General features: G+C 38.7%; 55 protein-coding genes (1 of these 55 running past the window's edge). 38 read left to right on the top strand and 17 right to left on the bottom strand.

What is annotated here, in order from left to right:
- Positions 1 to 330: 330 nt before the first annotated feature.
- On the bottom strand, positions 331 to 1,665 hold the full coding sequence (locus HH219_RS07595) for an AAA family ATPase (RefSeq protein WP_169327088.1): 1,335 nt from the start codon (positions 1,663 to 1,665) through the stop codon (positions 331 to 333).
- 468 nt (positions 1,666 to 2,133) lie between these two features.
- On the opposite strand from HH219_RS07595, the gene HH219_RS07600 reads away from it, so the two are divergent.
- Positions 2,134 to 3,138: a transposase gene (locus HH219_RS07600; protein ID WP_249118474.1), complete on the top strand. Its 1,005-nt coding sequence runs from the start codon at positions 2,134 to 2,136 to the stop codon at positions 3,136 to 3,138.
- Between the two features lie 502 nt (positions 3,139 to 3,640).
- Positions 3,641 to 4,105, top strand: a complete 465-nt coding sequence (locus HH219_RS07605; protein WP_054203380.1) for a hypothetical protein — start codon at positions 3,641 to 3,643, stop codon at positions 4,103 to 4,105.
- A 93-nt stretch (positions 4,106 to 4,198) separates the two neighbouring features.
- On the opposite strand, the gene HH219_RS07610 is transcribed toward HH219_RS07605, so the two are convergent.
- Positions 4,199 to 4,879 (bottom strand): Fe2+-dependent dioxygenase, encoded by a 681-nt coding sequence (locus tag HH219_RS07610; protein WP_064435332.1) that lies wholly within the window; start codon positions 4,877 to 4,879, stop codon positions 4,199 to 4,201.
- A gap of 61 nt (positions 4,880 to 4,940) precedes the next feature.
- Positions 4,941 to 7,193, bottom strand: a complete 2,253-nt coding sequence (locus tag HH219_RS07615; RefSeq protein ID WP_169327089.1) for a TonB-dependent siderophore receptor — start codon at positions 7,191 to 7,193, stop codon at positions 4,941 to 4,943.
- Between the two features lie 160 nt (positions 7,194 to 7,353).
- Between HH219_RS07615 and HH219_RS07620 the strand changes: the two genes are divergently transcribed.
- The 7 genes from HH219_RS07620 (at position 7,354) to HH219_RS07650 (ending at position 13,514) form a co-directional block, all read left to right on the top strand.
- Positions 7,354 to 8,196, top strand: a complete 843-nt coding sequence (locus HH219_RS07620) for a DUF3450 family protein (protein WP_064435334.1) — start codon at positions 7,354 to 7,356, stop codon at positions 8,194 to 8,196.
- Complete coding sequence (locus tag HH219_RS07625) at positions 8,189 to 9,535, top strand: MotA/TolQ/ExbB proton channel family protein (RefSeq protein WP_169327090.1); 1,347 nt, start codon at positions 8,189 to 8,191, stop codon at positions 9,533 to 9,535. The genes HH219_RS07620 and HH219_RS07625 overlap by 8 nt, the downstream gene beginning before the upstream one ends.
- Position 9,536: 1 nt before the next feature.
- Complete coding sequence (locus tag HH219_RS07630) at positions 9,537 to 9,920, top strand: MotA/TolQ/ExbB proton channel family protein (RefSeq protein ID WP_064435336.1); 384 nt, start codon at positions 9,537 to 9,539, stop codon at positions 9,918 to 9,920.
- Positions 9,910 to 10,311 carry a biopolymer transporter ExbD gene (locus HH219_RS07635; protein WP_064435337.1) on the top strand — a complete coding sequence of 134 codons (402 nt, stop codon included), beginning with the start codon at positions 9,910 to 9,912 and terminating at the stop codon, positions 10,309 to 10,311. The genes HH219_RS07630 and HH219_RS07635 overlap by 11 nt, the downstream gene beginning before the upstream one ends.
- A gap of 92 nt (positions 10,312 to 10,403) precedes the next feature.
- On the top strand, positions 10,404 to 10,961 hold the full coding sequence (locus HH219_RS07640; RefSeq protein WP_169327091.1) for an energy transducer TonB: 558 nt from the start codon (positions 10,404 to 10,406) through the stop codon (positions 10,959 to 10,961).
- Positions 10,958 to 12,307: a tetratricopeptide repeat protein gene (locus tag HH219_RS07645; protein WP_064435339.1), complete on the top strand. Its 1,350-nt coding sequence runs from the start codon at positions 10,958 to 10,960 to the stop codon at positions 12,305 to 12,307. The genes HH219_RS07640 and HH219_RS07645 overlap by 4 nt, the downstream gene beginning before the upstream one ends.
- Positions 12,308 to 12,413: 106 nt before the next feature.
- Positions 12,414 to 13,514, top strand: coding sequence for an alpha-hydroxy acid oxidase (locus HH219_RS07650; protein WP_169327092.1), 1,101 nt, complete (start codon positions 12,414 to 12,416; stop codon positions 13,512 to 13,514).
- A 121-nt stretch (positions 13,515 to 13,635) separates the two neighbouring features.
- On the opposite strand, the gene HH219_RS07655 is transcribed toward HH219_RS07650, so the two are convergent.
- Positions 13,636 to 15,084: a dihydrolipoyl dehydrogenase gene (locus HH219_RS07655; RefSeq protein WP_064435341.1), complete on the bottom strand. Its 1,449-nt coding sequence runs from the start codon at positions 15,082 to 15,084 to the stop codon at positions 13,636 to 13,638.
- Between the two features lie 81 nt (positions 15,085 to 15,165).
- On the bottom strand, positions 15,166 to 15,894 hold the full coding sequence (locus HH219_RS07660; protein ID WP_169327093.1) for a glutathione peroxidase: 729 nt from the start codon (positions 15,892 to 15,894) through the stop codon (positions 15,166 to 15,168).
- 113 nt (positions 15,895 to 16,007) lie between these two features.
- Here HH219_RS07660 and HH219_RS07665 point away from each other — a divergent pair, with 113 nt between their 5' ends.
- A complete protein-coding gene (locus tag HH219_RS07665) occupies positions 16,008 to 16,910 on the top strand; it encodes a LysR substrate-binding domain-containing protein (protein ID WP_169327094.1) in 903 nt (300 codons plus the stop codon).
- Here the strand turns inward: HH219_RS07665 and HH219_RS07670 are convergent.
- Complete coding sequence (locus tag HH219_RS07670) at positions 16,894 to 18,087, bottom strand: flagellar assembly protein FlgT (protein WP_169327095.1); 1,194 nt, start codon at positions 18,085 to 18,087, stop codon at positions 16,894 to 16,896. The two genes, HH219_RS07665 and HH219_RS07670, sit on opposite strands and share 17 nt — an antisense overlap.
- Before the next feature lie 166 nt (positions 18,088 to 18,253).
- Here HH219_RS07670 and HH219_RS07675 point away from each other — a divergent pair, with 166 nt between their 5' ends.
- A complete protein-coding gene (locus tag HH219_RS07675; protein WP_054203371.1) occupies positions 18,254 to 18,712 on the top strand; it encodes an LPP20 family lipoprotein in 459 nt (152 codons plus the stop codon).
- Positions 18,713 to 18,861: 149 nt separating this feature from the next.
- On the opposite strand, the gene flgN is transcribed toward HH219_RS07675, so the two are convergent.
- The 3 genes from flgN to flgA all read right to left on the bottom strand — a co-directional run bounded on the left by flgN (position 18,862) and on the right by flgA (position 20,389).
- Positions 18,862 to 19,293 (bottom strand): flagellar export chaperone FlgN, encoded by a 432-nt coding sequence (gene flgN, locus HH219_RS07680; protein ID WP_054203370.1) that lies wholly within the window; start codon positions 19,291 to 19,293, stop codon positions 18,862 to 18,864.
- Positions 19,286 to 19,603, bottom strand: coding sequence for a flagellar biosynthesis anti-sigma factor FlgM (gene flgM, locus HH219_RS07685; RefSeq protein ID WP_054203369.1), 318 nt, complete (start codon positions 19,601 to 19,603; stop codon positions 19,286 to 19,288). Before flgM ends, flgN begins: the two co-directional genes overlap by 8 nt.
- Before the next feature lie 78 nt (positions 19,604 to 19,681).
- The gene (gene flgA, locus HH219_RS07690; protein WP_169327096.1) at positions 19,682 to 20,389 is read right to left on the bottom strand and encodes a flagellar basal body P-ring formation chaperone FlgA; all 708 of its coding nucleotides are present in this window, start codon (positions 20,387 to 20,389) and stop codon (positions 19,682 to 19,684) included.
- A 141-nt stretch (positions 20,390 to 20,530) separates the two neighbouring features.
- Here flgA and HH219_RS07695 point away from each other — a divergent pair, with 141 nt between their 5' ends.
- The 23 genes from HH219_RS07695 (at position 20,531) to HH219_RS07805 (ending at position 44,446) form a co-directional block, all read left to right on the top strand.
- Positions 20,531 to 21,463: a chemotaxis protein gene (locus HH219_RS07695; protein ID WP_054203367.1), complete on the top strand. Its 933-nt coding sequence runs from the start codon at positions 20,531 to 20,533 to the stop codon at positions 21,461 to 21,463.
- 20 nt (positions 21,464 to 21,483) lie between these two features.
- The gene (locus HH219_RS07700; RefSeq protein ID WP_054203366.1) at positions 21,484 to 22,314 is read left to right on the top strand and encodes a protein-glutamate O-methyltransferase CheR; all 831 of its coding nucleotides are present in this window, start codon (positions 21,484 to 21,486) and stop codon (positions 22,312 to 22,314) included.
- A 150-nt stretch (positions 22,315 to 22,464) separates the two neighbouring features.
- Positions 22,465 to 22,875, top strand: a complete 411-nt coding sequence (gene flgB / locus HH219_RS07705; protein ID WP_054203365.1) for a flagellar basal body rod protein FlgB — start codon at positions 22,465 to 22,467, stop codon at positions 22,873 to 22,875.
- Between the two features lie 2 nt (positions 22,876 to 22,877).
- A complete protein-coding gene (gene flgC, locus HH219_RS07710) occupies positions 22,878 to 23,309 on the top strand; it encodes a flagellar basal body rod protein FlgC (protein ID WP_054203364.1) in 432 nt (143 codons plus the stop codon).
- A gap of 13 nt (positions 23,310 to 23,322) precedes the next feature.
- Positions 23,323 to 24,003, top strand: a complete 681-nt coding sequence (locus HH219_RS07715; protein ID WP_054203363.1) for a flagellar hook assembly protein FlgD — start codon at positions 23,323 to 23,325, stop codon at positions 24,001 to 24,003.
- 59 nt (positions 24,004 to 24,062) lie between these two features.
- Positions 24,063 to 25,406 (top strand): flagellar hook protein FlgE, encoded by a 1,344-nt coding sequence (gene flgE, locus HH219_RS07720; protein WP_054203362.1) that lies wholly within the window; start codon positions 24,063 to 24,065, stop codon positions 25,404 to 25,406.
- Between the two features lie 229 nt (positions 25,407 to 25,635).
- Positions 25,636 to 26,400 (top strand): flagellar basal body rod protein FlgF, encoded by a 765-nt coding sequence (locus HH219_RS07725; RefSeq protein WP_054203361.1) that lies wholly within the window; start codon positions 25,636 to 25,638, stop codon positions 26,398 to 26,400.
- Between the two features lie 21 nt (positions 26,401 to 26,421).
- Positions 26,422 to 27,210 carry a flagellar basal-body rod protein FlgG gene (flgG, locus tag HH219_RS07730; RefSeq protein WP_054203360.1) on the top strand — a complete coding sequence of 263 codons (789 nt, stop codon included), beginning with the start codon at positions 26,422 to 26,424 and terminating at the stop codon, positions 27,208 to 27,210.
- A 17-nt stretch (positions 27,211 to 27,227) separates the two neighbouring features.
- Complete coding sequence (flgH, locus tag HH219_RS07735; protein ID WP_054203359.1) at positions 27,228 to 27,911, top strand: flagellar basal body L-ring protein FlgH; 684 nt, start codon at positions 27,228 to 27,230, stop codon at positions 27,909 to 27,911.
- Positions 27,912 to 27,923: 12 nt separating this feature from the next.
- A complete protein-coding gene (locus HH219_RS07740) occupies positions 27,924 to 29,018 on the top strand; it encodes a flagellar basal body P-ring protein FlgI (RefSeq protein WP_054203358.1) in 1,095 nt (364 codons plus the stop codon).
- A gap of 270 nt (positions 29,019 to 29,288) precedes the next feature.
- The gene (gene flgJ / locus HH219_RS07745) at positions 29,289 to 30,254 is read left to right on the top strand and encodes a flagellar assembly peptidoglycan hydrolase FlgJ (protein ID WP_054203357.1); all 966 of its coding nucleotides are present in this window, start codon (positions 29,289 to 29,291) and stop codon (positions 30,252 to 30,254) included.
- Position 30,255: 1 nt separating this feature from the next.
- The gene (flgK, locus tag HH219_RS07750) at positions 30,256 to 32,259 is read left to right on the top strand and encodes a flagellar hook-associated protein FlgK (protein ID WP_054453851.1); all 2,004 of its coding nucleotides are present in this window, start codon (positions 30,256 to 30,258) and stop codon (positions 32,257 to 32,259) included.
- Between the two features lie 2 nt (positions 32,260 to 32,261).
- The gene (gene flgL / locus HH219_RS07755; protein ID WP_054453854.1) at positions 32,262 to 33,494 is read left to right on the top strand and encodes a flagellar hook-associated protein FlgL; all 1,233 of its coding nucleotides are present in this window, start codon (positions 32,262 to 32,264) and stop codon (positions 33,492 to 33,494) included.
- Positions 33,495 to 33,839: 345 nt separating this feature from the next.
- On the top strand, positions 33,840 to 34,802 hold the full coding sequence (locus tag HH219_RS07760) for a flagellin (RefSeq protein WP_054203354.1): 963 nt from the start codon (positions 33,840 to 33,842) through the stop codon (positions 34,800 to 34,802).
- Between the two features lie 428 nt (positions 34,803 to 35,230).
- Positions 35,231 to 36,199: a flagellin gene (locus HH219_RS07765; RefSeq protein WP_054203353.1), complete on the top strand. Its 969-nt coding sequence runs from the start codon at positions 35,231 to 35,233 to the stop codon at positions 36,197 to 36,199.
- Positions 36,200 to 36,364: 165 nt separating this feature from the next.
- Positions 36,365 to 37,327 carry a flagellin gene (locus tag HH219_RS07770; RefSeq protein ID WP_054203352.1) on the top strand — a complete coding sequence of 321 codons (963 nt, stop codon included), beginning with the start codon at positions 36,365 to 36,367 and terminating at the stop codon, positions 37,325 to 37,327.
- Positions 37,328 to 37,402: 75 nt separating this feature from the next.
- Entirely contained in the window at positions 37,403 to 37,837 is a 435-nt protein-coding gene (locus HH219_RS07775) for a flagellar protein FlaG (protein ID WP_054203351.1), read from the top strand.
- Positions 37,838 to 37,868: 31 nt separating this feature from the next.
- A complete protein-coding gene (fliD, locus tag HH219_RS07780; protein WP_054203350.1) occupies positions 37,869 to 39,275 on the top strand; it encodes a flagellar filament capping protein FliD in 1,407 nt (468 codons plus the stop codon).
- Between the two features lie 30 nt (positions 39,276 to 39,305).
- Positions 39,306 to 39,734 (top strand): flagellar export chaperone FliS, encoded by a 429-nt coding sequence (gene fliS / locus HH219_RS07785; RefSeq protein WP_054203349.1) that lies wholly within the window; start codon positions 39,306 to 39,308, stop codon positions 39,732 to 39,734.
- Complete coding sequence (locus HH219_RS07790; RefSeq protein ID WP_054453856.1) at positions 39,724 to 40,023, top strand: hypothetical protein; 300 nt, start codon at positions 39,724 to 39,726, stop codon at positions 40,021 to 40,023. Before fliS ends, HH219_RS07790 begins: the two co-directional genes overlap by 11 nt.
- Positions 40,024 to 40,035: 12 nt before the next feature.
- Entirely contained in the window at positions 40,036 to 42,138 is a 2,103-nt protein-coding gene (locus HH219_RS07795; protein WP_169327097.1) for a 6-hydroxymethylpterin diphosphokinase MptE-like protein, read from the top strand.
- A gap of 51 nt (positions 42,139 to 42,189) precedes the next feature.
- Positions 42,190 to 43,275, top strand: coding sequence for an FkbM family methyltransferase (locus HH219_RS07800; protein WP_169327098.1), 1,086 nt, complete (start codon positions 42,190 to 42,192; stop codon positions 43,273 to 43,275).
- A 10-nt stretch (positions 43,276 to 43,285) separates the two neighbouring features.
- A complete protein-coding gene (locus HH219_RS07805; protein WP_169327099.1) occupies positions 43,286 to 44,446 on the top strand; it encodes a hypothetical protein in 1,161 nt (386 codons plus the stop codon).
- 17 nt (positions 44,447 to 44,463) lie between these two features.
- Here HH219_RS07805 and HH219_RS07810 read toward each other — a convergent pair whose 3' ends face one another.
- From HH219_RS07810 to HH219_RS07830, 5 genes are all read right to left on the bottom strand, one after another.
- Positions 44,464 to 46,770, bottom strand: coding sequence for a glycosyltransferase (locus tag HH219_RS07810; RefSeq protein WP_169327100.1), 2,307 nt, complete (start codon positions 46,768 to 46,770; stop codon positions 44,464 to 44,466).
- Positions 46,760 to 47,458 carry an acetyltransferase gene (locus tag HH219_RS07815; RefSeq protein WP_169327101.1) on the bottom strand — a complete coding sequence of 233 codons (699 nt, stop codon included), beginning with the start codon at positions 47,456 to 47,458 and terminating at the stop codon, positions 46,760 to 46,762. The genes HH219_RS07810 and HH219_RS07815 overlap by 11 nt, the downstream gene beginning before the upstream one ends.
- A gap of 55 nt (positions 47,459 to 47,513) precedes the next feature.
- Positions 47,514 to 48,599, bottom strand: a complete 1,086-nt coding sequence (locus HH219_RS07820; RefSeq protein ID WP_169327102.1) for a DegT/DnrJ/EryC1/StrS family aminotransferase — start codon at positions 48,597 to 48,599, stop codon at positions 47,514 to 47,516.
- Complete coding sequence (gene rfbA / locus HH219_RS07825) at positions 48,596 to 49,468, bottom strand: glucose-1-phosphate thymidylyltransferase RfbA (protein WP_169327103.1); 873 nt, start codon at positions 49,466 to 49,468, stop codon at positions 48,596 to 48,598. Before rfbA ends, HH219_RS07820 begins: the two co-directional genes overlap by 4 nt.
- A 279-nt stretch (positions 49,469 to 49,747) precedes the next feature.
- Positions 49,748 to 50,473, bottom strand: a complete 726-nt coding sequence (locus HH219_RS07830) for a glycosyltransferase family protein (RefSeq protein ID WP_169327104.1) — start codon at positions 50,471 to 50,473, stop codon at positions 49,748 to 49,750.
- Positions 50,474 to 50,659: 186 nt separating this feature from the next.
- On the opposite strand from HH219_RS07830, the gene pseI reads away from it, so the two are divergent.
- From pseI to HH219_RS07850, 4 genes are read left to right on the top strand one after another with little or no spacing between them, the layout of a single operon-like run.
- Entirely contained in the window at positions 50,660 to 51,700 is a 1,041-nt protein-coding gene (gene pseI / locus HH219_RS07835; protein ID WP_169327105.1) for a pseudaminic acid synthase, read from the top strand.
- Positions 51,701 to 51,705: 5 nt separating this feature from the next.
- A complete protein-coding gene (locus tag HH219_RS07840; protein WP_169327106.1) occupies positions 51,706 to 51,954 on the top strand; it encodes a hypothetical protein in 249 nt (82 codons plus the stop codon).
- Entirely contained in the window at positions 51,951 to 53,537 is a 1,587-nt protein-coding gene (locus HH219_RS07845; protein WP_169327107.1) for a hypothetical protein, read from the top strand. The genes HH219_RS07840 and HH219_RS07845 overlap by 4 nt, the downstream gene beginning before the upstream one ends.
- Positions 53,530 to 55,053: a class I adenylate-forming enzyme family protein gene (locus HH219_RS07850; RefSeq protein ID WP_169327108.1), complete on the top strand. Its 1,524-nt coding sequence runs from the start codon at positions 53,530 to 53,532 to the stop codon at positions 55,051 to 55,053. The genes HH219_RS07845 and HH219_RS07850 overlap by 8 nt, the downstream gene beginning before the upstream one ends.
- A 5-nt stretch (positions 55,054 to 55,058) precedes the next feature.
- Here the strand turns inward: HH219_RS07850 and HH219_RS07855 are convergent, their stop codons facing one another.
- The 3 genes in view from HH219_RS07855 to pseB are tightly spaced (at most 39 nt apart) and all read right to left on the bottom strand, a layout consistent with a single transcriptional unit that may run on beyond the window.
- Positions 55,059 to 56,213: a Gfo/Idh/MocA family oxidoreductase gene (locus HH219_RS07855; protein ID WP_249118475.1), complete on the bottom strand. Its 1,155-nt coding sequence runs from the start codon at positions 56,211 to 56,213 to the stop codon at positions 55,059 to 55,061.
- A 39-nt stretch (positions 56,214 to 56,252) separates the two neighbouring features.
- Positions 56,253 to 57,407 (bottom strand): UDP-4-amino-4,6-dideoxy-N-acetyl-beta-L-altrosamine transaminase, encoded by a 1,155-nt coding sequence (pseC, locus tag HH219_RS07860; RefSeq protein WP_169327109.1) that lies wholly within the window; start codon positions 57,405 to 57,407, stop codon positions 56,253 to 56,255.
- A protein-coding gene (gene pseB / locus HH219_RS07865; RefSeq protein WP_054203322.1) for a UDP-N-acetylglucosamine 4,6-dehydratase (inverting) crosses the window boundary here: on the bottom strand, positions 57,404 to 57,671 show its final stretch. The gene runs 734 nt beyond the window's last position; 268 of the gene's 1,002 nt are visible here — the last part of the coding sequence; the start codon falls outside the window, past its right edge; the stop codon is at positions 57,404 to 57,406. The genes pseC and pseB overlap by 4 nt, the downstream gene beginning before the upstream one ends.

A 57,671-nucleotide genomic window follows, 5' to 3' on the forward strand; every position in this document is an offset into this window, starting at 1 on the left:
ACTTTCATTTATTCACATCATAATCAAAGGAAAGCAACAGAATAACGCGTTGAAATGATCAAGCAAGTCGATCCCTTTTTTATTTTTGATCGTTTTCAATAAGCAAGGTTTAGTGCTGAGTAGTTACTTTTTTTTTTTGTTTTTTTTGTTTTTGTTTTTAAGGCAAAAAATTTTATGTCTGTAATTTAGGGGGCTACGCTTATGAACTGAGCTAAGGAGGGTGAAATCGTGATTATGTTGGAAATGTACACTTACTGCTGATTTCAATCGATGCGCTTGCTTTTTTGCTTTCGGTAAATAATTAAGATCGGTGTCAAATTAAATTCATCATCAAATTAAATTCATCAGCCTCAGGTGTTTGCTTACTACATATTCACTGTAGTAGAGCGGCAGGACAACATATTCTTTTTCCAGTGATGATGAGCCTTGCGTGCCTGTGAGTTTAATTGTTTTGATTGGCTGGCATTTATTTATGTACGATTGCAGTGATTTTGCTTTGGTGCGTTTACCACTTTTTACCTCGATAGGCAGTATGTTGCCTTCGTCATCAGAGAGCACAAATTCGATCTCCGCTCTTGCATCACCCCATGAATATGTTGGGTCAATGCCTTGTGCAGCAAGTTCCTGTTGTACAAAGTTTTCGGCCACAAAGCCTTTATATTCATAGCCTTGTTGTTTTATTTCTTTATACCCAATGTTTAGCATATGATTTAATAAGCCCACATCAAAAAGAAATAATTTAACGATGTTGTCTTTTTTATATGCTGCTAATGGGCTTTTAGGTGTGCTATCAATAGGGTGGTTTTTGAGTATCAAGCGGCACTTGTTTAACCAAGAAATAGCGCTTTCAAAATCACCATAGCGAGATTTTTTATCGTGCACTCCTTTAAATTTAAAGCGATTAACCGATTCATCCATAACTGAAGATAACTGTGCTGGAACATTGTTAAATACAGCTTCGATTAAACCTGCATCTACTTTTCCTGAGTATTTTCCGAAGTCTCGTTGATACCCCAGTACTAAATTTTTATGAATATCTGTTACAGCTTGAACGCGGTCAATGATACTGTGAGCAGATAAATCAAACCATGTATTTACAGCTTCTGGCATACCACCAGTAAAGTAATAATCAGTGAGTTTTGAAAGTAATTTACTATGTGCTGCACTTGAGTTTGTTTGCGCTGCAAATGCCTTAATTAGAGCGGTTTCTTTTGAGGCGATCAGGAATTCACGAAATGTGAGAGGGCGTAGATTATGCTGTTCCACCTTACCAACCGGGAAGGAGTTTAATAAACCGATATTAGAACCACTGGCAGCAATGTGCATATGCGGCGCTTGTTCAGCAAAGTATTTGAGGGATGTGACTGCTTTAGGGCATTCGCCTATTTCATCAAGGATCAGTAGATCTGTATTAGGGTCAAACGTTTTTCCTGTAAGTAGCTCAATATTAGATAGTACGTCATCGGGCGATAACGAATCAGCGAATGCTTCGCTCATTTGTGGGGATTCTAAAAAATCGATTCGAATCACGTTTGCAAAGGTACTGCCTAATAGAGTTTGTAATAAATAAGTTTTACCTGTTTGGCGAGCGCCATCAATTAATAATGGTTTTCGTGTAGGTTTAGATTTCCAACCTAATAACTTTTCTAAAATTAATCGTTGCATGGCAGGTCTCGCATTACTCATTAGATGATTATTACACTTTATTGCGCGAACAAATGCAAGTTTTTACACTTTTATGCGCGAATAAATGATGTTTCCCACGTTTTTATGCGCGAATAAATGTGGTTGTGTTGTATGAATTAAATTTACTGCCATTTTAAACGGTGATGTTTTACCTTGTTGTACAGTCGCTTTTAAGGGATCGCGAAGATATTAAATAAAAATGACACTCATCATAAAGTTTGTATTTTCATATTTTTACTAATGTTTAATTTGTGTGAAAAATATATAGGGTGATGCATGGCAACACAGCAGCTATAGCGAAAACTTACACATAAACTGCGCAGCAACCTTAGCAACTGCGAACTTAAATTGAAAAACAGGATAAAACAGGACAGGCACAATTTTTTTTGCAAAAACCATAGCATCAACTACTGTTATTACATACAGTGTCGCTAAGGTTGATATTTTATGACTCGCGCAAGAAAAAAGCTGATTGATTTAGCATCGACATCTTATTATCACTTAATCTCACGATGCGTGAGACGTGCATTCTTGTGTGGTGATGATAAATACACAGGTAAAAACTTTGATCACCGTAGGGCGTGGTTGGTAGAGCGAATTAAGTTATTAAGTAGCGTGTTCGCTATTGAGATTGCCGCCTACGCGATTATGAGCAATCACTACCACCCTGTTGTGAACGTCAATAGACGTCAAGCACTTGATTGGTCAGATGATGAAGTAATTGAACGCTGGTATCAACTTTATAACGGCCATGTTTTAGTCGACCGCCATTTAAATGGTGAGCAGTTAGATAAGCCGAGTTTGCTCTTTTTCAATGAGATCATCGCTAAATGGCGCGCAAGGCTTTATGACATCAGCTGGTATATGAAAAACCTCAATGAGTACATTGCCCGCGAAGCCAATAAAGAAGATAACTGCACGGGCAAGTACTGGGAAGGGCGCTATAAGTCACAGGCATTATTAGATGAAACCGCAGTACTCAGTTGCATGGCCTACGTTGATTTGAATCCTATCAGAGCAAACATAGCCGATACGCTTGAAGACAGTGGTTTTACCTCAATTCAAGAGCGTATAGCACATTTCAAAGCCTTTACCACAGACACGGTCAAATCAAATAACCCCCTCAAACAAAAAGATACTGTTCAACATGAAAGTCAACCAGCGCAGTTAAAGCCATTTGGTGGTAATCATATTAAAGGCACGATCCCCTTTGCCTTACTGGATTACATTGAATTAGTCGACTGGAGTGGCCGCCAGATAGATCCAAAGAAAAAAGGGCATATCAACAAAAGCATTCCAAAAGTGCTCCTAACGTTGAATATAGAAGAACCGCAATGGCTTGAATCCATTCAACGTTTCAGGCAGCAGTACTCAAATTTTGCAGGCAGCAAACAACGGTTAAAGCAGCAAGCCGCCAGCAACGATGTAAAATGGTACAAAGGCGCAGGCTGAACAGTTGCATCTTTATTGGTTTGTTTAAAAAACACCTTATTAAACAAAGTGATGATCTAGCTTTGCCTTTATTTACCCAAAATTCCTTCAAATCAACTCAATTCTAAGTTCTGTAACTAATAGTGTGGAAAAAAGAATGATTCGGTTACCCTCGACAGGAGAGCTGCTAAATTTTCTGACAAAAATATGTGACTGTCCTTTTTACTTATATGACTGTCCTTTTTACTTCCTTTTTACTTCCTTCTTTTTACTTACTACTTCTTTCTTGGCTACTATCAACATGGAAAGCTAGACCGCAAGATATATTACGAAAAAGTGGTATGAGTGGGTAACTTATAACAAACGCATCAAACCTGACTCCGAGCAAGAATCATAAACAACGTTGACACCCATCGTAAAGTTATTGAACCAAAATAGGAACTCAGCTATGGTTGAACCATTAATAAAAATATATTAAATACGAGTTATTCTACAGGCTTGTTAGGCATACAAGGAGAGTTCAGTGAAAAAATTAACTTTAGTATTTATATCCCTTATTTTATCTTTTTCAAGTTTTGCAAATGACAAGTTCACGGCAGATCAATTAATCGAGAAAGCAAAGGCATTTGTATCAGCCAAAAATGCTCGCCAACAACCAAATACAACCACTAAAGAAATAGATCATTATATATCGCTATTATCTGATAACTTCATCGATGAACATGTTAAATTCAAGTTTACGTATACTGATAAATCGAAACTCCGTTCAGATATGATTGGTAAACTAAAAGATGAAGTGATAAACAGTAATATTGAGATAAACGAAATTATGGTAGGGGCTAATGTTGTTTTTATAAAAATGACTGAAAGGGGTAAAGTTAAGCCTGCGCATTTAGAAAAAACCATTGAATATAGTAAAACTAATATTGTTTCATTAGAGTTTAACGAATCAGGTTTAGTAAAGCATATCCGCCGACACCACGGTTAATGTGTGCCTAAAAAGAAACAACGTTGATGACGAACCGATTATTATTGTTGCCTCAACGCTGCAAAGTAGGGGGGAGGTTTAGCTAAAACAAACTTATGTTTCACCCCATTGTCGTAATAAATTGTGGTACACGCCGGTTAGCCTTACAAGCTCTTCCTGTTGTGGGTTTTGCTGTGTGAGTGCCTGTATGCTTAAATCAAGATCGTATAAAATACGTCGTTGATCATCAGATCGAATTAAGCTTTGCAGCCAGAAAAAAGAGGCCAGGCGCTGGCCTTTTGTTACTGGTGTGACGTGATGCATACTGGTGGAGGGGTAAATGACTAAATCTCCGGCGGCAAATTTAACACGTTGTTGGCCGTATGTATCTTGGATGACTAATTCGCCACCTTCGTAACTGCTGGGATCGTTTAGAAATAAAGTACAGGATACGTCTGTTCTTACTTTTATACCTGTACCACTGATATTGCGAATTGCATTGTCAATATGATCGCCAAATGTGCCGCCATTTTGGTAGCAATTAAACATGGGTGGGTAAATTTTATTAGGTAATGTTGCGGCCATAAATGTTTGGTTTTGGCTTAGCTGGTTTAAAATGAATGCCCCTATGTCTGCCGCTATTGGGTTATCTTGCGCCAGTTGAACGTTATTTTTAGCCTGTTTTGCTTGGTGCCCTGCGGTGGTGTTGCCATCGATCCATTGAGTATTATGTAGTAGCTCTTGGCATTCGCTGATTTGTTGTTGATTTAAAATGTTAGGAATATGAACAAGCATGTTTAACCTTGATATGTTGGCAGCATTAAAGTAATGCTGCCATTTATTTTCAGCTTAGAGATTAAAACTGATAGTTAACCGACAGTTTTACATTACGCGGGTTAGCGGGGCGAAAATGTCCGCGTGCGCTGTAATCTGTAACGTATGATTTGTCTGTTAAGTTATCAATATTTAGCTGTACTGTCATCTTGTCAGTTACATCATAAGCGGCCATTAAGTTTACTGTCGTAATACTTCCTGAGTCGTAATAAGCCATATTACGACGCCAGTAAATGTTGCCTGATGAATACTGTGCGCCACCACCTAACGTTAGCTTACCTAGTGTGTAGTCAAGCCAAATGCTCGCGGTGTCTTTTGGTGCGGCAGTAAGGCCATCACCTTGAGTTAGTGGGTTTGTGTCTTTTGTTACTTCGGTTTTTTGGTGTGTATAACTGGCCAAAATGCTTAAGTCAGTGGTGATTTGCCCTGTTGCGCTAAACTCTACACCTTTGGCTTCTTGTTCGCCCCCCATAAAGTAGCTGCCGTCTTCATCGCGATCAGTGACTGTTTTTTCTGTTAAGAATAAAGCGGCTGCTAGTTGTAAGTCTGCGTCGAATAAATCCCATTTTGCGCCTAACTCGTAGTTAGTTGATTCTTGAGGGTCCATTGCTAGGTTTTCTTGTAAGCCTTCAAGTCCTCGTCCGCTAAAGGCTAAGTCACCCGCTGATGGATCTTGTGAGTTGGCAATACCAAAGTAATAGTTACTATCTTGATTTGGCTTGTAGGCAATTGAGGCATTGTAGCTAAAGAAGTCGCCGTCTGTTTTTAAACCAGTCACTAATTCTCTAAACCATTCACCGTTTACACGCGCCCATGTGTAGGTAGATCCGTCAGCTTGATAGTCTTCGTAGCGAGCACCTAATGTGGCTACCCAATTATCAGAAATAGTCAGTGTATCTAGTGCAGAAAGTGCAAACCCTTTGCCATTAACCTCAGTGGGTGCACCATCTCGGAAAATGCCACCGGTGTATGGCATGTTAGGGTTAGGGGTGTTTAGTGCTACACTTTTGCTATCGAGCTCGATCGTATTTTTCAGCACATAGCGGGTTACGTCTTCTTGATAATATTCGGTACCAACCACTAAGTTATGCTTAATTGAACCGGTATCAAATGCGATAATAGCATCAAGCTGAGTTACAAATAACTCGTTTTCTTGGTCGATATTTTGTGTGTAATCGAGTCGTACATCATCAAAGTAAGTGCGATCGTCGGTTATTGGATCTCTGCCTGTTTTAAATATTGGGCGACTCACCACTGATTTTTTTTCGTTACTCGCAATGCGGGTTTGCGAAACAATCTGTAATTTATCGCTTACTTTGTGCTCTAAACGTAATGTACCTATAGCAACACTAACATCTTCAAAGTCACGCTGTGCGACGCCATAGTAATTGTCCCAGTATTTTTTATCTATAGGGCCCTTGGTTAAACCAAGGCCTGCATTGGCAACACCTTCGGTTACCCACGGTAGGCCGAGCATGGGGTTGTTTTCTTGTTTCATAAATAAAGCATCTGCGGCTAAGCTTGTTTGCTCGTTAAAATCTATGCGCAGTGAAGGGGCGATGGCTGTTGTTTGGTAATCTTCAACGCCATTGTTGAAAGGGTCGCCGCCTTTAGTGTATAGCGCATTGATGCGTACTGCCGCTGACTCACTAATTTTTGTATTGTAATCAAGCGTAAGGCGTGAACGTTCAGCTTTATCGTAGCTGCCATTTACAACTAATAGCTCATCTTGATTTGCTTGTTTAGTGACTAAGTTGACCGCGCCCCCTGATGATCCTTTACCAGTAATGCTAGAGCTTGCACCTTTACTCACTTCAACTTGTTCGGTGTTAAACATATCGCGCGAATAGCCTGCAATATCTCTAATACCATCTACATAAATATTGCCATTAGCACTAAAGCCACGAATGGTGATCTTATCGTTAGTAGTGATATTACCACCACCGCCTTCACCGGCACCAAACGTTGAAACGCCAGACACATTACGTAGTGCTTCAGTTAGGCTCGTAACGCCTTGATCTTTTAATACTTCACTGTTTACAACGTTTATTGTTTTAGGTGTATTGAGTAGCTCTGTTTGATATTTGTGAGAGGAGACTTTTTCAACTTTATAGCTGTCTTTCTTTTCTTCTTTAACTTGAGTAACGGCAAGCTCTTTTACGTTGTTAGTATTTGCGTAGGCGGTAAAACTAAGTGAAGTAATTGCTAAAGTGATAGCACTTGCCATTGCACCTTTTTTGAACGTTACATGCTTTTGTTGATTTAAAGTGGTCATCTCTCTCTCCATATGTAAATGATAATAGTTAGCGTTTATTTATAGGTTGCGCATGTTAATGTTAATCGTTATTATTTGCAACTCAATTTCAGGGACGTATTTATTTCATTAATAAATTGTTACTGAGTTTTAAAGTCTTGATGCGTGAGTAGGAATAGCGGTGCAGTTGAAAATAAAGTTAGGGAAAAAATCGTTAGCGTTTTGCGTAAGCTTAGCCTGTGTTTACTCCATGCATGGTTTTGCACAGCAATCTAGTAAAGCTGAGCAGGTTGATAGTTTAGTAGAGCGCTGGTTAAGTACAGAGCAGCAGCAAAGTGCATTGACTAATGAGTGGATCACACAACAGCCTTTATTAGAGCAAAGGCTCACTTTGCTCAAAGCAGAGCAAAAACAACTAACACAGTTACTTGCACAAGACAGCGAATCGGGTAATGAAGTAGATCAAGCGCGCGGTGAGTTGTTAGCGCTACAAAACTCAATGGAAACAGATCAAGCTTATTTAACTGGTTGGCTAAAAACACAATTTATTAATGTAAACGATCTTATTTACCGTTTACCGCCGCCTTTAGAGAAAAGCTGGCGCGAGCAACTTAGCGTACATGACGGCACAGATAATGACCAAGCAAACAAAAACCTTAAAAGTAACAGCGATAGACTCACACTGTTACTCAAGTTATTTGATGATTTAAGCCAATTTGATAGCCGCATAAGTAGTTATCAAAGTGCGATTACTTTACCAAATGGCGAACAGAAGTTAGTGTCGCAAATTTACATGGGTATTTCGTTAGGTTGGTATATCAGTTTAGATAACACCTACGCCGCACAAGGATTTGCGACCGATAATGGCTGGCGGTGGCAAGCAATTGATGATCAACAAAGTGTATTGCAGGTGAAGCAAATGTTGGCGATGTTGAATCAGCAAAAGGAGGCTGAATTTATTAACTTAAACATTTTATTAGCGCCTCAAGGTAGCCATATAAACACGGAGAGTGCGCATGATTAAGCTGATCTTACGCGTATTTGGCGCAGCCACTTTATTATTTAGTGTATTGGTTTTTAATCAAGCGTTAGCCAGTAGTAATGATGTTTTAGTGTCTTTGCAGGACGATATAAAAAAATCACAGCAGGCACTGTCTAAAACGCAAAATAGTATTGCTAAACAGCGCAGTGCATTGGCAAAGTCATTTAACAAAGTTGAGCAAAAAGTGTTGGCACTGCGTGAAACAACAGCGGTAGCAAGGCGATTGAACGATGAAAAAACCATGGGGTTTGAAAAGCTTAAGCAGCGTCTAGATGATTGGCAGCAACAGCATAGTTATCAGCAAAATGTACTGCAGCGTTATATTCAGCAAAATAAGCTAACGGGTGTTAATAATGCCAGTAGCCAGTTATTAGTGCTTGATAGTATTTCAGTATCAATAAATGCACTTGCCGCACGCAGTACGCCTACATGGGGGGCAACAAACGTTGCTTTTAATGACGGTTCATTAAAGCCCGTTGATAGTTTGTCTATTGGTCCGGTTAATTGGTTTTTAGATACAACGACCCAACAATCAGGGTTGTATAGCCGTGATAACGACATGAATAAAGTCGCGCTTATATTTGAATCAGCACAGTATGAGCAGCTTACTGAGCTTAAAAGTAGTCGCCGTGGAGAAGTGATGTTTGATCCGACGTTATCACGCGCACTTAAAATCCAGCATGCAAAAGAAAGTATGACAGATCACATTGCAAAAGGTGGAATTTGGGTAACACCTATTCTTGCTTTTGGGGTATTTGCTTTGCTCATTTCATTTGCTAAGGCACTGCAATTATGGCGATTACCTAAAGTATTACCTGCAATGGCTGAACGTTTACGCCATGTGTACGAGTTAAGTTTTGCAGAGCAACGCAGTGCGCTTGAAAAATTAACGGCGCAAAATAAAGGAATGCAAGCACAGCTAGTTGAAATAAGTATTGCTACTGACGTAGGGCCGCAGCGAGATGATCAATTATTTTCGGCACTGCTAAATCATAAACATACTCTTGAATATTGGTTAGGCGCGGTGGCAATTACTGCGGCGGTTTCTCCTTTACTTGGTTTATTAGGAACGGTAAGCGGTATGATCGAAACCTTTAAACTCATGACTCTATTTGGCGCAGGCGACCCTGCGGCGGTGTCGGGCGGTATTTCAGAGGCGCTAGTGACCACTGAGTTAGGCCTTGTAGTGGCTATTCCTGCATTATTATTACATGCATTACTATCACGAAAAGTAAAAACTTATTATGGTGAGCTAGAAAGTTGCGCGGTTAATCTCAGTCAAATATCTAACTCGACTGCAGCATTAAATAAAGGAGAGTAATATGCAAATGCAGTCGTTTGACAGTGTGATTGTGTGGGTGATTTTAGCACTAGGCTTGTTTGTCTATCATCAACTTATGTATTTTATTGTGCGCAGCCGTAATGGCTTATTAACAACACAGGACAAAAAGTGGCCCAGCACCTTAAGTTGCTTAATTGGTGCGCTGCCTTTATTGGGGTTACTGGGCACAATTATGGGGTTGTTGGATTCATTCTACGCTATGTCGTTAGGCGATAGTTTTAATGCAACAAGTACGCTTAGTCAGGGGATTGCCAGTGCACTATGGACGACTCAACTCGGGCTTGTTATTGCTGTACCTGCATGGTTGTTATTGAGCTACTTTAATCGTTTAATTGTTAAAGAGAGCCTTGCTAATGCGCAATAGTTTGCAACAGCGTCTTGAACAACAGCAGCAACATATCGATTTATCGCCGTTATTGGATGTGGTGTTTATTCTATTAATTTTCTTTATTGTTACGACGGTATTTGTAAAAGAAACCGGTGTAGAGGTTGATAAACCCCAAGCACTTTCGACGCAAAAGCTCGCGCGTAATGTCATTATGTTGGCAATTACTAACAATGGTGAAGTGATTTACGATGGTAATAATATTGGTGTTGCAGGTGTACGAAATACGGTGTCGCAGTTATTAGCAGGGCGCGAGCAACCCGTTGTGATCCAAGCTGATAAGCAAGTGCCTACAGAGCTACTGGTACAAGTACTTGACGAGAGCAAGCTTGCAGGTGCTGTTAGCGTTAACATTGCGACCATTAAATAATGCACAGCGATGTTATAAAAGTAAAACGGCATCACTTTTACGCTTTGTGCTTAAGCTGCGGGTTATTAGCTGCGGCGTTATCGTTGTTGTTTATGAAACAGTGGTTTGGCGAACAGTTGCAGCAAACTGTAACGGTACGCGAAGCAGTATTAGTGAGTTTACCACCACCGCCACCTCCTCCTGTGTCGCAACAAGTAGAGCAAGTTACGCCTACATTGTCGCTTTCAATTTCGGGCGATGGCCCGAGCATTGAAATGAGTATTGATAAAACGACCGATCCTTTATTAACACTTACACCGCCAATGCCTATGTTTCATGAGCAGCAAGACTGGCAAGTAGACTTAAGCGTAGATTGGCAGGCTTTTGGGCTTGAGCAACTTGACTCGTTGCCACAAGTGATGACTGGATTTAAAGCACCTTACCCTAATGCGTTAGTGCGTAAAGGCATTCATAAGGTATTGGTGAAATTAGATGTATTTATAGATGAAATGGGACATGTGAGTTTAGTTGAGGTGATAAATAACGATTACCCAGAACTTGACAGTGCGATTAAAAAACTAGTAAAAGAATCTCGTTTTAGTGTGCCAAAAAAAGATGATATAGCAGTAAAAGCACGTTTTATTTGGCCTGTGGAATTTAAAAAGTCATGAATATAAAAAGAACCTTATTTAAAACAATAGCACTAACATGTGTATTGATAACGCATGTTGCAACAGCCAAAGTTGATGTTACATTAAGTGAGCCTATCTGGTTATTTAATGCTGACACTAAGGCATTATTACAAAACGACGCGAGATTAGAGCCGCAAGAGCAGGGCGTGGCAAATGCGTTAAAACCTGTGTTAGCAAGTCAAGATTATCAACAAGCTGCACTGATTTTACAAGGATATAAATCAAGTGAAAAAAGTGCCGCTTTATGGCAAGTGACCGGGCAAGTTTATTTAGCATTAAAGCGTTTAAATGAAGCCGAAAATGCGTTTAAAATGGCGCTAAAATTACAGTCTAATTTAGGGCGTAGTGAGCGAAGCCTTGCCGTTATTTATTTACAGCAACAGCAACCAGATAAAGCGATTAAACACTTAAGTAATGCTGTTGTACTTGGTCAGCAGGACGATCAACTATTTGGTCAACTAGGCTATTTACACTTACAAAATAACAATCCATGGGCTGCAATTAGCGGCTATCAGAACGCATTGTTATTAGCGCCTCAAAATAGCCAATGGCAGCAGGGATTGCTGGTGGCGTTGATCAAAGCGCAGCTATACCCAAGTGCAAACGCGATGCTTAGTGGGATGTTAGAGGCTGATAGTGATAACAAAGATTTATGGTTGCAACGTAGTCAAATAGCATTACAACAAGATAACGAACTACAGGCATTATCTAGTTTAGAGGTGGCATTAAGGCTAGGTGAAAAATCAATTGAAAACCGAGTACTTGCAGCTCAATTGCACCTTAAAAATGGCAGTTTTAGTAAAGCATCAGTACTGTTGGCACAAGTATTAAAGCAAGACCAACAACAGTTTAGCCTTGTTAGTAGTGCCGTTGCTTGGTTATTGCATCAGCAAGAATATAAACAGGCAAGCAAATTACTGGCAAAGGTCACTCAACCTGCAAAGTTAAGTACCGTTGCGAAAGGTGATTACTATACCTTGCAAGGGCAACTGGCAAATGCTCAGAAAAAGACTAAAAAAGCGGCCAGTTATTATCAAAAGGCATTGGCTATTAACCCAAGTAATGGTCAGGTTTTATTGGCGCTCGGTGATTATTATCGCGCTGCGCAGGCTTATAGTCGTGCAGAGCTGTACTATATTAGGGCGCAAGGACTCAGTGCATTTAAAGAGCGTGCTTTAGTGAGTCATGCTCAACTAGAAATAGATCAAACAGATTACAAAAGTGCGGTGATCTTGTTACGAAAAGCCTTGGCTGTAAATCCAAGCCGCTATGATATAGCTAAAAATATTGCGCAATTAGAGCGCCTAACTAGCCAGAGTAGTTAACCTGAATTTGGTTTGAATATTTACTAATAGATTGATTTAATAAGAGTGTTATTCGTTTCTCTCTGACGCAGAGATATTTATTACCCAAATTTTAGGTTAATTAACTATGCCACATACTTACAACATACTTAACCATATTCCAGCTGATGTGGCATGTTTAGATGATTATAGCCGTTATGCCCGCGAGCATTTACCTGATTCATTTTGGCACTATATCAATGGTGCTGGCGCTGATGGTATTTCTAAACAGCGTAATAGGCAGTGTTTTGCTGATATAGTGCTTAAGCCTCTGGTATTAAGTGGCGTGCAATTACCCGATACGACCTGCTCATTGTTCTCGCAGCAGCCGTTTAAGGAACACCATAGTCAGCCGTTTATGCTAGCGCCTGTAGCGTATCAGAAATTATGTCATCCCGATGGGGAAATTGCCACCGCACAGGCTGCGAGCGCGCAAGATGTTGCCATGGTGCTAAGTACCTTATCAAGCCAACCATTGAAAGATGTTGCGGCATTTAAAGGCGCTGCGGCGCAGTGGTTTCAGCTTTATATTCAAGTTGAGCCTAGCGCCACTTTTGATTTAATTAAAAAAGCAGAGCTAGCGGGTTACAGTGCGCTTGTTATTACGGTAGATGCGCCTATTAATGGTTTACGTAATGCTGAGCAACGCAGTGGTTTTTTTTTGCCAGAACACATTAGTGCAATTAATATTGCTGATTATCAGCAACCCACCGCGCAAAGTTTAGCGCAGTGTTTAGCACAAGCACCTAGTTGGCAAACAATTAAAGAGATAAAAGCGCAAACTAAGTTACCTATTATTTTAAAAGGAATTTTAAGTGTTGCAGATGCATTAAAAGCACAGCAATTAGGTGTGGCGGGTATTGTGGTATCGAACCACGGTGGGCGTGTGCTAGATACTGTTGCATCACCCATTGAGCAAATAGCGGCAATACGCCACGCTGTTGGCGATGATTTTACACTTTTGCTTGATAGTGGTATTCGCCGTGGCAGTGATATTTTTAAAGCATTGGCATTAGGGGCCAATAGTGTGCTGATTGGTAGGCCCTTAATGTATTCACTCGCAAGCGCAGGTCCTTTAGGTGTTGCTCATATGATCCGTATATTAAAAGATGAGTTAGCATTTACTATGGCTATGTGTGGCTGTAATAATTTGGCTGAAATAACCCAAGATTGTTTGCAAAATAAATAACCGGAGTTGCTGATAATAAGCTTATTAGCCGTTATTATTAGAAATAACGGCATTGAGATAGTTTATTCTCAATATAAGTCTAAAAGCAAAGGAGGCTAAAGCCTCCATAATGCGTCAAAGGCTAAGCGCCCGGGCCACATTCCATACATTGGTTGATAATGTCTGGGCCAAATTTAAGTTTGGCATTTAAATCACGCAGGGCGGTACGTAGGCCTTCTTCAATTACTGGGTGATAAAATGGCATGTCGAGCATTTGCGGCACGGTCATTTTGTTTTGTACAGCCCATGCCAGTAAGTGGGCGATATGCTCGGCTTGTGGACCGATAAACTCAGCACCTAAAAACAAGCCAGTGCCTTGCTCTGCGTATAAACGCATGTGGCCTTTGTTTTTCAGCATTACGCGGCTTCGGCCTTGGTTTTCAAAGCTGACTTCACCAATTTCAAAACAACCGCACTCACCAAAGCGGGCGGTTATTTGCTTGTAGCTTTCACCCACCATGGCAATTTGTGGGTCGCTAAATACTGCGGCAATAGGTGCACGGCGCAGGCCGGATTGTACATTAGGGAATCGTCCTGCATTTTGCCCTGCGATAGTACCCTGATCGCTGGCTTCATGTAATAGAGGGATCATGTTACTGGCATCCCCTGCGATAAATATGTTTGAATCGCCACATTGCATGGTGTATTTATTGGCAAGCGGCACGCCGCGTTCATCAAGCTCAATACCTGTGTTTTCAAGGCCTAGTTTATCGGTATTTGGCACGCGACCTGTGGCTGCTAGCACATAATCAAATTGCTCTGTTTGTTTTTCACCGTTTTTGTCTACATAGGTAAGTTGTGCTTTATCACCAACGTGTTTCATATCAGAGACATTGGAATCGGTATCAACATAAAACTCTTCCGCGAATACGGTATTTGCGTAATCTTTAATAACTGGATCAGTCACTGGGCCAATCGCGCCACCTACACCAAATAGTTTAACGTTAACGCCTAAACGGTGCAAAGCTTGCCCTATTTCAAGGCCAATAACGCCGGGGCCAAATACGGCAACTGATTCAGGTAGATCCTGCCAATCGAACACGTCGTCGTTAATAATGAGTCTGTCGCCAAAGTTATTAAATACGCCTGGGTATGCAGGTCGCGAACCGGTGGCAATAACAAAACGTTTGGCTGTAATAATTGTGTGGTCGTCAATTTGCACACGATTTGTATCTAAAAACTTAGCATAACCACGAATTTTATCATCAGCGGGTATTTCATCTACGGCTTCTACTACAAATCCTGCAAAACGGTCACGTTCGCTGCGCACTCGTGCCATGACTTCTTTACCGTTAATAGTAGGCTTTGAGCTATGCACACCAAACGCAGGTGCCGCTTCAATAGCGTGTGCGGCTTCTGCTGCGGCAATTAATAACTTACTCGGCATACAACCAACACGCGCACAGGTTGTACCGTATGGGCCTGCTTCAATCATTAATACGTTAGCTGTGTGTTGTTTTGCGTTGCGGTATGCGCTTAAGCCTGCGGTGCCAGCACCAATTACAACAACGTCGGTTTGCAGTTCTTTCATAGTGGTATCCTGTTTGCGAATATTTGGCAAAAAAAAGGGGCTGTTAGCCCCTAATATTAATTATGCGAGGGGTGTTAAATATTAAGCAAAATATTTTTCTAAATCGTCAGAGCCACCAATGTGCTTTCCGCCGATAAATACTTGTGGCACAGTTTCACGGCCAGAGATTGCTTTAAGGCTCGTTAGTGATGCGCCTGCACCCATAATGATCTCTTCATACACAAGACCTTTCTCAGCCAATAATGCTTTCGCTTTTTTACAAAATGGGCAGCCAGGTTTAGTAAATAAGCTTACTGCTTGAGGCTTAACTTGCTCTGGGTTGATGTACTCAAGCATTGTGTCTGCGTCTGATACTTCAAACGGGTCACCTGGTAAATCTGGTTCGATAAACATTTTGTCAATCACGCCATCTTTAACCAGCATTGAATAGCGCCAGCTACGTTTGCCAAAACCTATCTCGCTTTTATCAACTAACATGCCCATGCCGTCAGTGAATTCGCCGTTACCGTCAGGTAATACAGTGATGTTTTGTGCTTCTTGGTCAGCGGACCATGCGTTCATTACAAAGGTGTCGTTTACTGATAAACATACAATTTCATCTACGCCATTTTGTTTAAGCACACCCGCTAACTCGTTATAGCGTGGTAAGTGTGTAGATGAACACGTTGGTGTAAATGCACCCGGTAGTGAAAACACAACAACTGTTTTACCTTTAAAAATTTCATCAGTAGTCACTGATTTCCACTCGTCGTTTTGACGCGTTGCGAATGTAACTTGTGGGATTGTTTGACCTTCAATATTCTTTAACATGTTTTTTGTTCCTCTTGATTTGTTGATAGCCATTATGCGTGTAAATTAACAATAGTTCCAATCGTTTGTTTGTATTATAGTGATAGGTAATACCGATTAGTAGTGAGTTTGCAATGAATTTAAAAGACTTAGAATATGTAAAAGCTGTTGCGCACTTTAAGCATTTTCGTAAAGCAGCCGATGCCTGTTATGTCAGTCAACCCACCCTGAGTGGTCAAATAAAAAAATTAGAACACGAGCTAGGAGTCACACTATTTGACCGCTCTACCAAGCACGTTACTTTAACCACGCAGGGTGAACGCTTGTTAACGCAGATCAAAGTGATCTTAGAGCAAACCCAAATATTAAAAGAGCTAGCGGCCACCTCATCGGCGCCACTACAAGGTAAAGTAAGAATAGGCATTATTCCAACAATTGCACCGTATTTATTACCTACTTTACTCACATCGATGAAAGAAGCGTTTGCGCAGAGTCAATTTGCCTTTGTTGAAATGCAAACCGCCACATTATTAAATGCGCTTGATAACGGCGAACTCGACATCGCTATACTAGCAGATGTGCCTGAACTTAAACTTTATCATACGGTTAATTTATACAAAGAAGATTTTTTAGTGGCAATGTCTGAGCAAAATACATTAGCACAGCGCGATAAAATTGCCTTAGACGAACTACGCTCATGTAGCTTATTAATGCTTAGCGATGGGCATTGCTTTAAAGATCAAGCGCAGCAGTTTTGTTTTGCCGCAGGGGTCGATGTCTCAAATGAATATTTAGGGAACAGCCTTGAGACATTACTTGCGCTAGTAGCTATGGATGATGGTGTAACGTTTGTGCCAAAGCTGGCATGCGTTGAACGCGCTGGCATTAGTTATTTACCGATATTTCCGCCTCAACAACGTAGCATTGTGCTTGCGAGTCGTAAACATTACCCCCATTTGGCAGGGGTAGATAAATTAGCTCAGTGGCTCAGTGAACACCCAAGCCTTGGCCGACAATTGGTTAAGGCTCTACGTTAATTAACTGTACTACATCATTGATTTGAATGTTGGGTAAAGGTTGCTGATTCACACTGACCGCAACAGCGCTTTGCTGGTATACCTGATTTACTTGTACTGTGTTTAATGTCGTGATCAGGTGCGGCATTTTATTACCCGCAGCATCTGTTAAATAGTTATGGTGGGCAATACTCAATAATTGGCCTTTTTCTAAGCCGTGCGCTTTGCCTAAATTAATAACTAATTTATCGTTTTCAATATGTAAAATCTTACCTTGTGTTTCAAGGCACGCCATTACTGCTTGTATGTCATAACTCGCTGTTTGGTTTATTTCTACTATGCTTTTACCATAATCAGAGCCCCAAAATTTTTCGCTAAATACATCAATAATCTCGGTTTTTTCAAAAGGCCAAATCGCTTGGCTACGATAGCTTTTTTGCCATAATCGCTCATAGGTGGTGCCATCAAATAATGCAAAGTCGACCTTATATGAACGTTGGTATGTTTCATCTTGCCAAAAGGCATAGTCGCTATTAAGTTTGTCGCTATTTGAAATATCGACCATTTGGCTTAATAACACGTACTGCGAATTGCTGCGCGTGGCAATTTCTTCTAGTAGGGCGTTACTGTAATCGTATTGCTGATTAAAAAACTCACCAACGCGAATAGGAAAATTAAAATAGGCGGTGGGCTTAGCGTTCATGGCCGACTTATTTAAAGTCTTATAGAGAGATTCGCTGGTGGCTTTGTCAATGTCAAAAATTTGACCCATCATTGCTTGTTCACGATTGACTAATTGGGTTTGAGTGATCGCAACAAATTTATTAAATTGGCTTGCCGGGCAGTGATCTTGCTTCGGAAAGATATCTAAACGCAACGTAATCGCGAGCTGGTCAGATCTTCGGTCTTCGCTGATCATCTCTATTTTTTGAATTTCACCGTGGCTTTTTATTTTTAACTGATCTTGCATTAGCACGCCGTCAACTAAGGTTTGCATTGACGTAACGCGTGCACCAGAGAACACTAATGCCTGCGTGATCGCATCTTTTATAGCCGCTGACTTAGCGCCGCTAATATCGTTATTTTTAATACTGGCGTGGCCGGTTGATTCGTACCATTGTGCAAATGCATTTACAGAGAAAAAGCTAATGCTTAGCCAGCTAGTGATGATCACTATAATTGATAACACGCGTTTCATTTCCCTAACCCCATACCAAAATTTGCTATTATGAATAACAGAGCAAGGACTGTACCATTTGTTAAATTATAAGTTTTTAAACCCTACTAATTTACTAATTTACTAATTTGGCATTGATCGTGCATTAAACTCACCATTATGACTCTTTAATGATGTGAGAGATGCCATGCGTACTGTAATATTGTTTTGTACTTTAGCAAGCCTGAGCTTAGCTGGCTGTAGTAGTATTTTTGATAAACATGTGGAATATAAGTATGTAGAGCCAGATAACTACCCAATATTAAAAGCAATAGGGTATGCCCCCATAAGCGCTCAACAGGGGGAAAACCAGTCACAACGTTCACTCATGGCAATTAAAGCATCTAAGCTTGAAGCTTACCGTGAGCTTGCTGAGCAAGTGTATGGGCAAAAAATTACCGCTGGTACAACAGTGCAAGGCAGTATTGCGCAAAATGATCGGCTACAAAGTCAAGTTCAAGGGGTGATTAAAGGCGCGCAGGTCGTTAAAACATATGCTGTTGGCGACACCTACGCTACAGAGTTGCATCTTGATATGAAGCGGGTACATGATTTATATATTGGTGAAATTAAGCCAAGAGAAGTTAAAAAAGTAACGTATTACTAAGAGTTTGTTATGCAATGCCCGAGGCGCTATATTTTTATTGATATGTGCTAAGTATGACTTTTTTAAAAGAAATGACGGGCCGCTTTCATTAAAATTTGGATGCAGTAGGGAATGCTTAATATAATCTTAAGTGTTGGTTACGAAGAAGCTTATGCTTTTAGATTTCTAACTAATTCATTATTACCATGAACAGCACTGCCGCCTTGGTCATAAGTCATAGATGTTGGCGCGCCAATTAATATATCTTTCAATTGTCTAACTGTTAAATTTGCTTGATGAGCAGCATGAGCATTAACGTCGTTTTTTTTCTTACAAAACTCTAGTTGCTTTCGGACATTATGAATAAGTTCAGGGAGTTCAGCTGATTGCTCATCATTAGTCGTCATTAAGGTTTTTAGTTCTTTATCGAGCGTTTGAATTTTACTTAAAAAACTAAGCTTCTGTTGGGCAAGATCTTTTAATCCTTCACCACGGCGAGATGCAATGGCTGTTAATTCATCATCTAAAATACTGGCCAATGAGGTTAAGCAATTTAACTGCATTGTGAGCTTAGAGCATATTAAAGAATTATGATCAGCCATACACATCAAACTCAAATGAAGCTATGCTTTTTGCTAACTTTTCAGTATCAACTTGATATTTACCTTCGCTGATTGCTTTTTTCAGCTCTTCAACTTTTTTACTATCAAAGCCAGATGACTGCTGTGTTTTTTCTTGCAGTGATTTAAGCTGCTGAGCTTGAGGTGTTAAGCTAACAGAGTCAGTTGCAGCTTTAGGAGCCGCCGTTTGCACTGCTGTTTGTGAACTATTATTTTGTAAATCAACTTTTTGCTGTTTAGCATTGGCCAACACATTAGCCTGTTGTTGACCTTTATTTACTTGGCTTACCATGATTTTAACCTATACATTACCCAACTGATGCCTAGTTATCGGCATATATGTTAGTTACTTTAGCATAAATATGGAAATTTAAATATTTACCTGCACAGACTCTACACCGTCAACACGGGCATTTAAAATTTTCCCTGATTTTTTATTCTTAACCTTTATCTGCTCTCCTAAAGTACCATCTTCAAGGGCTAAACCTGAAGCTTTAATTTTTAACCCTCGGATCACAGCAAAAATAGTGACGTTGTCGCCTTTGCAAACCATACATATTTGGTTCATAGAAATAGGAAAACCACTGCGTATATTTCGTTTACTACGACTGCCAATCAGTAACTGTGTGTCTTGGAGATGCTGAACTCTAACAAAATGTTTAGGCTTCATAATTAAACTTAAATGATGATCTTGAATAACTTCGCCCCTGGCGAGGTTTTCACTGGCTACCACTACTGCAGAAAGCTCAACGACACGTACGTGAACATATTGGCTCCAGCTATTCGTATCATCACATTTAACTTGAACTGTGACCTGACGATTAAAGGGCGGTTCTGTTGGAATGGTTAGTACAGGTTGACTTTGACAACTGCGATCAGGGATTCTGCTATCCAAGGTGAGTGCGTTAAGTTGGCGAGTTTCTGGGTGCGAAGGGCCTAACTGATCAGCCACATACGAAACCGCAAGTTCTTGTAATTCTTCCTTGCTGTAAGATTGAGCGTATAGAGGTGATACTAGAAATTGGCTAGCAAGAAAATAAAAAACACTGTATCTTCGGCTTTTTTTTAACAAACTCATAATGTTTCGACTATGCTTATTGTTGAAAACAGGGTATATATATTTAGCGTCAAAGAATAGACGCTCCCGCGATGTTATGTAGCTTTAAAGAAGGAAAGCAATTATTGTTCCGTTATTATTCGCTTTCTTTAGGAGATTGAAATGGCAGGCATTTTAGACTCAGTGAACCAACGTACTCAGTTGGTTGGGCAAAACCGCCTTGAATTATTATTATTCAAGCTAAGAGGGCGGCAGCGCTTTGGTATAAACGTGTTTAAAGTGAGAGAAGTACTACAATGCCCTCCTTTAACCAATATGCCAAAATCAAATGCGTATATTCGAGGTGTTGCACATATACGTGGGCAGACAATTTCTGTTATTGATTTATCTATGGCCGTTGGTGGCCCTGCAATCGAAAATATAAAAGATAGTTTTATCATCATTGCTGAATATAACCGCTCCGTTCAAGGGTTTTTAGTGGGTGGTGTTGAACGTATTGTTAATATGAATTGGGAAAAAATAATGCCGCCGCCATCTGGGGCTGGTCGATATTCATATTTAACGGCAGTGACCGAAATTGAAAATGAGTTGGTTGAAATTCTTGATGTAGAAAAAATCTTGAATGAAATCTGCCCTGTAAATACAGAAGTTAGCGCCGAAATCGCTAGTGATGGTGAAATTCAAAAAGACTTAGGTGAGCGTATCGTCTTTATTGCTGATGACTCAGCCGTTGCGCGTAACCAAGTAAAACGTGCTCTGGAACCCTTAGGTGTTCAAACTGAACTCGCTAAAAATGGTAAAGAGGCATTAATTCGTCTTCGTGAAATTGCAGAACTTGATTGCAAACATGATATTACTGAACGTGTTGGTTTGTTGATTTCAGATGTAGAAATGCCTGAAATGGACGGCTATACTCTTACCGCTGAAATTAAAGCTGATCCAAAACTTGCGCCGTTACATGTTATTTTACATACATCGCTTAGTGGTGTGTTTAATCAAGCAATGATTGAAAAAGTCGGTGCTGATGACTTTATTGCAAAATTTAACCCAGATGAATTGGCAACAGCAGTAAAAAAATGGGTTCATTGTGACTAATTCTGATAGGTGGTGTTACTTTGGAAAATAAGCATTTAGAGCAAGGCGAGTATAATCAATTTCGTTCTTTTTTAGAGCAACAATGCGGCATTGTGTTAGGCGATAATAAGCTTTATTTAGTTAAAAGTAGACTTGCGCCTTTAATGGTGCGCTTTAAAGTTGAATCGCTTTCGCAATTGGTTAGTAAAACACTCAGCCCACATGAGCGTCAGTTACGCGCTGCAGTTGTTGATGCAATGACAACAAATGAAACACTTTGGTTCAGGGATCAATATCCTTTTGAGTTATTGCAATCTAAATTGTTTCCTGAGCATAAAGAGTTACGTAGGCCATTAAAAATATGGTCTGCGGCGAGCTCTTCTGGGCAGGAGCCGTACTCAATTGCAATGTCGGTTGCTGAATTTCAGGCTAAGCAGCCTGGTGTATTAAAAATGGGTGCTCAGATAATTGGTACTGATATTTCTAATACGATGCTAGATATGTGTAAACATGCAGAATATGATTCACTCGCTTTAGCTCGTGGTTTGTCAGTAGAGCGCCGTAAAAAGTTTTTTAAAGACAGCGGCAATGGCATGGCGCAGGTTGTCGATCCTATTAAAAAACTGGTTAGTTTTAGACACCTAAATTTATTGGACTCGTATGCGCTGATGGGGAAGTTTGATATTATTTTTTGCCGTAACGTATTGATTTATTTTTCACCTGAAGTGAAAGCAAAAATTATCGCCCAATTTGCTCAAGCGCTTAATCCTAAGGGCTTTTTGTTTTTAGGAGCGTCAGAGTCAATGTCGGGACTCAGTGATGAGTTTGATATGGTTAGGTGCAACCCTGGAATTATTTATCAAAAAAAATAACTAATTCACTTCTAGCTACTCCTAAAAAAACGGTGCCGTATAAGCACCGTTTTTCTTTATAATTAATAAGTTAATCCTTCCTTTATTGTGTTCATTAAACTGGCTCGCCTTTTGCATTAATCATCTTAAGTCAATTTTTTGGAGATGGTTATGGCTATCAGTTTTGATAAAGCATTTGGGGTGCATCCTCACGCAATGTTGATCCGTTCGCAGCGAGCAGAGTTATTAGCAACCAATATCGCTAATGCTGATACGCCAGGCTATAAAGCGAAAGATATCGATTTTGCGTCTGCACTTAAAACGGCAAAAAGCCACCAGCAAAGCGGCAACAGCATGGTAACAACCAACGCTAAACACATTGCCGGCGGCAGTCGTTATGTAGGTAATAGTGAAATGTTTCGCTCGCCAAATCAAACAGATACAGGTGATGGTAACTCAGTGGATATACAAGTGGAACGAAACTTGTATACAAAGAACTCATTAGAGTATCAGGCAAGCCTGCAGTTTATGAGCGGTAAAATTAAAGGCCTTAAAAAAGCCCTCGGTAGTCAAGGAGCCTAAGCATGAGTTTATATAACGTTTTCGATATTTCAGGTACAGGTATGAGTGCACAGAATGTACGCTTAAATACCACAGCCAGTAATATTTCTAATGCCAATACTATTAGCTCAAGCCAAGACAAGACTTATCGAGCACGCCACGCTGTGTTTGCTGCGGAGTTGAGTAAAGCATCGGAATCGCACGGCAACAAACAGGGGTCGTCTGTTGGCGTAAAAGTGTTAGGGATCGTGGAGAGTAATAAGCCACTGCAAATAGAATATAACCCGAACCATCCAAGTGCGGATGAAAATGGTTATATCTACAAACCTAATGTTAACGTCGTTGAAGAAATGGCTAATATGATTTCTGCCTCACGCTCTTATCAAACAAATGTGCAAGTTGCTGATGCAGCAAAGCAAATGTTAAGCAAAACACTGTTGCTTGGGCAGCGGTAATTGAGGAAAGGTTATGAGTAACGATATCAGCACAGCATCGTCAACCTATTTAGATTCGCTCAAGTGGCAAGATAAACAGGTAGCGAGCGAGCAAAAAAGCGATGAGTTAACGCAAGAAGATTTTTTCTCGCTGCTAACTCAACAGTTGTCATTTCAAGATCCTAGTAAGCCGGCCGACAATGATCAGATGATCGCACAGATGACCAGTTTTACTATGGCTGAAGGGATCTCGAATTTAAATAGCAACTTTCAGTCACTGGCAGCGTCAATGACATCGAATTCAGCATTACAAGCCTCAACTCTAGTGGGTAAGCAGGCGTTATTAGAGTCTGATAAGTTAGATTTGAATGACACAGGTGATGCTCGCGGGACTGCTGTTGCTGAAGGCCCAGTTGAAAGCTTGATGCTACGAATCGAAGATTCTTCAGGGCAGTTGGTACGTACCATTGATATGGGGGCTCAACCAGCGGGTGCTGTGCGTTTTGCATGGGATGGTAAAAATGCCGATGGGGAACGTTTACCTCCAGGTGAGTACAAAATTAAAGCAGAAGGGCAGCTTAATGGTGAGTTTACAAGTTTACCTGTTGCAACTTTTAAGAATATCGAAAGTGTGAATATTAATGGTGCTAATGGCATTATCGTTAACACAAAAGAAGGTGCGGTTAGGCTAACTGACGTTGCAGAAATCGCGTAGAAATTTTAATAATTAGTTAGCCTTCTTTCGGCTAAACATTGACAGATTAGAGGTGAATTATGAGCTTCAATATTGCATTAACTGGCATTGCAGCCGCACAAAAAGATTTGGATGTAACTGCAAATAACATTGCTAACGTAAATACGACCGGTTTTAAAGAGTCGCGCGCTGAATTTGCTGATGTGTATGCATCGTCAGTTTTTAGCTCGGGCAAAACAAAAAATGGTGATGGTGTACAAACCACCATGGTGGCGCAACAATTCCACCAAGGTTCACTTAAGTTTACTCAAAACTCATTAGATTTAGCAATCACGGGTGAAGGTTACTTTGCAATGAGTGAAGATATAGCATCGCAAGATTTTTCATATTCTCGTGCAGGTGCTTTTAAGCTCAATAAAGATAACTTTGTTGTTGATGCACGTGGTAATTACTTGCAAGGCTTCCCTGTTGACCCTTCTACAGGCAATACAACATCTGTAAGTTTAAGTACGACTTCACCGATTCAGATCCCTGATGCATCAGGAGCACCGCGTCATACGAGCAATATTTATAGCTCAATGAATTTAGATTCGCGTTCAGATGTGCCTACTACTTCTACATTTGATCCTACCGATAGCACGAGTTATAACTCGTCAACGTCTACAACAATTTATGATTCGTTAGGTCAGCCTCACGTTGCGCAGTTATTTTTTGTAAAGCAAGATCCTGCGACCAATGCAAATAGCTGGAGTGTTTATGCCACGATGGATAAACAACCGTTTGATATAACGGGTGCTGCAACAGCAACTGGAGCACATACCCCGATTGATTCATTGCAATTTACTGCCGCAGGTTTACCTGATGTAGCAGCGCCAGAAACAACTTTTCCTGATGTAGTATTGCCATCAGGTGCTGCGGCAGGTTTAAGCACTTTATTGAGTAATGGCGCACAATTTCCGAACGAAATTACGGTAAATTGGCGTGACTCTGCAGGTACGAGTAATAAAGTACCGACTCAATACGCAAGTCGTTTTGAAGTTAAAGCACTTGAACAAGATGGTGCGACAGTGGGGCGTTTAGCGGGGATTGATATTGGTACAGATGGTAAGGTCGTTGCGTCATACAGCAATGGTGATACCTCATTCTTAGGCCAAGTGGCTATGGTTCGCTTTTCAAACTCACAGGGCCTACAGCAAGCAGGTGATACTTCATGGAAAAAGAGCTTAACATCGGGTGAGCCAATTGCTGGTGAGCCAGGGTCAGGTACATTGGGTTCAATTAACTCATCGGCTCTAGAGCAGTCAAATGTAAACTTAACCAATGAATTGGTTGATTTGATCAGTGCACAACGTAACTTCCAAGCAAATTCACGTGCACTTGAAGTTAACTCTACATTACAACAAGCAATCTTGCAGATCCGTTAATCATTAACTTGAACTTAAGTTAAGAGTTAATACTGTAAGGTTCTTATTTACGATCCGACACCTAGGCTGCCTGCAATTGGCGGCCTTTTTTAATCCCCCGATTTGATTACTGCTTTGCCTAATTTATTCTTATTCTTTGCCCGTGGGCCTTAGCTTAAATTAGCGTCAATTTATTGTGGCACTTATCTTGCATTTATTACGTTATAGAATTTTAACGTGAGTCGATGTTATGGACAAGATGGTCTACATTGCAGCGTCTGGGGCTAAGCAAAGTATGCGGGGCCTCGCGCTCAAAGCAAACAATTTAGCAAATGCCAATACGACTGGATTTAAAGCGGACTTTGCACAAGCTCGTTCGATGCAAGCTTTTGGAGAAGGTTTACCTACCCGCGTTTTCTCAATGCAAGAGCGACCAGGTTCAAACATGACCTCAGGCGGTATCGTTGAAACGGGCCGTGATTTAGATATTGCTTTGAGCGATAAAGGTTGGCTAAGTGTTCAAGATGCATCAGGCAAAGAAGCTTATACCAAAGTTGGTACACTAAATATCACCCCTGATGGTGCTTTAATAACGAGTCATGGTCGTCAGGTAATAGGTGAGGGTGGCCCGATCATTTTGCCGTTACCAATTGAAAAATTAGAGTTTAGTGAAGACGGAGCGATTCAGGTTCGCCCGCAAGGTGCGCCAGCAAACTTCTTAGAAGTGGTTGATCGCCTTAAGGTCATTAAGGCAAATAACTCTGAACTTGAAAAAGGCAATGATGGCCTGTTTAGACCAAAGCCTGAGTTACTCATTGATGATTTATGTGGGTTTTGTGATATCTCACCAAACGTTAAAGTGATGAGCGGTATGTTAGAGATGTCAAACGTGAATCCCGTACATGAGATGGTGGATATGATAAGCCATCAACGCCAATTTGAATTACAAGTTAAGTTAATGAAAACAGCTGAAGAAATTGACGAACGTCAAACTCAGTTGATGCGCATTGTTTAACCTTATTGAGAGGACACAAAAATGAATCCTGCATTGTGGATCAGTAAAACAGGCTTAGATGCCCAACAAACCGATATTTCGGTGATCTCAAATAACTTAGCCAATGCCAGTACTGTCGGTTATAAAAAGAGCCGAGCGGTGTTTGAAGACTTACTTTATCAAAATATTAACCAGCCGGGTGGTCGTTCATCGCAAGATACAGAAATGCCATCAGGTTTAATGCTTGGTGCGGGTGCTAAGGTTGTTGCCAACCAAAAGAACTTTTCTCAAGGTAATATGTTGACCACTGAAAACTCCTTAGATTGGATGATTTCGGGTCCTGGTTTTTTCGAAATACTACAACCAGATGGCAATATTGCCTATTCGCGAAACGGCCAATTTACGACAGATGAAGATGGTCGAATTGTAACCGCTGGTGCAGGTTTTCCGGTTCAACCTGAAATGAATGTACCTGATGATGCACAGTCCATCACAATTTCGCAAGACGGCGAAGTATCTGTACGTGTTGCAGGGCAGGCTGAGAATGTCGTGATTGGGCAGCTAACAATTAGTGATTTTATTAATCCATCGGGTTTAGAGCCTGTTGGTCAAAACTTATATACAGAGACTGCCGTCAGTGGTGCTCCAGTGCAAGGTAATCCAGGTCTTGAAGGCTTAGGTTCTGTGGTACAAGGCGCATTAGAAACGTCTAATGTTAATGTGACCGAAGAATTGGTTAACTTGATTGAGACGCAGCGTATTTATGAAATGAACTCAAAAGTTATTTCAGCTGTGGATGAAATGATGAGTTATATCAATCAGCAACTTTAATGATTAGGGGCAAAGTGATGCGTAATTTTACCATAACCTTAACGGGTGTATTATTTTTAAGTGGCTGTATGACAAGCCAAAATACTGATGTGGTTCAGGATGACCCTTACTATGCGCCTATGTATCCAGAGCCTGCAACAGAGCAAGTTGTAGCGACAGGTTCACTATTTGATAGTTATTTATCGAATGATCTTTATTCAGATAAAAAAGCACTGCGCACAGGCGATATTATTACGGTGAAACTGCAAGAGTCAACACAGTCATCAAAAGCTGCAAAAACTCAAACTGATAAAACAAGTGACGCAAGTCTTGATCCTGTTGTTGGGTTAGGGGGGTTGCCGGTTAATATTGGTGGCGATAGCATTCAATTTGGCATTGGCAGTGGCTCGTCTTTTAATGGCGATTTAAAATCAAACCAATCAAATAGTTTATTTGGTGATATTTCAGTAAACGTAATGCGTGTGTTACCAAATGGAAATTTAGTGATTCGTGGTGAAAAGTGGCTGACGTTGAATACAGGTGAAGAGTTTATTCGACTCGAAGGGCTTGTGCGTCCACAAGATGTTACTGCAGATAATACAGTTACCTCTAATCGCATTGCTAATGCGAGAATTCAATATTCAGGCAAAGGGCAATTACAAGAGTCTCAAAGTGCGGGTTGGTTAACGCAGTTCTTCAGTAGTGCACTGTTCCCTTTTTAAAGGATCGTTATTATGAATGGCTTTAAAGTATTAATTACTCTTTGCTTATTAGGTTGGCACGCCAATGTTTTTGCAGAGCGTATTAAAGATGTATCAATGGTTGAAGGTGTTCGTTCAAATCAACTCGTAGGGTATGGTTTGGTTGTAGGTTTACCTGGCACTGGTGAGCAAAGCCGATTCACTGAACAAAGCTTTAAAGGTATGTTAAATAGTTTTGGTATTACATTACCAGCTACTTTAAAACCAAAAATTAAAAATGTGGCTGCTGTTGCAGTCCATGCAGAATTGCCCGCATTTAGAAAACCAGGACAAAGAATTGATATTACCGTTTCTTCAATTGGCAGCGCGGGTAGTTTACGTGGTGGTACCTTAATTCAAACCTTTCTAAAAGGGGTTGATGGTAATACGTATGCAATAGCGCAAGGGAGTTTAATTGTTGGTGGACTTGGCGCTGAAGGGGCCGATGGTAGCCGTGTTGTTATAAATACACCCACAGTGGGGCGTATTCCAAATGGTGCGACGGTGGAGCGTGCGATTAAAAGCCCTTTTATGCAAGGCGACTACATTACATTTAATTTAAATCGCCCTGACTTTACAACGGCAAAACGTTTAGAGCAGGTGATAAATGATCTGGTCGGGCCAAATAGCGCAACAGCGATAGATGCCGCATCAATACGTGTAATTGCTCCAAGAGATGCATCGCAACGTGTTTCTTACTTATCAACACTTGAAAATTTAGAGTTTAAGCCTGCTGATACCGCCGCAAAAATCATTGTTAATTCGCGCACTGGTACGATTGTGATTGGCAAAAATGTAAAATTACAACCTGCGGCAATTACTCATGGTGGTTTAACGGTAACAATTGCAGAGCAGCAAAATGTGGCGCAGCCAAACCCACTGGCTGAAGGGGAAACGGTCGTTACTAATCAAAGTATAATAGATGTGAACGAAGATGATTCGCGTGCTTTTGTTTTTAATCCAGGTGTAAGCCTTGATGACTTAGTGCGTGCTATTAATGAAGTGGGCGCAGCACCTGGTGATTTAATGGCCATTTTAGAAGCACTAAAAGAAGCTGGGGCAATAAATGGACAGCTTGTTGTGATTTAACATGTGATCTATTAGTGACATTCACGAATGTCTACATTACCGCCTTCGCGATATTGTAGACATTTGTTTACTGGATAAAAAATCTAGCCGAGGCTAACTTTACTTTGTAACCACCTAGCATACTTGTTTTACTTTCACGCCAACACGCCAACACGCCAACACGCCAACACGCCAACACGCCAATACGCCAACACGCCAACACGCCAATATGATATTTGGCTCAATTATTGCATTGTTAGTAGTATTATTAACTATTGTGTCAAATTGCTGATGGATACTAATCATCTCGATAAACAAAACTTCTTTGATTTAGGGAATCTTGACTCACTTCGTCAAGAGGCCTTAAAGGGCGGGGCTTCGCCTGAAGCGTCTAAAGAAGCGCTGAAAAAAGCAGCGGCACAATTTGAATCTATCTTTACGCAAATGTTGCTTAAAAGTATGCGCAAAGCAAATGAAGCCTTTGAGGATAAAGAAAGTCCATTTAATTCAAGCGGTGTAAAGTTCTTTGAAGAAATGCATGACCAGCAACTATCCGTTGAGCTTTCTTCAAAAGGCTCGCTAGGTTTGGCTGATATTATTGTTCAACAACTCTCCCCAGATACTAAAAACTTTATGCCAGGGTCTGTACTGCGCTCAGTTAATGAGTTTTCAAGTGATAACCGTGCAAACGGTAAAAGTACTGATGCTAGCGTTGACTCAGCCTCTGCCAGTAAAGCGCAAAAGCAGCAAAAACCACAGTTTGAAAATGCTGAAGAGTTTATCTCAAGTGTGTGGGAGCACGCTAAAACAGCCGCAGAAAAAATAGGGTTAAACCCTGCTGTAATGGTTGCACAAGCTGCACTTGAGACTGGCTGGGGTAAACACATTATTAATAAAAGTGATGGTAATAGCTCATTTAATTTATTCAATATTAAGTCAGATAGAAGCTGGCAAGGTGATAAAGCCAGTAAAGTTACACTTGAATTTGAAGAAGGTATGCCTGTTAAAAAACAGGCTAGCTTTAGAGCCTATGACTCAATCAAAGACAGTGTAAATGACTTTGTTGAATTTTTGACGCAAAACCCACGTTATCAAGAAGCCTTACAAAATACCGCAAAACCTGCCGCTTTTTTAGATTCATTACAAAAAGCGGGGTATGCAACCGACCCCAATTATGCCGATAAAATTAAGCAGGTACTTAATCGCACTGAGCTTAAAACATTGGCGGCAACATTGGTTCGCCAAGGAGTAAATTAAAATGTCGTTTAATTTGTTAGACATTGCTAATTCTGGTGTACGTGCTAATACAGAATTACTGCAAACGACCAGCAAGAATATTGCCAATGTAAATACAGTGGGCTATGTGCGCGAGCGTACAGAGCACATGACTATGATCGATAATCAAGTTGGTCGTGGTGATACGTACAGATTACTTAATGAGTTCGCACAAAAACAACTAAATCGCGATACTTCAAATAAAGCATTCTTTGATCAATTTGTTAGCGAAGCTGGCCGAGTAGATACATTATTCTCTCAAGAGTCTAATAGCTTATCTACCAGTATAAACTCCCTTTTTAATAATGTGCAGGAGAGTTTAAATCAGCCCTCTTCAACGGTTGCCCGCTCGCTAGTAATGACTGATGCGCAAAATTTAATTAGTCAAATGGAGCGTTTATCTGGGATCGTATTTGATCAAAAAAATATTGTGAACGAGCAGCTTGAAATATTTTCTGGGGAAGCGAATACGTTAGTACAGAATATCAGCAAGCTTAACAAACAAGTCGCAGCTGTTAATGGGACGCGAAATGCTGCTGATGCAAGTTCCATGTTTAACGAACGTGATCAAGCAATACGCGAGTTATCAGAGTTGGTTGATATTGAAACGTTAGACGGCCCTAATGGTGAAAAACTGGTGTTTATGGGCACAGGAGAAGCACTTGTAATGCAAAGTGGTTCATTTAATTTATTTTCAATGCGCGGTGACCCTGATCCTAACTTTAAAGAACTTCACCTAGATATAAACGACGGCAAAGCTGTGCCGCTTGAAGTTGATGTAGGTAAACTAAAAGGTAAAATTGGTGGACTGCTGGCATTTCGTGATGATGTATTAGTACCAGCACAAAACCAGTTAGGGCAAATGGGACTTGCGATTGCAGATGCATTTAATCAGCAAAATAGGCTTGGAATGGATGGTAATGGTGAGCTAGGTGGCGATATTTTTACTATACCTACAACCGGTGGGTTTGCATATCAAGCTAATACAGGTACAGCGGCAATGACTGCCACATTAGAGCCTGGCAAAGGCAGCGAAATACCTGCAAGTGACTTTGTTATTACTTATACCAGTGCAACGACAGTTGAAATTCAGCCTGTTGATAATAAAGGTGAGCCACTCGGCAGTGCCTCTACGGCTAATATTGTTGGCGGTATTGTTGATTCATCAACGATTACCAGTGGTGAATCGTTTGGTTTGCAGATTAATGTCTCTGGTACGGGAAACGTTGATGATCAATTTCAGATAAAACTGAATGCTCAGGCTGCATCTAGCTTAGAAATGGCAACGAATAGGCCAGAAGATTTAGCATTAGCTGCTCCAATTCGTACCGCAAATGATATTAATAACACCAGTGAAGCGAGTATATCTGTAGGTGATGTGACGAGTATTGACTCCGGTGGTTTTACAGCAACACCGCCAGGGCTGACTAATGGTGATGTTAGTTTAGTTAAAACAGCGAATTTAAACGAGTATACAATTACAGACGGCAGCGGTACGAGTACATTTACAATAACGCCACCGGCTGAGAATATTTTAGCTCAAGCAGGCGCTCCGTTTGATGGTTATGGTTTTGATTTTAATATTGAAGGCACGCCAGCAACAGGTGATACCTTTACATTAGAGTTTAATACAGGTGGCTTTGATGATAACCGTAATGGGTTAAAACTTGCTGAGTTACAAAATGGTGAGTTAGTACGTCAAAATGTTGTCACCACAGCGACAGCAGATAATCATAAGACCTTTAATCAAGCTTATGGGGCTTTAGTAACCGATGTAGGCGTTGTAACTAACCAAGCAAAAACAAATGGTGCAGCCTTTGAAGCGTTAGCAAAACAATCAGAGGCTTGGTATGAATCATTATCAGGGGTTAATCTTGATGAAGAGGCGGCCAATTTACTGCGCTTTCAGCAATCTTATGCAGCGTCAGCTCAGGTGCTTGCGACATCCCGTACTATTTTTGACACTTTACTTGGTGCTACGAGGTAATTATGCGTTTATCAAACAATTTAATGTATCAAAGTAGTGTGAATTCTATTTTGAAAAATCAACAAAATGTCAATAAAGCACAAGAGCAAGTTAATACTCAAAAACGTGTTTTAACTGCCTCAGATGACCCCTCAGCGACTGCGCGTGCATTACTGTATACAGATAAAATTCAAACAAATGAACAATTTAGTAAAAATATTACTATGTTGACCAGTCGTTTAAATATTCAAGAGAGTGTGCTTGAAAATATCAAACTTTCACTTGAAAAAGCACATACATTAGCTATTCAGGCTGGTAATGGTGCATATAGTGATATAGATCGTCAAGGTATTGCAGAAGAAATCAAATCAATTCAAAGTAATGTACATGATTTAATGAATGCTAAAACAGAAGACAATAAGTATATTTTTTCTGGTTACCAAGATAACACGCAAACTTACAGCTTTAATTCTACGTCGAGTAAGTATGAGTACGGCGGTGATCAAGGCCAACATAAGATCAAAGTAGCTGAAGGTGTAGAAATAAAATCCAGCGACAATGGTTTTGATGTGTTTGAAAAAGTAAATGCGCGCTTAAACCTCACATCCAATGATGGTGTTGCAAGCGGTGGGATCACAAGCGCCAAAGTTTATGTAAAAGAACAGGCTGAGTTTGATGCGTTTCACAAAGCGAGTTATAACGCAGATCCAAATGCAGTCGCAGGCGCAAATACATATAATGTGATAACGACCGCGGGGACCCCTAATACATATCAAGTAGAGCAGGGGGGGAACATTATTGAATCAGGTAGCTTTGATAACGGAACAATCAACTTTGCAGGAATGGAAATTGACATTAGTCCTGTAGCGAGTGGGCAAGTGGATTTTACATTAGAAGCCCCTCAAAAAGAGAATATTTTAAATACATTAAGTGATTTAATCGCAGGCTTGACTGACACCACAATTAACCAAGATGATTATGAGCAAGTATTAGCTGATGCAATGACTCAAATTGATAATGCAAAAAATAATGTCTCTTTGACGCAAGCCGGTTTGGGTGGGCGACTTAATACAACGGAAAAGGTAACAGACTCTAACAGCGATCGTGATGTGAATAATAAAGCATCGCGAGCTGACTTAGTTGAACTCGATATGGCCGAAGCCATAACTGAACTCACCAAACAAGAAACTGCATTACAAGCCTCGCAGGCAACATTTGGCCGCTTAGCTAATTTATCACTGTTCGATTATCTATAAAGTACAAAGAGTAAGGCAATCTGTTGCCTTACTCTTATTTTTTCCTTCCTTTAAACTTATATCTTTTATATTTAGACACTTATAGCTTCCTAAAATATTATCTTAGTAAAAAATAGCAGTTGTGATCTCTGCATTATTTGACCATTGAAATCCATTGTATTTAATTTAAAAGTTATTAAATTACAATGGATTAATGTTTTTTATTAAAAAAACTTAAAAAAAAGCTAAAGGATTTTTTGAGTAGACCGATAACTTAATTAACCAAGCAAAGCGTTGAAAATAACAACCACTGCTTAATCCAGTAAGTTTGAGAGTAAATGATAAGTTTACTTCGGGAGAGATATCATGGCTTTATATGTAAATACAAATGTTAGCGCGTTAAACGCACAAAGACAATTAAACAATTCTGGTAATGCACTAGATACATCATTTCAACGTTTATCATCAGGTTTTCGTATCAACAGTGCGAAAGATGATGCAGCGGGTCTACAAATTTCTGACCGTTTAACGTCACAAATTAATGGCCTTAACCAAGGTAACCGTAACGCAAACGATGGTATTTCATTAGCTCAAACTGCTGAGGGTGCACTAGACGAAACAACTTCAATGTTTCAACGTATGCGTACACTTGCACAACAAGCAGCGAATGGTTCAAACACAGATGAAGATCGCTTAGCAATTCAAGAAGAGATTCGTTCATTATCATCAGAAGTGAATCGTGTTGCTGCAGATACAACGTTTGGTGGTCAAAACCTATTAGATGGCTCTTTCTCAGCTAACTTCCAAGTAGGCGCTGACGCTGTTCAGAATATCAGCTTTAGTATGGCATCAGTTGGTGGAACGGCTAACTCTATAGCGGATAATGGTGGTTTCACCATGTCAGGCATTGCAGGTGTTGCCAGTGCGGTAACCGGTGCTAGCTTAAGTGCTACAGCTGGAACGATTAGTTCGCAAGTAGGCGCATCAGCAGATGAAACAGCATTTTCATCAGTGTTTACTGCTGGTGGTATCAGTGTATCTTCACAAGCCAATGCACAAGCGGTAATGGCGGGTATGGATTCGCTTATCGCGGTAGTAGATAAAAAACGTGCGGAGCTAGGTGCTGTTCAAAACAGGTTCCAGTCAACTATTCGTAACCAATCGAATATTTCTGAAAACTTAAGTGCTGCAAAATCACGTATTAAAGATACTGACTTTGCACAAGAAACTGCTAACTTAACTAAAATGCAGATTCTACAACAGGCAAGCCAAACAATTCTTAGCCAGGCTAATCAGCGCCCACAGGCAGCATTAAGTCTTCTAGGTTAATAACTGATTTATTAATTTTGAAGCGGCGTCAATTAGTTGACTAAGAATGTAGCGCCTTTGTCTAATGGGGTATTAACAAAGGCGCTGAAACGGATTGATAAAGCGGAGGCGCTTAAAAATCCTGAAGTGTTCTCACATTTGTAAGAACATAATATACAAAGCATAAACTATGCCAATGTTTTTGTTTTAAACCTACTCTCAAACTTATCTTTCAAGGGCCTTTTAAAGGCCCTTTTTTTATGGGGTCAATAAATAATCATAAAGTTGGCCTAAAGATTGCTCAATACTTATTAAGTTTTTAAATTAACCTGCAAAGTGGCAGTTTATTGCCCCGGGCCAATATATCTTGGCTGCTGTAACTAGTCACTTTGTCAAAATTCCACTTAATTAAAGTGGCTTTAATTTGACAGATAAGAAGAGAGTTTATTATGGCTTTATTTGTAAACACGAATGTCAGTGCGTTAAATGCACAAAGACAGCTAGAAAGAACTGGAAACGACTTAGATACATCATTTAAACGTTTATCATCTGGGTTGCGTATTAATAGTGCTGCTGATGATGCCGCTGGTTTACAAATATCGGATCGTTTACAGTCGCAAATCCTAGGCTTAAACCAAGGCAATCGTAATGCGAATGATGGCATTTCTTTAGCACAAACTGCCGAAGGTGCACTTGATGAAATTACATCAACATTTCAGCGTATTCGAACATTGGCACAGCAATCAGCAAACGGCTCTAATACTGATGAAGATAGGCTTGCGATCCAAGAAGAGATCAGGCAGCTATCAGATGAAGTTAATCGAATCGCCAGTGATACCACATTCGGCGGCCAAAATTTACTAGATGGTTCTTACTCTGCAAGCTTTCAAGTCGGCGCTGATGCTGTGCAAACAATTGGGTTTAGTATGCAATCAGTTGGTGATACGGCCAATTCATTAGCGGCTAATGGTGGTTTCACTATTTCAGGTGTTGCAGGTGTAGCATCTGCAGTAGGTGGAAAGGCGCTTTCAACACTTGCAGCAAATGTCAGTTCTGTTGATGGTGCAACGGCATCGACAACTTTAGATTTTTCTGCTGTATTTACAGCCGCGGGTATTAGTGTGTCGTCACAAGTAAACGCGCAAGCTGTTTTGGCTGGAATGGATTCACTTATTGCCGTTGTAGATAAAAAGCGTGCTGAACTCGGTGCAGTTCAAAATCGGTTTCAGTCTACAATACGAAACCAAGCTAATATTTCTGAAAACTTAGCCTCTGCTAAGTCACGTATTAAAGATGCAGACTTCGCCATGGAAACAGCAAATTTAACTAAAAACCAAATATTACAACAAGCAAGCCAAACAATTTTAGGTCAAGCGAATCAACGACCTCAGGCTGCATTAAGCTTGTTACAGGGCTAAAATAAAATAGAATTGTTAAAAAATTATAAATAAAGCTAAAGTTTCCGTTTTATCTGACGATAACTGACTTAGAGAACTAAAAATCTAGGACTCTCAGTCTGGAATAATAACAGGGTAGGGGTATCCCGTCGTTATTCTATTTAAAATGATAAAGCGGAGGCTATTATGGCTTTATATGTAAATACTAATGTGAGTTCTTTGAACGCACAACGCCAGTTAATGAAGTCTGGCAACCAACTAGATACATCCTTTCAACGCCTTTCATCAGGTTTTCGTATTAATAGTGCGAAAGATGATGCTGCAGGTATGCAAATATCTAACCGTTTGACTAGCCAAATAAGCGGCCTAGATCAAGGTAATCGTAACGCAAATGATGGTATTTCACTTGCACAAACTGCTGAAGGTGCGCTTGATGAAACAACATCTATGTTTCAGCGTATGCGAACATTGGCACAGCAAGCATCAAATGGTTCTAATACCGATGAAGATCGCTTGGCTATCCAAGAAGAAATTCGTTCATTATCGTCAGAAGTAAACCGTGTAGCTGCCGATACTACGTTTGGTGGTCAAAACTTATTAGATGGCTCATTTTCTGCCAACTTTCAAGTAGGTGCTGATGCGATTCAAAATATTAGCTTTAGTATGAAAGATGTTGGTGGCACGGCTAATTCTATTGCAGCTGACGGCGGCTTTACTATGTCAGGTATTGCCAGTGTTGCGAGTGCTGTAACGGGTGCAAGTTTAAGTGCTACAGCGGGTACAATTAGTACACAAGTGGGTGCATCTGCAGATGAAACTGCTTTCTCATCAGTCTTTTCAGCGTCGGGGATCAGTGTATCTTCTCAAGCAAATGCACAAGCTGTAATGGCTGGTATGGATGCGATGATTGCTGTGGTTGATAAAAAACGTGCGGAGCTTGGTGCGGTACAAAACCGATTCCAATCAACAATCCGTAACCAATCAAATATCTCTGAGAACTTAAGTGCAGCAAAATCACGTATAAAAGATACTGATTTCGCAGCTGAGACAGCGAGTCTAACAAAGTCACAAATACTTCAACAGGCAAGCCAATCGATTCTAAGTCAAGCAAACCAGCGTCCACAAGTAGCACTGTCGTTACTAGGCTAATGGGTTTCTAAGTCATTATTGAGCTTTTGCTTGATAATGACTTATACTTTGTTTGTGTTTTGAAGGAGACCTACCATGGCTGATTTAAGTGCAATAATCAAATCAAACGAAAATCTGTCTGCTAATTCATCTTTTACAAATAAAAGTGAATTAAATGAAGTTAATAAAAAAGTAAATGTTGAACAAGGTGGCGTAAAAATTGCTGGAAGAGAACCTGCGTTTGTTGAAGACGGCAAAGAGCTAGATTCAGAAGGTGAAAGAAAAGCGCTGATCGAAGAAGTAAAAGAGAACTTAGAAAAATTAAATAAATATATACCCGTTACTTCAACTAATTTAGTGTTTGAATTTGATGAAGATGGTGATCCGCCGATTATCAAAGTATTTGATAAGAAAAGCGAAGAGGTTATTCGTGAAATACCGACTAAAGAATTTAGAGAAGTAGCTAAAGCTTTAGATGAATTTGCCGATAAACTTACTAACAAAGGTTTGCTATTGAATCAAACCGCCTAACACTTTTTGGAACAGATAGTAGGAGAGAAGTATGCCACTAATTACATCCGCAGGTATTGGATCGGGGCTGGATCTCGAAAGTATCATTAGCGCATCAGTTGCCGCTGAAAATGTTCCAAAAATGAATGCCTTTGTAAAAAAAGAAGAATCACTCAAAGTAGAGCTTTCTGCTATTGGTGAAATAAAAGGCGCACTTTCTAAGTTACAAGATACGATAGAGAAACTAGCGGATCCAGATAACTTCAATAAACGAATTGCTAACATCACGCAACCAACCAGTGATGACGGCGATCTCGTTTCAGTTACCCCAACAAAAGATATTACGCCTGGCGACTTTAAAATCGAAGTTGTAGCGCTCGCTCAGGGCAGCCGTGCTGTTTCCAATGACTCGCTTTTTACAACCACTGATGATGTGGTTAGTGCTTCTGGAGGAACGCTTTCTTTTGCTGCAGGCCCAGACAAAAGCTTTGATTTAACTGTGGATGCAGGCGCTACTCTAGCTGAATTACGTGATGCGATAAATGACTCTGATGATAACTTTGGTGTGACAGCAAATATAATTAACACAGGCACTGAGGCTAAGCTAGTTTTAACATCAAATGTAACTGGCGATAACAATGATCTTGTGATCACTAATGACAATGCCGAACTTGATAACGTATCAACCGTAGCAAACGCTGGCGGTGCTGGTGGTATTGGTATAGCTGCTGAAAATCAAGCCCAAAGTGCAATAATTAAAGTCGATGGTATTTCAATAACAAACGACACCAATACGTTTAAAGATGCAGTGCAAGATATGACGATCACAGCTAAACGCCAAAGTGTTGATGGTGAAACAGCAAAGCTCGCGGTTAGTTATGACCGTGAGAGTCCAACAAAACTAATCGATGAATTCATTGCAAACTATAATAATGTAGTTGGTCAGTTAGGGTTTCAATCTCGAGTTGGTAAGCCGCTAAATAGTGACGCGACAATTCGTTCATTAAGTTCACAGCTTGTGAATACACTTTCGACTAACTTAACAGATTCTGGTCCTTTTAAGAGTATATTTGATATTGGTTTAGGTGTTAAGAAAGATGGTTACTTAGAAAAGTCATCACTCGTGCGTAGCCTGAGTGTTGCTATGGATGAAAATTTTGACGACATTGGCAAAGCATTTGCTGGTGATAACGGTCTAGCAAAACAATTTGAGGAATTATTAGGAAATTACGTTGATTCGGATGGAATAATGAAGCAACGTGAAACAAACTTAAATACTCAAATTGATGATTTAGAAGATGATGTTATTAATCATGAGTTTAGAATGGGTGAGTTAGAAGGGCGACTAAGAAAACAGTATTCTGGGTTAGATGTTTTATTGGCACAAATGCAATCAACGCAGACCTACCTTAGCGCACAACTATCTAGCTTGCCTGGGTTTACAAGAAACAAATCATAATGACTATTTTTGATTTTAAAAGGTTTTAATATGTATAATGCAAAAGTAAAAAATTATCAAAAAGAAGCACTTAAGACTCGAGTTGCAGGTGCGGATCGCTATGAAATTATCCAAATGTTAATGGCGGGTGCTATTGAAAAAATGGTAATGTCAAAAGTAGCCATTGAAAAGAAGCACATGGAAGCAAAAGCAGAACACTTATCTAAGGCAACCGCCATAATCGAGGCCTTGCGAGGGTGCTTAGATTTTGAAGTAGGTGGCGAAGTGACCGAGAATTTATATGCACTTTATTCATATATGATTGACCGTTTAGTCGATGCAACTATAAAGAATGATCCTGAAATAGTTGATGAGGTTTCTAATTTGTTAAAAGAGATTAAATCTGCTTGGGATGCAATTCCGCATGATGTTCGCCAACAAACACTAAATGAGAATGGTATAGACGCGAATGTCGGCTAATCTGTTATCACAATTGCTTCCTAAGTTATCAAAAATCAATCAATACATACTCGAAGATGATATTGATTCAGCTCAAAGTGAATTAAACCAATTAGATGATTTATTAAAAAATGTATTCAATTCCCCGACAGTATTAACTGAAGATGATGCTCTTTTTTTATCTGACTTCTCAACACGGTTAAATACGACAGTACAGGAGTTAATACAGAGAAAAGGCGTTATTGCAAAAAAGATTGGTGTTCACTTAAATACGCAGAAAAAAATAAATGTTTATAAAAGTATCAAATAGGTAATAGCAACGATGAATAGTAATGATATTAATGAAGAGCTTAACCTATTATCAGAAAAGCTAGAAGATACAATTAAACATCAAGAGCGAGAAGCTATTTTTGCAACTGAAGCAAATCAACGTTTTGAAAGAAATTGGCAGTGCTTCACACAGTATTACCCTGAAATTATAGGTGCTTTATCTAATTTAACATTACGAGATGATTTCTGTATTCACGTAACGCTAAGTGGTCATGGCAATATAATACCTGAAAATGCCCCAGCCCCCCTTTATTCTCAGAACCCGCTTGAGCAGAGCCAAGAGCAAGTTAAACGCCAGATTGCCCATCCTGTTCTTAGTCTAACGGACTATACAGGGTATCCGGATAGCAGTTCAGATAAACGCCTTCACACTGAGTATATGGTCAAACTTGGTCAGTTTATGCGTAAATTGAGAGAGTTTGACGAGAAAAAAATAGAGCAATTACCTGGTGATTTTCCATCAGGTATTATTTTTGGCGTAGGATTAGGGTATCACATACCAGAATTATTAAAGCATACTGAGTTCGATTATTTATTTATTATTGAGCCTGATCTAGAGCAGTTTTATGCAAGTTTATTTTGTATTGATTGGTTTGATGTTATTGAAAAAATTGATGTTCAAGGAAATTGTCTTTTCTTTAATCTGGGAGCAGATAAAAACACGTTCATTCAAGATTTAGAAAGTGTAGTTGAAGATATAGGGGCGTTTTCAGCGGTCAGAAGCTTTTGTTATCAACATACGCCAGGACGTGACATTAATGAGTTAATAGCCAACTGGGCTGCGGATTACTTCCGCTTCCAAATGGGACATGGTTTTTTTAATGATGCAATAACTGGGTTTGCTCACTCAATTTCTCACCTTGAAAGTAACCAATTTTTTCTTACGAATAAAGACAAACTACCGGCTTCGTTATTAGATATTCCAGTGTTTTTAGTTGGCAATGGCCCATCGTTAGATGAGGCTATTGACTATTTAAAAAACAATCAAAATAAAGGGATTGTTGTAGCTGCAGGGTCTGCTCTAGTATCTTTAGAGCGAATAGGTATTCAAGCTGATTTTCATGTATTAGTAGAAAGGCCTTACGCTAATTATAAGATAGTCGCTGACTCCTTACCAATCGAAGCGTATAAACGAGTTAATTTATTAGCCGTTAATATGGTTCACCCTAAGACGACAGAGTTATATGAATGGTCTGGGTTAGCGCTGAAAGGTAATGAGGGGGGGACTGATTTAATTAATTTTCTATCATTAAAAAATCGCTCTAAAACATTGCCATTAATTCCATATAGCAACCCACTTGTCTCTAATACTGCGCTGTCATTTTTCTTAAATTTTGGTTTTAAGAATGTTTATCTATTTGGTGTTGATAATGGAAGTTTACCTTCTGGAAAGCATCATAGTGATCATAGCTTTTATAAAAAAGATAAAGGCGATGAAGAGGGTATTGGGTGTGCACCTGTTACGGAGAAAACTCTACCGGGTAATTTAGGTGATGGTTTTGTTTATACTAACGACTTATATAAAATTTCACATAGTCAGTTGGAAAAACTAGTAGAGTTAAACCCCTTGGCTGATGTATTTAATATTGGTAACGGGGCTAAAATTAAAGGCGCTATTTCATTAGCTGCGGATGAATTAATTGACTCAGAAAACAGCTTAGATAAGCCTCCTTTGGTAGAGTTAATCAAGAAGCGATACTTTGAAAACCTGAGTTTGGATAAATTAAATGATGAAGATTACGAAATACAGCGCTTTATTGATATGTGCAGCCATTTATTAGTTATTAGTAACGAACCTTATACAACAATCAAAGAAGCCGCAGATTTACTTAAAAGACAGCAACGGTATGTGTATTCATTTAAAAATTCACCATTAGGTCATATTTACCATATGATGAAAGGCTCGTTATTATATTATCACTGCCCACTAATTACATTGCTTTATAGTTATGAAAATGAAGCATTTACATTAGAACAATTTGATGAGCTTTTCTCGCTTTGGCAAGATTACATTATTGATATGAAAGAGTATTTTTTAGAGAATTATAAGACACATTGTGACTTTCTGAACGATGAACAATTAGCTTTAATATAATTGTAGAAGCACTTACTTTCGCTAGACGAATAGATTAAAAATGGAGTTTCAATGAGTGATTTTCATTCTCAACTTATAAAAAAAATCAATGAGCTATCTGCTCAGCCTTTAGTTAATGCATGTACAAATCAATTTCGGCCATTTGTAAGCCGCAGAATTAAGCTGATAAATTTTTTCCAAGTTTTGACTCAACGCTTAACAAGAATTTTTTGTTATTTAACTGGTTCATATATAACACAATATAAGCCAATTGTTACAATAATAGATCGTGGGAACTACTTTGTTAGCAATTTAGATGCATTTTGTGATGCGTATGATTACCTAAATGATTCTTACAGTAAGGAAAGATACATCAATTATATAGCTTTTAATTATATTAAGAGTTATAGCAATAGACTTCCTTTTGACTATGATTTTTTTAATAAATGTAACGAAAAAGCAGTCCAGTTAAGTTCTGAATCAATTCCAAATTTTATTCAGGATACAATCAAAGGTAGGAAAGTATATATCCCTTCAGATCCACTTGGATATACAATAAATTTTCAAATGGAACAATATGCTTATCGGGATTGGTTACGTGTTGAGGACGGTGATATCGTTTTAGACTGCGGAGCTGCAAATGGTGATACGGCAATTTATTTTACTGCTTTTGGTGCAAAAAAAGTTTACTCATTTGAGTTTTTACAAAGCAATATTAATAAATTTGAAGACGTTTTATCTCATAATGGATCTTTTAGGAATAATATCTCTATTGTTAAGAAAGCATTATGGGATCGTTCAGGTATTGAACTTTGTTTTGAGGATAATGGAAATGCGTCCACAGTCTCAGAAAATTCCTCGGCTCAAGAGAATAATATATTAACTATTTCAATAGATGACTTTCTAAATGAGGAAGGCAGTGCAGTAAATTTTATAAAAATGGATATAGAAGGAGCGGAACTCAAAGCGTTGGAAGGCGCAAGGGAATCAATAATAAAGTATAAACCTAAGCTGGCTATTTGTGTTTATCATAAAGATGTTGATTTGGTGGAGATACCTAATTTTATCTTAAGTTTAGGATGTGGCTATACATTTAACTTTGACTATTATACAGACACTGGCGCAGAGGCTGTTTTATATGCTAAAGCCGTTAATTGATTAAACCAAAATGAATAAAAAATATATCATTTTCGCTCCTAGTTTTGATGAAAATGTAGGTGGTGTTATTGCGATGCATCGACTATGTCATATATTAAATGAACAAGGAGAAAATGCATTTCTCTGGCACGACGAAGTTTCGCCTTTTAATGTTTGCTCAAGTTTTAATACGCCTACAATTTTTACTAAAGACCTAAATGACTTCATCGTAATTTATATGGAAGTCGTTAGTGCAAATCCTTTAAACTGTCCACATGTAGTTAGGTGGTTTCTCAATAAACCTGGTTTTTTTACAGGAAATATAAACTATGGAGAGAATGAATTATATTTCTTTTTTCAAGAGGTATTTAAAGACTCTAGCTATGCAGCAAAACATAAGTTATATGTAACTTACTTTATTAAACACATATATAAAAATAATAAGCGTGGAGATAGAGAAGGTAGCTGTTATATGATGAGAAAAGGCCGAGGAAGGAAAATTGTTCATGATCACGGCAACTCAATTCAAATAGATGGCCTCCCGCATGATGAATTAGCTTTGATCTTTAATAAAACCAAATTCTTTTATTGTTATGATTTACATTCTGCATATACCTATTTTGCGTCATTATGTGGGTGTATTCCAATTGTTATCCCTCAGGAAGGGCTGAGTGAGTTTGAGTGGCAACCAGAAGAAAGGCTAAGATATGGCGTAGCTTATGGAGATACAATTCAACAAGTTGAATATGCGAAGAGTACGTCGAACAAGTTGGCTCTTTTGATAGATGAGCTAGAGTTAGAATCTAATAAATATGTTGAAAATTTTATTTCTGTAAGCCAAACTTTTTTTAAGGGAATAAAAAAATCTCAAAAACAGCTTATTAATGAGCAGATCCCTTATATTTTAAAACTTAAATCGACCAAAAATAAAATTGTATTTTTTGGTGCTTCTGAAGCTTTAAGAACACTTGTATCAGTTTTAAATATTGAGAATATTCAGTGTGATTATATTGTTGATAATGACCTAAAAAAGCACGGTACTATTTTTTTAGGAAAAAAAGTTTATAATCCGAATGTTTTATTTGAAAGCAACGATTTATTTGATGTATTAATTACTTCATCTTTTCATAATGAAATATCCACACAATTGAAACTTTTTAGTACCGTAGAAAATGTTTATAGTATTTTCTGAGTTACTTGAGAATATTTCTAAAGTATAGCTTTCTTAAAAATTCTTTCTTCTGGAATGTTATACATAGATAGCCTTTTTTGTATTTTCTCATAACCTTGTGAAGCAGATATTAAAACCGGTAAATCTGACTTAAGTATACTTTCTGGTGTGTATACAGGGGTATCGTTGTATTTATCGCAAGTTAAATATTCCTTATCTACAACAAAGAATGCGACTTTGTTTTCGTTGAAAAAAAGTGAATTTTCAAGTAAATACTTAGTTTGCCAGCCTATTCCCCAAACGATTAAATCTTGTTTTACCGATGGACTTGCTAAAAAGTCATAGAATCCATGAAGAACTAAGTGCTGCTCGACTGCTGTAAGGTTATCCTTTGTTATTTTTGCTAATCTAGCTCGTAATAGGTCATCGTAGAATACTGTAGAGTAGTGATTTTTGATTAACAACCCATAAAGTAAAACGGCTGCACTTAGGACCTTTGTGCTTAAAGTGTCATATTTAAAATCGCAACTGATTTGATAATTACAACGTTGCAAAATAGGATGAGATATAAGCTCGTTTATAAATGATGTTATTTCGTGTACGGACGAATTATCTTCTCTCAATATATACTTAATAGTTATATTTTCAGCATTTATTTCGGCGTATTTAGTTAAGTTTAATAAAACGTCATTTAGCTTGTTTTTTCCTCTAACAGCTGAAAAAGTCTTTGCAGTCCCAGCATCTATACTTGTTACTAATTTTACATTAGCATTTTTTAATGCATTAGAAATAGTTTTAGAGAACTTTACAGAGTTAGATAAAAGACGTTGAACTGTTGTAGCTGAGTTATTCATTAAATCAGGTAACAAAGAATCGAAATCTCTACCGAGACTTGGCTCACCGCCTCCCCATACAATTGTCTCACAACCTTTAAGGTAGTTGAGCCCTTGCTCAGATGTCAGCGCCTTTTTGATGTCGTAACTACTTTTTTTACCTCCATAATATTTTTCATCGCAATAAATACAACGTAAGTTGCAAACAGAATGATGCTCTAATGAAAGGTATTTAACGCGGTCTAAATTTTCTTTCCGCCAAGGTTTAAACTCTAAGTAAGGGCAGCCATCACAATCAGTTTTTGAACCATTATTTAGTGATTTTTTTAATTGTTGTTTTGCTTGTTTTATATCTTGTATAGAAATATCATCCGAAATATTATCTATTAGTACCACGTCTCCTTTCATTTCATTACCGATAAAGAATCGCTTACAGCAAGCTCTAACTTGATTTGGAGCCAGAAAAAGAGAATCTTCAAGGTCTTTACAGCTCCAAAGGCTGTTTGCTATATCACTAATTTTATCAAAATATTCTCGTAGTTGAAGTTTGGTTTTTGGCTGTGCTTTGTTAATTATATAATGGACTAACTGGTGATATTGGGTGCTATCATAATCGAAGTTGACGGGAATGTATTTTTTACCAAACATTTTTAGTTCAAAGATGATTTTTTTTACTTCTTCAATCGAACACTTATTTAAAAGGTCAATATTTCTTATTCTTGTTGCAATTATTGCTAAGGCACCTTGGATGAGCTCAGGTTTGAAGGTAGAGAGTGTTCCTTTGGAATCGAGAAAGTGGATCATTTCTTCATAAGCCCTTATAAAACCAATTATATGTTTATAAGAAATTGAGTTTATGATGGAAGCGTCCCTGTTGCTTTTGATATAAATTATTTCGTCAAAGAGAGTTAACTGTTGACAGTGCCAATAACATTTAAACAAAAAGTCAACATCTTCATGGAAGCTTGATAAGAACTTTATCTTATGTTCCTTTATTAATGAGCTTTTAATAGCTGAAAAAATAACAGAGCCATCCATTTTCAATGATAAGTAATCACAGAGAATCTCTTTTTTACTTTTTAGCAATGATGCACTGTCAGACTTTATCTTCACTTCCTTATTATTACTATTGGCCCAAGAAAAGGAGATCAAATCACAGTCAGTATTATCAGTAATATATTCATTTAGTTTTTCAAACCCGATGGAATCTAACTGATCATCAGCATCAACAAACAATACCCATTCACCTTTGACGTTTTCTAGAGCTTTATTTCTAGCTATACCCGGGCCATTATTTTTTTCTAATTGATAGCATGAAACGGCATCGTTATTTTTAGGTAATGAGAATGCACGTTTAAGAATTTGAAATGTGTCGTCATTAGAGCCATCATCAACAATTATCCACTCAATATGTTTAAACTTTTTAGTAAAGCTATTAACATGTTGAATAAACGTTTCTATATAGCTTTCGGCATTATATATTGGGGTGATGATTGAGTATTTAGTTATCATTTTTTCCCCTTAGGGTATTTCTATTAAGAGATGAAATTTTCAAAAAATCATAGCTTTTTATCGGCAGTTGTTCAGTTTGTTTTATAGCATAAGTGTCAAACTTGTTAGTGTTTTTGACAATTAAAGAAGCTGCGCCAATAAAATTATGGCTCGCGATTTCTATATTATTACCAATAGTAGCACCAACTCCAATAATGGTATTATCGCCTATTATCACATCACCGGCGATTGTAACACCTGAGTTTATCCATACATTATTGCCAATAATACACCCATGCCCAATATTAACGCCTGTAGAAATAAAAGTGTTTTCTCCAATTTTTGAATTTATATGGATGGATGTGTTCTCTAAGATGACGGAGCCTTCTTCAATAGTAACTCCATGCTTATTTGGATATGCATTTAATTGTAATTTTGCGGCTCTGTAACCAAGTTTTTTCATTCTTTTGTAGATTTTTTCACGTACTTGGTTCATATCGAGAAAGCCAATTGCAACTACGAATTCTACTGTTTCAGGATTTAGATTTGCGTTGATGTTATCTAAATTATAAACAGGTAAGCCCATGTATTCATTTGTAGTTTTAAACTCAGAGTCTATAGCAAAGCCTACAATATTAAAATATTCTTTAAAATATGGATAGTATGTCAAAGCCATATTGCCACAACCAATAATAACTAGTTTTTTCAAATCAATCACCGTAGAGTTTTATTAAATTTTTATTTATTCTATTTTAAAGAATATTTTATTGTGGAAATGAGTTACATATTGATTCTATTTGAGAATTAGTTTGCCCATAGTACAGAGGGAGGCATAAAACTCGTTGAGCAATGAACTCGGCCTTTGGAAGTTGCCATGTTTTATTGTTTTTAGTTACCACTGGCATTTGATGAAGTGCTGGATAAAAATATCTCCTAGGAAAAACACTGTTTTCATTTAGAGTCTTCTGGACTATATTTAGTTGAGCTTGAGTCTCAAATAATATAGGCATGTATGAAGGAGATGCTTTGGTATTTTGGGCTATCTCCTGAAAGTTCACCTTTGAATTTAACAGCTTTGAATAATAACTTTTTTGTCTATTTCTATCATCTTCGATCATTTCTAGGTCATCAAGAATTGCAAGCCCCATTGCAGCATGAAATTCGCTTAACTTTCCATTGATACCTGGTTGGAAAGCTTTATCGCCAGTTAATCCAAAGTTAATCATTGAGCTGGCAATTTCATGTTCTTCGGAGGAAGCAAAAACAGCCCCACCACCTTCAACTGTGTGAAAAAGTTTCGTTGCATGTAAACTAAAACAGCTAATATCGCCTTGGTTTAAAATATTTTTTTTATTCTTGTCTGTTGTCGTAATGGCATGTGCGGAATCGTATATTACGTCAAATTTAAATTGTTCTTTTAGTTTAGCGATCTGTTTGGTGTTACATGGATTTCCAAATGTATGAACTGGAACTATACAGTCCACTTTTTTCCCTGATTTTAATAGTTTTTCTAATTCTTGGGTGCTTAGATTCCATGTTTGCTTATCTATATCACAAAAGTCTATATTAGCTCCCTGCCATTCAAGTGCAGAGTAGGTTGCATGAAAAGAAAATGGAGTAGTTATCACTGACTTGTTTTTCAGTTCTTTAATTCTAAATGCAATTTGTAATGCCATTGTACCGCTTGAGGTCAGTAAGAGGTTTTTTACTCCTAAGCGTTCTTCAATACGAACAGTTAATTCTTGAGTTAATGGTCCACTATTTGTCAGCCATTTTCGATTGTAAATACCTTCAACATATTTGATATACTTTTCTATTGACGGTAAATAAGGGGTTGTTACATTTATCATCTTAACTCCGTGAGGACTTTATGTAAGTACTCTCCATATGTTGTGCATTTATGCCTTTCGCAAGCTAGGCTTAGCGTATCTTTTGATATCCACCCTTTACGGTATGCAATTTCTTCTAGGCAAGCAATTTTAAAGCCTTGGCGTTTCTCAATTGATTGTATATACATTGAAGCCTCCATTAGGTTTTCACTAGTCCCCATATCTAACCAAGCATAACCTCTACCTAATACTTCAACGCATAAACTAGCTTCTTGGATGTATATATTTAATAATTCCGTTATCTCCAGTTCTCCTCGGGGTGAAATGCTTAATTTATCAGCATAGCTAATTGCTTTATTATCAAACATATACAAACCAGTTACGATTGTGTTTGATTTAGGGTTTTCGGGTTTTTCTTCAATAGATTCAACTTGATTTTCGCTGTTATACGACAATACACCAAAACTTTTAGGGTTTTTAACTTCATATGCAAAAGCACTCGCATTTTTAATATTGTTTTTTGCGTTAACAAGACGAGGTGTAAGCCCTGGTCCAAAGAAGAAATTATCACCTAAGATAAGACAGAAAGATGAGTTTGCAATGAAGTGCCTAGCCTTTTTAAGGCCGTCAACTATTCCCGCTGGACTATTCTGAATTACAAAAACAATATTAATACCAAGGGCTTCTCCATTACCTAATAATTTTTCAAATAATGGTTTATCTATACCACGACAAACAATGGCAATTTCTTTTATTTCGGCCAACATGAGAACTGATAGTGGATAATAAATCATTGGTTTATCAAATACTGGCAAAAAATGTTTGTTAATTGATTGTGTTACAGGAAACATCCTTGACCCTGTGCCACCAGCTAAAATTATGCCTTTCATAATAAATATTCTTCTATGTTGAAGGTTTTCCCTTTAAAATTAGCACTATTAATAGCTTTCCGCCAGCCGCTTTAGGTGTGGTTTATAGGTTGGATTTAAAAAAATTTAAATTTAACTTTGTTAATGATCAAATAGTTACGCCAATAAAGACATGATTTAAAAGAGTTCACATGTAGATTAACCAAAGTTTTCTAAAGATCCAACCTATGGGTATTCCTTACCTCTTTGGTAGCCATACATAAATATAATCTTCAATGACATACAATTATTATGCCTAAATTAAGAATATTTTTGCTCTACGTGTTTATTTATATCGGTGAGGTAAGGGTTTTCCTTTAATGTTTTTATTAAATCATTATAAGAAAAATCAACTTTATTCAAAAAATGATCATAAACAGCGGTAATTGCTTTGTAATCGTCTGGTTCATCAAGTGTTAGGCGAAAGTGGCTATAATCTTCATGCGCACTGAATGTGTGGGTCGTTATGGTATTAAATTTTGCCATGCCTAACGTCACATGTTCACGATCGGCGGGTGATGTGGCTTTTAAATAAGTATTTTCTAATAATTTGAAAGAAAAAGCACAACAATCTAGTCCCCTAGGGTAACCACTGTGCGGGCCTAAATTAACCATGTCATAATTTTGACTCGTTCTTTCATTAATGACTTGCGTACAAAGCGCTTCATCAATCAAGGGGCAATCACTGGTTAACCTGACTATGGTTGTTGATGGTTTTGCGCCATAATGCTTTGCAGCTAAATAATAACGACTTAGCACGTCGTGCGTGTCGCCTTGATAGGTTTTTATATTTAACTGCGCGCACAAATCTAAAATGGGTTGTTCAGTTCCATCATTCGTCGTTGCAATAATGATATGTTTATGCCAACTAGGTAAGCGTTCAAGCATAACTTGTAACACGGGTTTGCCACACAGTGGTAACATCACTTTTGCAGGCAATCGAGTTGATGTCATACGTGCTTGAATTATTACTAATACATCAGACATGTTTAATGGTAATCATAATTATTATTGAGATAAATATAGCAAATCATTACACTCTTGCACATAACTTAAAGGTTAAAATTCTTTTGGATCAATGTGATTTATTAATTTATAAGCTAGTCGAATAGGTTTAGGTATAAAGTTTGCTTAAATGTAATGGTTTTTGACAGTGCAATTTAGGGATCGTAAATGGCGTTTAATTCTGAAATTACCATTAATGGTAGAACTATCGGGTCAGGCTACCCTGTGTATATTATTGCCGAAATGTCAGCTAATCACGGGCAAGATTTAGAGCGGGCAAAGGCGTTGGTAAGGGCGGCTAAAGAGGCTGGAGCGGATGCAATCAAGTTGCAAACGTACCGTGCAGATACTTTAACGATGGATTGTAAATTACCGCACTTTGAAGCAACTGGGCCATGGAAAGGGCAATACTTATATGATCTTTACGAAGGTGCATATATGCCATGGGATTTTCATGCTCCGTTGGTCCAATTGGCAAATGAAATAGGTATAACAATTTTCTCTTCTCCATTTGATGACTCTGCTGTGGATTTATTGGAATCGTTAGATTCACCGGCATATAAAATTGCTTCACCTGAGTTGATTGATCATGCGCTGATTCGAAAAGTCGCAGCAACTGGAAAACCGATGATCATGTCAACCGGTGGTGCAACCCTTGCTGAAATAACTGATGCGGTTCAAGTTGCAGAGCAAGCGGGGGTAAAAGAGTTGTGCGTATTAAAATGTACTAGTACTTATCCAGCCCCTGCAGAGTCAATAAATTTAGCCACAATACCTCATCTAGCGGATAGTTTTAAGTGCCCAGTGGGGCTTTCAGATCATACTTTAGGTAATGATGTACCCATAGCATCAGTCGCTTTTGGCGCTCATGTTATCGAAAAACATTTTGTATTAAGCAAAGATGATGAAACGGCTGATAGCTTTTTTTCAATGACACCAGATGAACTTAAAGCATTAATACATGGTGTTCGACAAGTCGAAAAAGCGATTGGAACAGTATATTATCCCCTTAAACCTTCACCTAATCGCCGTTGCTTATACACAACTAAAGATATTGAATCAGGAGAGGTTATAACCGTTGATAATGTTGCGAATCTTCGACCGGGTGGTGGTGAGTTAGCCCCAAAAGAATTACCTAATGTTATTGGTAGAAAAGCACGCCTCTTTTTACCTCGCGGTACACAGCTATGTTGGCAGGATATGGAATAATTAGCATGATAAACGAAGAGCTATTGCAGGATTTTTTTTGTGATTTTTTAATTGCACGTGGTATTAATATTTCAAAGCAAAATTTGAATCATTTTAATTTTATTGGCTCAGGTAGCATTGATTCATTTGAAATTCTTAGCATGATAATGGAGCTTGAGATGCTTACTAATATTCATCTGAGCCCTGATGAACTCTTGGATGAAAACAATGCAACTGTAGGTGGTTTGATTGAAATGCTGTTGAGTAAACAATGAATATTGTGGCTCGAGTTTCTACGTGTTTAGGTATTGGCCATTTAATGCGTATAAAATGGCTATTGCTAGAGCTGCAGTCAAATACTCAGGCCACTATAACTTTGGTTTTGGATATTCAACAAGCTGATTTAGCGCCTTTTATACAAGAGCTAGTATGTGATGAAATACATTTTGTTGAAACGGCGTCTAAAAAAGATATTGGCATTTTACTAAGTGTAATAAAAACCTCAAATGCTGATTTGGTAATACTCGATCATTACGATTTAGATATTGAATATGAAAGACAGATTTGTAGCACGGGAACTAAATTAGCGGTTTTTGATGACCTTGGCAGAGAACATGATTGTGATTTTTTATTCGATGCTAAGTGGGTGGGAGAGCTAACCCACAAACGCTATGATAAAAAATCATCAGCAAAAACGCGTCACTTTTTAGGGCCTGACTTTTCATTATTAGCCCCCCCATTTAGCCAAACTTTGAATACGCACGTTTCACAAAGTAAAAATAAAACGAATATTCTTTGTTCTTTAGGTGGTGGTGGCGATCTTAGCATTTTTGCATCATTAGTTAATTCAGTACCTAATGAGCTACATAGTCAGATCCAATTTACGTTTGTAGTTGGTCCTAAAGCTGAAAATAAACAGGTTATTACTCGCCTTGGGGAGAAATTTAAAAACATAACGATTTTATGTTCTCCTTTATCTATAGCAAACGAATATCGCAATACTGATTTATTTATTGGAGCATTGGGTACATCATTATACGAACTGGCTGCATTAAAAGTACCTGCAATTACATTTTCTATCGCAGCTAATCAAGAAAATGATATAACTCACTTACAGCAATTAGGGCACTTTTTACATCTAGATGAATTCACAGATTCCCAAGCATGTTTATTAGGAACTCAGCTGGGTGACTTTATTTGTTGTTTACCTCGAATTAAAAAGCTACGCCATAATGCAATTGTTACTGTTGATGGTTTAGGTGTAAAGAGAGTTGCTGCAATTTTGCAAGCGCAGGAGTTTGACGTAACTGACATAAGTAGCCAAGTAAGGGAGGCAAGCTACATTGCCCAACTTACCACTGAATACACAGTATGTGAGGTTCAGGATAGCGATGTAAATAATTACTTAATTGCTAGGAACTTACCAAGTAATTCGCAGAAGATGACCGTTAACACAGATATTCCAAGGCTTGAGCATTATCTATGGTGGTTTCGAAGTGAAAGAAAATCGTATGTTGTTGAACAAGTAGGTATTCCTGCTGTATATGTATGGCACCAGTATGTATCTGCAAACTCGAATGATTATTTATATGGTGGTTGGTTTACAGCACGCAATGATGTGCCTTTTACTTTGGCTATATTGACTCTTCAATGGCAGCTTGATTTTTGTAAAGCCAGTCACCCCAACGCTATTTGGCTTGCAGTGATCCACAAAGATAATAAATTCGTCAATTTGCTCAATAAATATATGGGGTTTGTGTCAACGCCTATCGACTCTGTTGAATATACTACAACCCAACAGTTATTCCCTTTAGCCGATGAACAATTTAATTTTGTGATGTGGGATCCAAATGCATAATAAGAATATTTACCAGTTAGTCCAATCTCATGCAGTGAGCCAACCCGATAAAATAGCCTGCGTATACCAAAATACATCCATATGTTATCAGCAGTTAATTGATAAGGTAGATCATTTAGCGGCAGGTTTAATACAATTTGGCATAAAATCAGGTGATAAGTTGGCGTTATTTTGCCCAAACAATTTAGAGTTTGCTTATTGCCTATTAGCGGCAGCTAAACTGGGAGTAGCATTGGCTCCATTGCCTTTGACCCTTAAAGGGCATGCATTATCCAAAGCATTACGTGTTGCAGATTGTACATACGCGATTGCTTGGCTGAGTGTTGCTAATCAATTAGTAAAAAATGCCGTGTTACCTTCTGAAAAAATCATTTCGATAGGCGGTCATGCTGAAGGAATGGCTGACTTAGCGACTTTAATGTCTGCCTCTTGTGAGCATTGTGAACCGCCTAAAGCGGATATTACCGCCCCCTATATTCTTACTATGACGTCTGGTTCAACGGGAAAACCTAAGCCCATAGTGTTTACTCAAGCAACTAAGATTGTGCGCGCCTTTGATGCAACAGCCCTCTATTATCAATTAGATAAATGCGATGTCGTGTTAGTTTCCACGCCTTTATATCACTCGCTTGCGCAGCGTTCATTATTAATGCCTTTAATGTTGGGAGCGCGGGTAGTGATCCTTCCTAAATTTTCAGTTAATGGCTGGTTTGAGGCGATATCGAGTCACAAGGTGAGTTTTTTATTTGCCGTTTCAAGTCAATTAAAAGCGCTGCTTCCAGAATTTGGCAAAGTCCAGTTAACTAGCTTGAAATGCGTCGTATCTTCATCAGCAACGCTTGAAGCAGATGATAAAAAATTATTATTGGCTGAGTTAAATTGCCGTTTTCATGAATGCTACGGGGCATCAGAAATGGGGGTGATCAGTGATTTTGATATCACCCAACCTAAAGTGCCGATTAATAGTGTGGGTAAACCTTTACCAAACTTGAAAATAAAAATTTGTGATGCAGAGCGAAATACTTTGTCTAATGGCAATATCGGTGAAATAGCCTGTTGCTCACCTACCGCATTTGCAAATTACTATAATTTACCAGAGCAAACAGCCCAAAGTTATGATGATGAGGGTTATTTTTTCACAGGCGATCTAGGTTATTTAGATAACGATGGGTACCTTTATTATGTTGGTCGCACCAAAGAAGTGATCAAATCAGGTGGGATCAATGTTTACCCGAGTGATATAGAGTTAGTGACTAATTACTTACCTTGGGTTGATGAGTGTGCCGCATTTGGGGTGGACGATGATAAATTTGGTGAAGTTATTTTATTAGCGTTTGTATGCAGTAAAAACGCGCCTAGTAATGCAAAAGCCCAATTACAAATGCATTTACTCAAAGAACTGACTGACTACCAACAACCCCGCATTTTATTTGAGATGGTTGCTTTACCCAAAACTGAATTGGGTAAAATCCATAAACCGAGTATCAAGCAGGCTTATCTCGAGAGCGGTCATTAGGCGTCTTACACGCTCTCCCATCCCAAGGTTTGTGTTGAGCGTTTAGCGGCAGCAAATAGCTTTAAGCCATCAGCGGCATGCTCTAAACCAAACACGTATGAGTTGCTACTTGTTTGACCTTGTTGAAAAGACGCGAGATCTTGGGCTATATCGCTATATAAATTGGCAAACGCTTCAACAAAGCCAGTTGGGTGCCCTGGTTTCATTCGGTTATATCTAAATTGATGAGCATAATCACATTGACCTGCACGGTCGAGGATTTCTCGTCTACCATCGTTAAAGTTAAGTTCTAATTCATCAGGGTTTAGTTGCAACCACTTGGCACTGCCAATATCGCCATAAATTCTAACTTGTAACCCATTACGATGACCAATAGCTGTTTTTGACATCCACATGCTACCTTTAATGCCACTGGCGTATTTTACGAGCATGTGTACGTCATCGACTAAATTAGCATATTGAGAGTGGTTACTAAACTCTGCGAGTGTGTGACTTGGTTCTTCATTTAATAAAAAACTACTTAGGTGGTGAAGGTGTACACCTAAATCTAGACATATTGTAGGCACTTCAGCGTCTTGCAGGCGCCAGGCTTGCGGTTGCGACGTTTTACCGGCAATATCAGGAGGTCGGCGAAAGCCTTCTTGTGGCATTTCTAAATGAATTTTTTGAATTTCCCCTAACTTTCCTGAATTAATTAGGTGCTTTAACTCCCGCACCATAGCATAACCACTGTAGTTAAAGGTTACCGCTAAAAATTGCTTTTCAGAGTCATAGTATGGCCTTAGTGCAGCAATTTCTTTCGGGCCGCAAACCATGGCTTTTTCACAGATCACAGGAAGCTTTTTTTCAAATAGGTATTGTAGAACTTCTAAATGATGAGGTGTTGGAGTGAGCACTACAAACGCATCAATGTGATCTTTTTCAGCTTCGACCATGTGTTTCCAATCATCGTAGACACGATCTGAAGATATACCCCAATGAATGCCTGTCGCTTTGTTGTTTTCTTGGTTACGACAAAAAGCACCAGCAACAATTTGAAACTTATGGTCCATGTGTGCTGCACAAAAGTGCACATAGCCAACTGCAGATGTATTTCCCCCACCGATAAAAGCGAGTTTGAATGTTGGGTGAGTGTGTAGCATAGCAGCCTCATGTTTCATTAAATGATATGTTTTATATCGTCAAAAAAGTTAAAAACTTTAATTTAAGATTTGCTGTAAGGTGTTAAGTACAAAATGTACTTCTTGCTCTTGCAACGTTGGATGCAAGGGAAGGGTGATTGCACCTTGATAATACTTTTCAGCATTAGGGAAGTCACCAACACTAAAGCCCATAGCTTGATAATAAGGCTGTAAATGTATTGGGATATAATGCAGATGGCCAATAATCCCGGCAGCCCGAAGTTGGGTTATAACGTTTTTATGGCGAGTTATATCGCTATCTTTAAGCTGAACTATATATAAATGATAAGCGGAATAGCAGGTATCACTTTGATGTAATGGGCGGATCAGATTAAGATCTAGGTGTGTATCATATATTTGAGCTAAAAAGTGGCGCTGGTTAACAAACTCATCAACTTTACTTAGCTGGCTAATACCTAATGCGGCATGCAAATCAGTCATTCGGTAATTAAAACCAAGCTCTACTTGTTGGTAGTACCAAGGGCCATGACTTGGCTCGGTCATTTCGGTTGGATCAGATGTGATACCGTGGCTTCTTAATTTTCTTAAGCGCTTTGCTAGCTCTTGATTATTGGTGACGGCCATGCCGCCTTCTGCACTTGTGATGATTTTTACAGGGTGAAAGCTAAATACACAAATATCTGAAAACTCACAACAGCCTACGGGTTTATCTAAATACTTAGCACCTATAGCATGAGAGGCATCTTCAACAATTTTAAAGTCATATTTTAGAGCAAGTTTATAAATAGCTTGCATATCGCATGATTGACCCGCTAAATGAACGGGGATCACTACCTTAGGTAAGCAATTGTTTTGTTCTGCTAGAAGCAATTTTTTTTCAAGCTCAAAAACTGACATATTGCCAGTGTTTAAGTCAATATCAACAAAATCAATTTTAGCTCCGCAATACAAAGCGCAGTTTGCTGAAGCAACAAATGAAATAGGGGATGTCCACACTATATCGTTACTACCAACGTCAAGCGCTAAACAAGCTATGTGTAATGCTGATGTTGCACTATTAACAGCTACACCATGCTCTGCCTTACAATAACTAGCAACAGCATCTTCAAATGCTGGCACTTTAGGGCCTTGAGTGAGCCAATCTGACTTTAAAACATCGACTACCGCATCAATATCAGTTTGGTCGATAAATTGTTTACCGTATGGGATCATATAAGTGCCTGAATATTAAAAGCATCTATTTCTTCTATCGTTAAGAAATGAGGGTTACTTAAAGAGTTATATTCAAACCCAACCTCGACTTTCTTACCTTGTTCATTTAATGCGTTGGTGTCGAAATCATTGCACCGGCTACTAAATTTAATACCAGGAGCAATCACAAAATGATCATCAAACTCATAGGTATCAAAACATAAATCAGATGGGCACATAATTTCATGCAATTTTTCACCGGGGCGAATACCGATAATTTTAACG

It is taken from the genome of Pseudoalteromonas sp. NEC-BIFX-2020_015 (assembly GCF_012952265.1).
GTDB lineage: Bacteria > Pseudomonadota > Gammaproteobacteria > Enterobacterales > Alteromonadaceae > Pseudoalteromonas > Pseudoalteromonas neustonica.

Bases quoted from the DNA above. Each gene is read 5' to 3' on its own strand.
- HH219_RS07595 (WP_169327088.1), bottom strand. From the start codon at position 1,665: ATGCAACGATTAATTTTAGAAAAGTTATTAGGTTGGAAATCTAAACCT.
- HH219_RS07600 (WP_249118474.1), top strand. From the start codon at position 2,134: ATGACTCGCGCAAGAAAAAAGCTGATTGATTTAGCATCGACATCTTAT.
- HH219_RS07610 (WP_064435332.1), bottom strand. From the start codon at position 4,879: ATGCTTGTTCATATTCCTAACATTTTAAATCAACAACAAATCAGCGAA.
- HH219_RS07615 (WP_169327089.1), bottom strand. From the start codon at position 7,193: ATGACCACTTTAAATCAACAAAAGCATGTAACGTTCAAAAAAGGTGCA.
- HH219_RS07625 (WP_169327090.1), top strand. From the start codon at position 8,189: ATGATTAAGCTGATCTTACGCGTATTTGGCGCAGCCACTTTATTATTT.
- HH219_RS07630 (WP_064435336.1), top strand. From the start codon at position 9,537: ATGCAAATGCAGTCGTTTGACAGTGTGATTGTGTGGGTGATTTTAGCA.
- HH219_RS07635 (WP_064435337.1), top strand. From the start codon at position 9,910: ATGCGCAATAGTTTGCAACAGCGTCTTGAACAACAGCAGCAACATATC.
- HH219_RS07640 (WP_169327091.1), top strand. From the start codon at position 10,404: ATGAAACAGTGGTTTGGCGAACAGTTGCAGCAAACTGTAACGGTACGC.
- HH219_RS07645 (WP_064435339.1), top strand. From the start codon at position 10,958: ATGAATATAAAAAGAACCTTATTTAAAACAATAGCACTAACATGTGTA.
- HH219_RS07650 (WP_169327092.1), top strand. From the start codon at position 12,414: ATGCCACATACTTACAACATACTTAACCATATTCCAGCTGATGTGGCA.
- HH219_RS07655 (WP_064435341.1), bottom strand. From the start codon at position 15,084: ATGAAAGAACTGCAAACCGACGTTGTTGTAATTGGTGCTGGCACCGCA.
- HH219_RS07660 (WP_169327093.1), bottom strand. From the start codon at position 15,894: ATGTTAAAGAATATTGAAGGTCAAACAATCCCACAAGTTACATTCGCA.
- HH219_RS07665 (WP_169327094.1), top strand. From the start codon at position 16,008: ATGAATTTAAAAGACTTAGAATATGTAAAAGCTGTTGCGCACTTTAAG.
- HH219_RS07670 (WP_169327095.1), bottom strand. From the start codon at position 18,087: ATGAAACGCGTGTTATCAATTATAGTGATCATCACTAGCTGGCTAAGC.
- HH219_RS07675 (WP_054203371.1), top strand. From the start codon at position 18,254: ATGCGTACTGTAATATTGTTTTGTACTTTAGCAAGCCTGAGCTTAGCT.
- flgN (WP_054203370.1), bottom strand. From the start codon at position 19,293: ATGGCTGATCATAATTCTTTAATATGCTCTAAGCTCACAATGCAGTTA.
- flgM (WP_054203369.1), bottom strand. From the start codon at position 19,603: ATGGTAAGCCAAGTAAATAAAGGTCAACAACAGGCTAATGTGTTGGCC.
- flgA (WP_169327096.1), bottom strand. From the start codon at position 20,389: ATGAGTTTGTTAAAAAAAAGCCGAAGATACAGTGTTTTTTATTTTCTT.
- HH219_RS07695 (WP_054203367.1), top strand. From the start codon at position 20,531: ATGGCAGGCATTTTAGACTCAGTGAACCAACGTACTCAGTTGGTTGGG.
- flgB (WP_054203365.1), top strand. From the start codon at position 22,465: ATGGCTATCAGTTTTGATAAAGCATTTGGGGTGCATCCTCACGCAATG.
- flgC (WP_054203364.1), top strand. From the start codon at position 22,878: ATGAGTTTATATAACGTTTTCGATATTTCAGGTACAGGTATGAGTGCA.
- HH219_RS07715 (WP_054203363.1), top strand. From the start codon at position 23,323: ATGAGTAACGATATCAGCACAGCATCGTCAACCTATTTAGATTCGCTC.
- flgE (WP_054203362.1), top strand. From the start codon at position 24,063: ATGAGCTTCAATATTGCATTAACTGGCATTGCAGCCGCACAAAAAGAT.
- HH219_RS07725 (WP_054203361.1), top strand. From the start codon at position 25,636: ATGGACAAGATGGTCTACATTGCAGCGTCTGGGGCTAAGCAAAGTATG.
- flgG (WP_054203360.1), top strand. From the start codon at position 26,422: ATGAATCCTGCATTGTGGATCAGTAAAACAGGCTTAGATGCCCAACAA.
- flgH (WP_054203359.1), top strand. From the start codon at position 27,228: ATGCGTAATTTTACCATAACCTTAACGGGTGTATTATTTTTAAGTGGC.
- HH219_RS07740 (WP_054203358.1), top strand. From the start codon at position 27,924: ATGAATGGCTTTAAAGTATTAATTACTCTTTGCTTATTAGGTTGGCAC.
- flgJ (WP_054203357.1), top strand. From the start codon at position 29,289: ATGGATACTAATCATCTCGATAAACAAAACTTCTTTGATTTAGGGAAT.
- flgK (WP_054453851.1), top strand. From the start codon at position 30,256: ATGTCGTTTAATTTGTTAGACATTGCTAATTCTGGTGTACGTGCTAAT.
- flgL (WP_054453854.1), top strand. From the start codon at position 32,262: ATGCGTTTATCAAACAATTTAATGTATCAAAGTAGTGTGAATTCTATT.
- HH219_RS07760 (WP_054203354.1), top strand. From the start codon at position 33,840: ATGGCTTTATATGTAAATACAAATGTTAGCGCGTTAAACGCACAAAGA.
- HH219_RS07765 (WP_054203353.1), top strand. From the start codon at position 35,231: ATGGCTTTATTTGTAAACACGAATGTCAGTGCGTTAAATGCACAAAGA.
- HH219_RS07770 (WP_054203352.1), top strand. From the start codon at position 36,365: ATGGCTTTATATGTAAATACTAATGTGAGTTCTTTGAACGCACAACGC.
- HH219_RS07775 (WP_054203351.1), top strand. From the start codon at position 37,403: ATGGCTGATTTAAGTGCAATAATCAAATCAAACGAAAATCTGTCTGCT.
- fliD (WP_054203350.1), top strand. From the start codon at position 37,869: ATGCCACTAATTACATCCGCAGGTATTGGATCGGGGCTGGATCTCGAA.
- fliS (WP_054203349.1), top strand. From the start codon at position 39,306: ATGTATAATGCAAAAGTAAAAAATTATCAAAAAGAAGCACTTAAGACT.
- HH219_RS07790 (WP_054453856.1), top strand. From the start codon at position 39,724: ATGTCGGCTAATCTGTTATCACAATTGCTTCCTAAGTTATCAAAAATC.
- HH219_RS07795 (WP_169327097.1), top strand. From the start codon at position 40,036: ATGAATAGTAATGATATTAATGAAGAGCTTAACCTATTATCAGAAAAG.
- HH219_RS07800 (WP_169327098.1), top strand. From the start codon at position 42,190: ATGAGTGATTTTCATTCTCAACTTATAAAAAAAATCAATGAGCTATCT.
- HH219_RS07805 (WP_169327099.1), top strand. From the start codon at position 43,286: ATGAATAAAAAATATATCATTTTCGCTCCTAGTTTTGATGAAAATGTA.
- HH219_RS07810 (WP_169327100.1), bottom strand. From the start codon at position 46,770: ATGATAACTAAATACTCAATCATCACCCCAATATATAATGCCGAAAGC.
- HH219_RS07820 (WP_169327102.1), bottom strand. From the start codon at position 48,599: ATGATAAATGTAACAACCCCTTATTTACCGTCAATAGAAAAGTATATC.
- rfbA (WP_169327103.1), bottom strand. From the start codon at position 49,468: ATGAAAGGCATAATTTTAGCTGGTGGCACAGGGTCAAGGATGTTTCCT.
- HH219_RS07830 (WP_169327104.1), bottom strand. From the start codon at position 50,473: ATGTCTGATGTATTAGTAATAATTCAAGCACGTATGACATCAACTCGA.
- pseI (WP_169327105.1), top strand. From the start codon at position 50,660: ATGGCGTTTAATTCTGAAATTACCATTAATGGTAGAACTATCGGGTCA.
- HH219_RS07840 (WP_169327106.1), top strand. From the start codon at position 51,706: ATGATAAACGAAGAGCTATTGCAGGATTTTTTTTGTGATTTTTTAATT.
- HH219_RS07845 (WP_169327107.1), top strand. From the start codon at position 51,951: ATGAATATTGTGGCTCGAGTTTCTACGTGTTTAGGTATTGGCCATTTA.
- HH219_RS07850 (WP_169327108.1), top strand. From the start codon at position 53,530: ATGCATAATAAGAATATTTACCAGTTAGTCCAATCTCATGCAGTGAGC.
- HH219_RS07855 (WP_249118475.1), bottom strand. From the start codon at position 56,213: ATGAAACATGAGGCTGCTATGCTACACACTCACCCAACATTCAAACTC.
- pseC (WP_169327109.1), bottom strand. From the start codon at position 57,407: ATGATCCCATACGGTAAACAATTTATCGACCAAACTGATATTGATGCG.